Below are 57,671 nucleotides of genomic sequence, written 5' to 3' on the forward strand. Positions count from 1 at the left end.
GCGTGCGTATCCAATAGCGCAAGGCCCGAAGGTCCCCTGCTTTGCTCCAAAGAGAATATGCGGTATTAGCCATCGTTTCCAATGGTTATCCCCCTCTACTGGGCAACTTCCTAGGCATTACTCACCCGTCCGCCGCTCGACGCCGAAGTAGCAAGCTACTTCTCGTTTCCGCTCGACTTGCATGTGTTAGGCCTGCCGCCAGCGTTCAATCTGAGCCATGATCAAACTCTTCAATTTAAGATTTTGTCGGCTCAATGAATACTGACTTCAAAACTAATATTTACCGAAGTAAATATGTAACTTTAAAGCTATTACCATTCCAACAGAATGGTAATGAATTGACTGTGCCAAATAACCGAAGTTATTCGTATTGGTCACTCAGTTCATTGAAGCCCAAGTGTTTCCGAAGAAACTGTTTTACCGCTCTTTATAAAAAGAGAAGAAAACATTTTGGATTTTCATCAACGAGTGCCCACACAGATTGATAGGTTTAAATTGTTAAAGAGCGTTGCTTATCGAAGTCTTCTTCTCTAAGCGGACGGCCATTCTATCGATTTAAGTTTCAGTGTCAAACACTTTTTGAAATTTAATCCTTTCTGACTTTCCGTCTAACTGATTACCGCTGAAGCCTTGTGGCGTCTGCCGTCTCAGTGGTTGCGCATTATAGACAGACCCAACAAAGACGCAAGGCTTTTTCGTTAATAATTTAAAAATAAGACTCTTTTGGCTATTAATGCATCAAACCATCAAAAAAGAGAGCTTAAAGCTCTCTTTTTAATTACATTTCACTAACTTTTTTATATGAAAGCGTAGGCATCGGCGTACATGTGATCGCTTTTCGCTTCTTTATTCTGAGTAAATTGATCTCTAGCTGCACCAGCCATTTCAAAACGACCCGCTATATAGATATCGTATTCTGCTAAAGAATCAAAATCTTCATTAATCGCTTGAAGTACATTACCAGCTTTACCAGTCCACTCTTTATCCGCATCTTCAATGACAGGAATAAAATGTATATTGCTGTGAGTTGCTGCAATCTGTGCAATTTCTTCTTTTGCATACAACTGATCGCTGCTTTTCGCTCCCCAATACAAATAGATAGGTGAAGCCTTATCAATACTAACGCAGTGATCAAGAATAGAGCGCACGTAGCTAAAGCCCGTTCCGCCAGCAATCAGTAATAGTGGGCGTTCACTTTCCTCTTTGATCCATGCTGTTCCGTGTGGTGCATCGATGTTAATAGAAGAGTCGTTATCCAATGCTTTAGTCATTAGCTCGACAACTTCGATTGCATACGCATTATGTTCAGCTGCGCCAATATGAAGTTCAAGTTCACCTTGATGTCGGCAAGGGCTACTAGCAATAGAGAAAGGACGCTTATCACTTTCTCCCATTTCAACCATTAAGTATTGACCAGCTTTAAATGAGACTGGAGTTTCAGGGTGCAACAGAATTTGGTATGTGTTGCATGCTAATGGCTTAATGGATTTTACTTTACATTTAATGGTCATGGTCTTCCTCTTACTTACTCGGAATAAGTAAGTACTAAATTACTTTCCGCAAAGGCTTGGCAAGGAAATATCCAACCTTGAAGCTGCTCATTCTCTGTAAGCATAGGTTCAAGGTGATAACTTACTTCACCAGTTAACTTTTTACACATGCACATTGCACACGCACCTACTTGGCAACGATTTGGAAGACTTACATTATTGCTGAGCGCTGCTTCCAAAACAGTCTGTTTTTCTTGTACTTCAAATGTGATGTCATTTGGCAGTACGGTGACGAAATAGCTCATAGAATGGCTAGTTCATCCCAAACCTTATCGATTTTTTCGACAAGCTGTGGATCTTTTTTGATAGGGACACCCCATTCACGGCGAACCTCTTGCTGACATTTATTCGTCGCGTCTAAACCCATTATGGATTGTTTCGTCCCATCAGGTTCCTCGTTTATGATGGAAAGCGAGTCACGTGATGGATCCATGCGTGTTGTCACCGCCCAGATAACATCATTCCAATCGGTAACGTCAACATCCTCATCGCAAACAACGACGAACTTTATCTGCATCTTTGTATTCAATAACGCTATAGCACTTTTTATCAATAAAGGAGCCTGCCCCGCTCTCTCTTTATTAATAGCTATAATAGCCATACCGTTCGGACGAGTACCTTGAGGCAGATAAACATCAATAATTTCGTTATGCTCAGATTTTAACTGGGCTACAAGAGAATCTACATCGCTCTGTGGTATTGGCGATAATTCTTCGTCAAGATAGGCACATCCTGACAGCTCCATTTCAGCTGACCATTTCTTGGTGGCATCTAATCCCATTTTAGAGCCAAGGCCGGCAACGGGTGATGCAAAGTCGAGAGAATCAATTGGCGTACTTTCAATCATAGTCGTATCGTACGATGGATCCATATTCAAAGTCATCGCATCACTAACCTGCTGCCAATCTCTCGCGTTGACATCTTCGTCACATACAATAACAAACTTGGTGTACATAAATTGACGTAGGAACGACCATACTCCCATCATCACGCGCTTCGAATGCCCCGGATACTGTTTCTTCATCGTGACAACAGCCATACGATACGAGCAACCTTCCGGAGGAAGATAGAAGTCTTCGATCTCTGGAAACTGCTTTTGAAGTATAGGAACAAAAACCTCATTTAGGGCTACACCAAGTACCGCAGGTTCATCAGGTGGGCGCCCGGTGTAAGTGCTGTGATAAATCGGATCTTTTCGCATCGTTATATGCGTGATAGTAAATACGTGATGCTTCTCTTTTTCATTGTAGTAGCCGGTATGATCCCCATACGGACCTTCATCAGCAAACTCATTTGAATCGATATACCCTTCGAGCACAATTTCAGCGCTCGCAGGAACGTCCAGTTCATTACTGATTGATTTTACAACTTCAGTTTTACTACCACGTAATAAACCGGCAAAGGCATATTCAGATAGTGAATCTGGAACAGGAGTCACCGCGCCTAAAATGGTCGCAGGATCAGCACCAAATGCTACCGATATCGGGAATGGTTCTCCTGGATTTGTTTCCATCCAGTCACGTAGATCTAATGCACCGCCTCGATGAGCAAGCCAGCGCATAATAATTTTATTTTTGCCAAGCTTCTGTTGACGATAGATCCCTAAGTTTTGACGTTTCTTATTCGGACCTTTTGTTACCGTTAGCCCCCAAGTCAGTAAAGGTGCAACATCATCCTGCCAGCAACTCATCACCGGAACTTTATCAAGATCGACATCATCACCTTGCCATACAATCTCTTGGCACGGCGCTTTTCGTAAACGCTTAACAGGCATATTAAGTACTTGCTTAAATACCGGTATTTTATCAATGGCGTCTTTAAAGCCTTTTGGTGGCTCTGGCTCTTTTAAATACGCCAGTAACTTACCCACTTCGCGTAATTCTTTGACTTCATTCCTACCCATACCAATGGCAACACGCTCTGCGGTACCAAATAAGTTGGTGAGCACTGGGATTTGATAACCAATGGGATTTTCAAACAGCAATGCGGGGCCGCCCGCTCGCAAAGTACGATCGCTGATTTCTGTCATCTCATAATGAGGGTCAACAGGGTGAGTAATGCGCTTTAACAACCCCTTGCTTTCAAGATGGTCGACGAAATCGCGTAAATCCTTAAAACTCATAGAACTTCTATCTATTGATTAAACTGCCAGCAGTATATCAAAAAAAGGAACTCTCGATCCTTCTTTCCTTTTAATAGGTGCTTCGCTATCGATTAATGTGATAACACTTGTAAAATAGCTTTAGTATTCAATCCATTCTTGCTGTCAACGAGCTCTTCTAGCCAGCTTCGATAGCCCTGCCTTTCTAGCTCAGACGCGACTAATGTGGCATCTTCCGCCACTCGCATTTTAGCCATTAAGAACTGTTTAACATCCTCGCTCATTGGCTTGATTTTAGTGAGAGCCGTCAACGCTTGTTCTTTTAACACAGGATTACTAGAAGCCATCATCACTTGTGAGATTGAAAAGTCATCGTCTAAATTCGCCAAGCGTACTAGCTCGGATTCACTCTGGAAATCAGCTCGCATTCGCCACAGTAATTGATAGACCTCAGGGCTTTTACTGGCTTTCGCTAACTGCACCATAACTCTAGATGAAGGAAGCCAACTGGTGATCGTTTGAGAGGTCAGTTGTTCCGTCAGTGCAAGGACGGCTTCTGGTGATAGGCTATTGAGTTCGCGAATAAGAAGTGATTCACGCGTTTTAAGTTGATAATCACTGCCGCTTAGCCATTGTTGCAAGTTTAGCTCTTTGCGTTCTGCGGTAAGTATAAACCCTAAGGTTGTTTGATCTTGCTGCCACTGTTTCAGTAATCGGCTTGCTGTCGCTGGGTAATTAAATGCAGGGACCACAAATTCATAACCATCTCCTCGTTCCAAAACCTGATAGACAGGAACAAGCGCGATCTGACGTTCCAAGAACATCGCCATTTTAGGACTCAATGCCCTCTTTTGTTTTTCAACAGCATCAAGTAAAACGAAACGAGCAACCTCTTGCTGAGGTAACGCTAAACGTTCTAGTGCAAATTTTAGAGAATCAAGCTCATCTTCATCCACATACTGCATGAGCTCGCTCACCTTGCGATGAATATGTTCGTCCTTCAGCCACTGCTTAACCGTTATGGGTTCCATCTGGGTTGCATTGACAACCACAGGCCTAAATAACAGCACTGAAAATAGGAGAACAGATAACAACAGTCCTTGTCGCATATTAACCTCCTTGTAACATTTCTAGCCATTGTGTCACTTTACAAAGAGAATGCAAACAAAAACGCCACCGAACAATCGGTGGCGTTTTTTACAAATCTATCGAATTATTTTTGACGACGCATTGCATCAAAGAATTCATTATTTGTCTTAGTCATTGCAAGCTTATCAATGAGGAATTCCATTGCATCGATTTCGCCCATTGGGTGAACGATCTTGCGCAGAATCCACATTTTTTGTAATTCATCTTTCTTCGTGAGAAGCTCTTCACGACGAGTACCTGAGCGGTTGAAGTCAATCGCTGGGAATACGCGTTTTTCTGAAATCTTACGGTTAAGGTGCAGTTCCATGTTACCAGTACCTTTAAACTCTTCGTAGATAACTTCATCCATCTTAGAGCCCGTATCAACTAGAGCAGTTGCGATAATTGTTAAGCTACCACCCTCTTCCACGTTACGTGCTGCACCAAAGAAACGCTTTGGACGATGTAGTGCGTTAGCATCAACACCACCAGTAAGAACTTTACCAGATGATGGAACTACCGTGTTGTACGCACGTGCTAGACGAGTAATAGAATCAAGTAGGATAACTACATCTTTCTTATGCTCAACAAGACGCTTCGCTTTTTCGATAACCATCTCTGCAACTTGTACGTGACGAGACGCTGGCTCATCAAACGTTGAAGCGATGACTTCACCTTTAACTAGGCGTTGCATTTCAGTTACTTCTTCAGGACGCTCATCGATAAGCAGTACCATCAATTCACATTCAGGGTGATTACGAGCAACGCTTTGAGCGATGTTCTGTAGCAACATTGTTTTACCCGCTTTAGGCGGAGCAACAATAAGACCACGCTGACCTTTACCGATAGGAGAAGCGAGATCTAAAATTCGAGCTGTAATATCTTCTGTCGCACCGTTACCTGCTTCCATTACCATACGCTCGTTCGCGTGAAGTGGTGTTAGGTTCTCAAACAGGATTTTGTTACGTGCGTTATCAGGGCGATCGTGGTTAACCGTGCTGACTTTCAGTAGCGCGAAGTAACGTTCACCATCTTTAGGTGGGCGAATCTTTCCGGCAATTGAATCACCAGTACGCAAGTTGAAACGACGAATCTGGCTTGGTGATACGTAGATATCATCGGGACCAGCTAGGTATGAACAATCGGCGCTGCGTAGAAATCCAAAACCGTCTTGAAGTATTTCTAGAACCCCATCGCCAAAGATGTCTTCACCGCTTTTCGCGTGTGCTTTTAGGATGGAGAAGATAATGTCTTGTTTTCTTAAGCGAGCAAGGTTTTCTAAGCCAAGAGTTTCGCTAAGTTTTACAAGCTCAGACACGGGTCTGTTCTTCAGTTCTGTTAGATTCATTGTGGTTTGTTTAGTCAAAATAGGATCTGTTTTTTAAGTTAAGATGGATTTGGTCTCAGGAACGACCAAGAAGTGAACACTTGTATAATTTACGTGCAATAAATTATCACTAAATAGTAGCGTAGTCTAGATTTTGTTGCCTATCAAAAACAAAACCGTGCATTTTTTGATTCTGCACGGTCTTTTTCAATGTTGCTTTATAAGTTAGCGTCTAAAAACTCTTTTAATTGAGTTTTTGATAGTGCGCCAACCTTAGTTGCTGCGACTGCGCCATCTTTAAATAATAGTAAGGTTGGGATTCCACGAATACCAAACTTTGGCGGAATGCCAGCATTTTGGTCGATATTTAATTTACCGATAGTGAGCTTGCCTTCGTATTCCGTTGCGATTTCATCAAGAATTGGGGCAATCATCTTACAAGGACCACACCATTCTGCCCAAAAATCCACAAGAACCGGGCCTGCAGCATTGATTACGTCGTTATCAAAACCATCATCTGTTAGCTGCAAAATCTTGTCACTCATCTTCCACTCCAATGTATTTTTCTCAACTGATTATACGATAACCAGTAAATAGATGCCCTATTGGAATGTATTTACTTTCGTATTGCAAGCTTAAGCTGATATTCTATAGTGATGAAAAAGACGCATATCACAGAGCAAAAGTTCGCCGACTTCGGATTAAAGCCGCAAGTCATTGAAGGATTGGACAAAAGTGGGTTCGAATTTTGTACCCCTATCCAAGCCTTGGCGTTGCCGGTACTGCTCACCGGCCAAGACATTGCAGGCCAGGCCCAAACGGGCACTGGTAAAACCTTAGCGTTTCTCACTGCTACTTTTAACCATCTACTTACTACGCCTGAACATGAAGGTCGCAAAGCTAACCAGCCTAGAGCGATCATTATGGCACCAACGCGTGAATTAGCGATCCAGATCTATAACGATGCTGCGTCTCTAGTTGAAAGCACAGGTCTAAAGGCAGGTTTAGCTTACGGTGGCGAAAGCTACGATAAGCAAGTATCTAAGCTAGAAGCTGGCGTTGATATCCTTATCGGCACCACAGGTCGTATTATCGACTTCTACAAGCAGAAGGTATTTAACCTAAACCACATTCAAGCTGTTGTGCTTGATGAAGCGGATCGTATGTTCGATCTTGGCTTTATTAAAGACATCCGTTTCTTGTTTAGACGCATGCCTGCACCTAATGAACGTTTGAACATGCTATTTTCAGCAACGCTTTCATACCGCGTTCAAGAGTTAGCTTTCGAACACATGCACAACCCAGAGCATGTTGTGGTTGAACCAGAACGTAAAACTGGCCACCGCATTCAAGAAGAGCTGTTCTACCCTTCTAACGAACATAAAATGTCACTGCTTCAAACATTGATTGAAGAAGAGTGGCCTGATCGCGCAATCGTATTTGCTAATACCAAATATAAGTGTGATTCAGTTTGGGGACACCTTGCAGCTGATGGACACCGTGTAGGTCTACTAACTGGTGACGTTCCTCAGAAGAAGCGTGAGAAAATTCTCGAGCAATTCACCAAAGGTGAAGTTGATATCCTAGTTGCGACTGACGTTGCTGCTCGTGGACTGCATATCCCTCAAGTAACACACGTATTCAACTTCGACTTACCAGACGACTGTGAAGATTACGTTCACCGTATTGGCCGTACCGGCCGTGCTGGCGAAAGTGGCCATTCAATCAGCTTCGCTTGTGAAGATTACGCAATTAATCTTCCACCAATCGAAGAGTATATTGAGCACTCAATCCCAGTATCTGATTATGATTCATCAGCTCTGATTGAAGATCTGCCTGCGCCGATTCGCATGCGTACTCGCAATCCACAACAACGTCGTTCAAATAGTGGCGGCCCGCGCAATGGTAATCGTCGACCGCATAACCGTCGACCGCGTCAGCAACGTCCACAATAGATAGGGAATCTTAAGTCGACTATGAATCAATCAGTCTCACCGCCGTTTTACGCTGCCATCGACCTCGGGTCGAACAGTTTTCACATGCTCGTTGTGCGTCATATCAATGGCAGTGTTCAGACTATGGCCAAGATAAAACGCAAAGTTCGTTTAGCATCAGGGCTAGACGGTAACAACGCGTTAAGTCAGGAAGCCATGCAGCGTGGCTGGGATTGTTTGAGTTTATTTGCAGAGCGACTTCAAGATATTCCCAAAGAAAATATTCGCATTGTCGGTACCGCGACACTACGTACTGCGACCAATGTGGATATTTTCCTTCAAAAAGCTAACCAAATACTCGGTCATGACATTAATGTTATTTCAGGGGAACAAGAAGCAGCAATGATTTACCAAGGGGTAGCGCATACTTCCGGTGGCATTGGCCGTCGCTTAGTTGTTGATATTGGTGGTGCAAGTACCGAGCTTATCATTGGAAAGGGTTTTGACGCCAAAGCACTCACTAGCTTGAAAATGGGCTGTGTGACTTGGTTAGAAAAGCACTTTCAAGACCGTGAGTTAAGCCAAGAGAATTTTGACTCGGCAATTAATGCCGCGAAACAAACTATTGCTCCAATACTCGAGCAATATACTCAAATAGGTTGGGATGTGTGTGTTGGTGCGAGTGGCACTGTCCAAGCACTGCAAGAGATCATGCTTGCTCAAGGCATGGATGAAGTCATCACACTGGCCAAATTGAAGCGATTGCAAAAACAAGCAATGCTGACCGATCAATTAGAAGAGCTCGAAATAGAAGGGTTAACGCTAGAACGAGCACTGGTTTTCCCAAGTGGTCTATCTATCTTAATTGCCATCTTTGAGCTATTAGAAATAGAGTCGATGACGTTAGCTGGCGGTGCACTTCGTGAAGGCATGGCCTATGAAATGTCCCCAGAGCTTAGACAAAGTGATATTCGCTCGCGAACTATCGCAAGTGTGCAAAAACGCTATCAAATAGACAGCGCCTACGCACAGCAGGTTGCCGACACAGCAGCAGAGCTACTGACTCAATGTGATAAACAGCTGTCTGATAGTGAGAAGTGGATACCTGAACCACAAGGTGAATCATTACTGAATACCGCCTGTCAGTTACATGAAATTGGTTTAACCATCGATTTCAAACAAGCAGGAAAGCACAACGCTTATTTGCTTCAACAACTCGATCTTCCAGGTTATACACGGGCACAGAAGCACTGCCTTGCTGAAATTACTCGTCGTTATCGTGAACAACTCACAGCAATGCCAGAGCAACACGCAGTCAGCGCACTAAGTGGTCAGCGTATTTTACGTTTAGTTCGATTGTCAGTCCTGCTCACACATCGACGTAATAGCGACAATCAGCCGAAAGTGGCGATTAATGCTAACGATAATGAACTTGAACTCTCAATCTGTGGACAGTGGTTATTAGACAATCCACTCACTGCCGCGGAACTAGAGATTGAAGCGAGCCGCCAAAGTGATGCTGGTTGGTCATTAACCATCACCAGCCAATAAACAGCTCTCGTTACGCAATTTGCTAAAAGAAACATATAAAAATGCCCAAGTGATTCACTTGGGTTTTTTTCTGTTCATTCGCCTTTTATATAAGCAAGGACTCTCGATTGAGCACTTACCTTTTATTAAGCGCTACCGACCGCTTTAAAATCTGGATTTACAGCCGTCAGTTTTTTAATCAAATAATTAAGTAGCACACCGTACATAGGCACAAACAAGCCAAGACTGATGATGAGCTTAAATCCGTAATCCACCAACGCGATCTCGACCCAATGTTCCGCCATGAATGCATCAGGGCTCTGATAGAACGCAATAGCAAAGAAGGCTAACGTATCTAGCGCATTACCAAATAGCGTTGAACATGTTGGCGCAACCCACCACTGTTTTAACTGTCTTAAGCGATTAAAGACATGCACATCTAAGATTTGTCCTAGCAGATAAGCCATAAAGCTCGCTGCTGCAATACGTGCCACAAACAGATTAAACTCGGTTAGCTGACCAAAACCTTGGAATTGCCCTTCAAAGAAAACCACCGATAGCAGATACGACACTACGAGCGCTGGCAGCATCACTAAGAAAATGATTCTACGCGCTAGTTGAGCACCAAACACTCGAACGGTTAAATCTGTTGCTAAGAAGATAAAGGGAAAAGTAAAAGCGCCCCAAGTGGTGTGCATACCAAATACAGTAAAGGGTAGCTGCACCAAATAGTTACTCGATGCGATAATGATCAGATGGAATAAGACCAAAAAAAAGAGGGCGTTGCGCTGCTGCGCAGAAGTAAAGTGATTCATGCGTGACCTTTTTAGTTTCGTTAGGGGGCGAGGGAACCCTAATCGAGCATCAGAATGACGTTTGTCCTCTGTGCCCTTACCAATGATAAAATAATTTTGCTCAATTGAGCGGCGAGCGATTATACATTAACCAACTGATGCTGCAAGCATCGCTATGCGGTTAAATAAAAAGCAAACGTTTAACCTTAAAATCCGTTACGAAATAGCTGACTAAGGTATTTGAGCTCTTCTTTTGCTTCACTAGGCGCGAAAGCTTCAATCCAGATGGACTCACTGTAGTGCTCTGCTTTAAGAAACAAATGACAATCTTCAAAATCAACCAACCATGAATGAATATCCGCATCACGCTGCTTCTCTAAAACGCTTGCCGACAACAGTGAAACAAGGCGTTCACCAAGCGCTGGAAAACTATCAAAATCAAAACTTGGGGCGGTGATCAAGATTCGCCCTTGGTCCTCCAAGTATGTCGCTAAGCCAAACTCTGTTTTCTTATCTTCCATGATCGTTACATTACCCATGAGTCGTTATATGTTCTTGAATGAGGTCTAAAAAGGCATCCGCGTACTTATCAAGTTTGCGCTGCCCTACTCCATTAACAGCCAGCATCTCACCGTATGATGTTGGTAGGATCTCAGCCATATCAATCAGAGTCGCGTCACTAAAGACAACATAAGGCGGCAGACTATCTTCATCTGCAATGCTCTTACGCAGTTTACGGAGTTTCGCGAACAGTTTTTTGTCGTAGTTTTTACTTGATAGCTTATCGGATTTGGCGCTTCTTGCCGCGGTATCTAAACGAGGTACCGCCAGCTCTAGTTCCATTTCACCACGCAAGACTGGGCGTGCTTCTTCGGTGAGCTGTAAGGTCGAATTACGCGTAATATTCTGAGATAACAAACCCTTATGGATCAGCTGACGAAACACACTCACCCAATAATCATGGCTATGATCTCGGCCTAAACCATATGTTGAGAGCTTGTCGTGACCGTTTTCTCTCACTCGAATATTTTGCATGCCACGCAGTACTTCTACAACATAGCCAATACCAAAGCCCTGATTAACACGATAGACACAAGAGAGCGCTTTTTGCGCCTCTTTGGTTGCATCAAAATGCTTAGGAGGATCGACACAGACATCGCAATTGCCACACGGCTTTTCTCGGTACTCGCCAAAATAATTCAGCAGTACCTGACGACGACACGTTTGAGCTTCAGCAAAAGCGACCATTGCATTGAGCTTATGGGTTTCAACCTGCTTTTGCGGGCCATCGTTCTTTTCATCTAAGATGCGACGTAGCCAACCGATATCTGCTGGGTCATAAAGCATCATCGCTTCCGCTGGCAACCCATCTCGACCTGCTCGGCCTGTTTCTTGGTAATACGATTCAATGTTACGTGGAATATCAAAGTGAACAACAAAACGCACATTGGGTTTGTTGATGCCCATACCGAACGCTACCGTTGCAACGACAATCTGAATATCATCTCGCTGAAACGCTTCTTGTACATAAGCACGTTCATCAACGTCCATACCGGCGTGATAACCCGCTGCTCGAATATGATTGTTGCACAGCTTCTCAGTGACCATTTCTACTTTTTTACGACTGCCACAATAGATGATTCCGCACTGACCTTTGTTGGTCTGTACGTATCGAATAATCTGAGAAACTGGTTTATGTTTTTCAACTAGGTTGTAATGGATATTCGGTCTGTCGAAACTCCCCAGATAGTCATGGGGTTCAACTAGATTAAGACGTTGGATGATATCACCACGCGTTGCATCATCAGCAGTGGCGGTCAGCGCCATAAAAGGCACATGAGGAAAATAAGTTTTAAGCTGCCCTATCGCGGCATATTCAGGGCGGAAATCATGCCCCCACTGAGATATACAGTGTGCCTCATCAACCGCTATCATCGATAAATTGATGTTCTGCAGACGCTCGATAAAGTCCTGCATCAACACCCGCTCAGGTGAGACATACACCAATTTGATATCACCGCTGTGCATTCGGTTATACACGCTAATCAATGTCTCTCTCGACATCGTCGAGTTCACGCACTCAGCCGCAACTCCATCGGCCTTTAATTGGTCTACCTGATCTTTCATCAAAGAGATAAGCGGAGAAATAACTAAAGTAAGACCAGAATGAAGCAGAGCAGGCACTTGGTAACAGAGCGACTTGCCTCCGCCCGTTGGCATTATCACGACGCTATCTTGCCCCGTTAAGGCTGCTTCTATCACTTCTTGCTGACCTTCACGGAAACGTTGATAGCCAAACACATCTTCTAGAATAGTTTGTGGCGATGCTTCGGGTTGTTGTGCAAGCAAGGTGGAGGTCATTCAATATCTCAAATAAGGGTCGAATCAAGCCGCGAGTGTTGGGCTTTTGGCCCGCTATTGTAGAGGGGAACGCTGAGGAATTAAACTGCAATTTCGTTAGGCGATTTCATAACCGACTCGTATACTGCGGATCTTTCTTACCTCCTCTTTATTATTAAGCGATAGTTCATGACGATAGAAGACCAACAAAGAACGCGACAAGGAATTTTGTTTGCTATCGGTGCCTACACAATGTGGGGCATTGCGCCAATTTATTTTAAGTCACTTGATGGTGTGTCTGCCTTAGAAATACTTAGCCACCGTGTTATTTGGTCATTTTTCTTCCTAGCTGGATTATTGCAGGTTGGACGTCGCTGGCGTGACGTTCGTGATGTAATGAAATCCAAGCCTAAAATGGCGTACCTTCTCTCAACCTCCGTCGTCATCGGGCTCAACTGGCTTATCTTCATCTGGGCCGTGAATGAAAATCGTATGCTTGATGCGAGCTTAGGCTATTACATCAACCCGTTAATAAACGTATTACTTGGAATGATATTTCTTGGTGAGCGGCTACGCCATCTTCAGTGGTTTGCTGTGGCTTTAGCGGCGTGTGCTGTCATTGTTCAATTGGTCGCATTTGGCTCGGTACCCATTATTGCTATTACCCTAGCGATGAGCTTTGGCCTTTATGGGTTACTGCGTAAGAAGGTTGGTGTGGATGCTCAAACCGGTCTCTTTATAGAAACCTTGGTTCTATTACCCGTCGCCGCAATCTACCTGCTATTTATTGCGGACTCACCAACATCGAGTTTCAGCAATAATGAAACCAGCTTAAATATCTTACTGTTATTGGCCGGAGTTATTACTACCCTACCACTGCTCTGTTTTACAGGAGCAGCAACTCGACTCAAACTCTCTACTTTAGGCTTTTTCCAGTACATCGGTCCTAGCTTGATGTTGCTACTCGCCGTTCTCATGTATGGCGAAGAGTTTACCCAAGATAAAACCGTAACCTTTGCCTTTATTTGGGGCGCACTGGTTGTGTTTACCTTTGACGCGTTCCGTAATAATAAAAAGAGAAAGCAAAAAGCATAAACAAACACTCAGAGCTTGGTAATAATACCAAGCTCTTCCCTCTTATCTTCAAATTATCCCCTAACCTTTCACCTAATTTTTCAGCGTACATTTACCTAATTTAGCTTTTCATTTCATTCACAGCACCGATCAAACCTTTGCATTCATACAAGCAGAGGGAGCTCAACATCAAACATTTCAATATGCAACAACAGCCATTTCATTGTACTTCTTACACAATCTCACACTGTTAGAAAACCTTCTGCTTCCAACTGGCTTAGTTCCCTTCTCACGACTAATCGTTAATACATCCAGACGCATAACGCAGGATAGCGTTATTCAAAACTTGGATATCATTACTTTTGGCTAGAGGGAATAATATGGACAATTTAACTCACCAGCAGGCATCACGCTTTCTGGACTTGGCAACCATGGGCGTTCGCCAATCCGAACTCGATGATTTCAAACTACTCGATGACCGTTCGGTGTGGATAAACGAACAGATCAATCAATCTTATATGAGCCATTTACCGCAAGCTCAACATCAAGCAACGACAAGAAATAATGGCAACGTTAATCAAGAGTGTCGCGTTGGCGCTTGGTTTGATATCGCACTTTGGGATAACGCCCAACTTCGTCAGAGAGTTGCTTTTGCATTAAGCCAAATATTTGTGGTCAGCGAAAAGGACGCCAATCTCGCAGGTGACGCCGAAGCGTTAGCAAATTATTACGATGCTTTAGTTGATAATGCCTTTGGTAACTTCGAACAGCTATTACGCACCATCACGCTTTCCCCCGCGATGGGGCAATACTTAACAATGAACGGCAATAAGCCTCAAAGTGTCACAGGCCAAGCCCCCGACCAAAACTACGCCAGAGAAGTCATGCAACTGTTCACCATCGGTCTGCATGAGCTCAATCTTGATGGGTCTCCTGACACTCACCCTGATGGTTCACTCAAGGAAACATACGAAGATTTTGATATTGAGAATGTCGCTCGCATCTTCACGGGGTGGGATCTTGATAATGGCAATACATTAGTGCCAATGGTCACAGATAACTCTTTTCATGATATGGATGAAAAGTGGGTATTCGGTCAATACTATCCGCCAGGGCAAACCGCGGAACAAGATTTAGATCAGTTTTTAAAACAGATCACTGAACATCAAAACATCGCTCCTTTTATCTCAACCATGTTGATAAAACGTCTAACCACCTCTAACCCTACACCAAACTACGTTTATCGCGTCGCCTCTGAGTTCGTAAATACAGGCGGTGACCTAGCAGCGGTGATTAGAGCAATTTATACCGACCCAGACACTCTACTCACGAATAGCGTCAATATGGTAAAAGTACGTGAGCCGATTCTTGCCATGACCTACGCTTATCGCTCGATGGAAGCCTATCCCGGTGGTAATGGCGATATCGTCTACGACCCGATGAACTATAAGGAATCATTTAACCAATATCCTTTGGGTGCCAATTCCGTATTTAATTTTTACCAACCAACACACAGCCCACAAGGTAGCCTAGCAGACCAAGGATTAACTTCTCCAGAACTAGCCATTATTGATTGGACTCAACTGATCAATATCAGCAATGTTTTTTATCGATTGTTTTTGGACCTTGGACAAAACCGAGGAAACAGCAGTAACAAAAAAGAGCTTTATATTGCCCCTACCGATCTTGAAGAATTTGGAAACCAAGAAGATAAAGAAGCCCTGATTCAAGCTATAAATCAGCGTGTTCTCCATAACCAAGGATCACCTGAAGTCCTGTCATACATGGGCTCTATTTACGATATTCATGATCGTAAATATTGGGCTGTACCAAAGATGCTATTTATTGCATACATTTCACCCGATTTCATGATTCAGGAGTAAGTTATGTCAATAACACGCAGAAGTTTTCTCAAAGGCGCCTCGGGTACTGCAGTATCAAGCATGGTTCCACTTTCTTTATCAATACCTGTAAGTAGTGCATTTGCAAACGACCAAGGTGGCTACAGGGCACTAGTATGTTTATTCCTGCATGGAGGGAATGACTCATTCAATATGATCGTTCCAACCGATAGCGATAATCATGCAAAATACCAAGCCGCAAGACCCAATATCTTTTTGTCGAGTGCGGAAATTTTAGATATCCCTAGCTCCGAAACAAGCCAAGCTCTTGGGATAAACGCTAGCATGCCGAATATAGCGAGCATGATGAATCAAGGGTCAGCTGCTGCCATTGTGAATGTCGGCACTTTAGTGGAGCCCACCAATAAATCAAATCTGTACGATGTGACCAAACCTTCTAGTCTCGGAGCCCACAACAAGCAGCAAGCTGCCTGGCAGTCAAGTTGGGGTGATGGTAGTTATCACTCCTATGGCTGGGCTGGCATGATGATGGATGTGCTAGGCAGTGAAACAGCAATCGTTTCCGATTCAATGTCTTTTGCGGGAAATGAATTACTTGCTGGCGCTAGATCTAAAGATATATCTATCTCCTCCGATGGTGTTCGTGCAATGGATGCATTGAGCCACTCTGGTGCGGTTAATAATAACTTCACAAGACTCGTTAATGCGCCCTATGGTTCGGCATTTAAGCAAGAATACATCTCTCGCTTAGCTGGAATTCTGGACTTTCAGCAGGAGCTAGAGCAGCTTCTAGTAACCTACCCAGAAGATACTTCTATACCAAGCAGCTCTTTGGGCTCTCAACTAAGAATGGTCAAACGGATGATCCAGGCAGCAACTGAGCTTGGTCATAGTCGACAGGTGTTTTTTGTCAATATAGGTGGATTTGATAACCACAGTAACCAACGTGGCCGTCAAGACGGTTTATTTACAACCATTGACCAAGCGGTTAGTGCATTTCATGCTTCATTAACAGAGCTGGGGTTAGAGGAGAGTGTGGTGACCTCTACCATGTCAGACTTTGGACGAACAGTGGAAAACAATAGCAAATCGGGCACCGATCATGGCTGGGGAAGTAATCAACTCGTCGTCGGAAAAGCGGTTAACGGTGGAATCAGTTATGGAACAATGCCTGACTTTGTAAAAGATGGGCAAGATGCATGGGGCAATAAGTTCATTCCAAGCCAATCATCAGAACAACTCGCGGCGACATTATGTCGTTGGATGGGCCTCAGTGAAGATGGAGTCGATGTTATCTTCCCTACACTTCACCCTAGCCACTCTAACGCCTTTGATAGCCGATACTTAGGCGTACTTGGTGACTATAAAAACCAAGGACAAGAAATAGAACTTACGATTAGAAGTGTTAGCGCTACCGATACTCGTGTTGATCACACGCCACAGATGGCCATTGACGGTGATCCATTAACCAAGTGGACCGCTAAAGGAACGGGTATTCAATACGTTATAGAGCTCGCCCAAACCGCGACTGTTTCAAAGCTTCTGTACTCTCAAGCAAAAGGCGATGTCAGACAGTACCTATTTGATCTTGAAGTGAGTAATGACGGGGTGAATTATGAGCTTATAAACAATGTACTGACACCAGGAACAACTTCGGGGCTTGTTGATCAAGTGATAAACCGAGAATCCGTCAACTTCATTCGCTTAACCTGTAATGGTAACAATGGTTCCTCTGCTGCCTTAATTCTATGGAATAACTTCCAAGAACTTAAAGTACTCGGGCACTAACTGACCATTAAGTACAGCACGCTTCGTAAATAAACAAAGATACGATCTAAGCTTGGTGAGTTCGCTCATCAAGCTTTTTATTCCCATAACTTTGATTAGCTCTACTGCGTAAAAAGCCCGTAAGAAAATATCTGCACTGATCATTTTTTACAAGACAATCTACAAGTACAGATATAAGGTTGGGTCAATTGATGACCATTTAGCCAAGATTTTTGCACCATGGATAAAGTTCACTACTACTCAACACCCAACCAAGACATCAGCCTGATCCAAGCTCAATACCAAGAGTTTGCTTTTCAGCGCCACTATCATTTGGACTTTCACATAGGGTTAATCACTCAAGGTCAGCAAAAGTTTGCCTATAAAGGCACTAGCTATCACGCTGGATCTGGGCAAGTAGTGATCATGCCGCCCGATGAACTTCATGACGGACGCTCTACTCTAAAATCTGGCTATCAAGTAAATGTGTTCTCTGTATCCCCTCAATGGCTTCAAGACCTTGCCGACCCTAAAACAATCAATCACAGCTTAAGCTTTTCAGAGTTAATCCTCTCCGATAAAGAAACGTTTTCACAATTGCATCGCCTGCATGAGTTGCTAATCAATCAACACGTTAGTCAGCTTGCTAAAGATTGTCTACCTTTTGAAGGCCTATCGACCATCGTCGACCGCTATGCGCAAAGTGTATCGAAGAGCAAACTTCAGCTAGGTAATCAATCCGTCCATACTCTCAAAGAGTATTTAATGGCAAACCTAGATCAACCAGTACGACTCGAACAGCTATCTGAGTTGTGCGACCTCAGCACCAACCAATTTCAGCGCCACTTTAAAAATAAGATGGGCATGACTCCTTATGCTTGGCTCAGTCGTCTTCGCATGGAACAAAGCATGCGATTAATTAAGTCTGGCGTGTGCGGAACTGAGGTTGCCCATCAAGTAGGATTCTACGACCAAGCCCACTTCTCTAAAGCATTTAAGGCTGCATTCTGTATTTCCCCATCAAAAATTAACTGAGTGTTAATAATTTACAATCACGCACTATAAAACCGCGATAAGCTTCGTTCATCAACACAATCAAGCAAAACTCCCAAGTTATTGGAACCATTATGAATGAAGTCACAATCTTAGCTACGCTAGCCAGCGTCCATTTAATTGCCCTTATGAGTCCAGGGCCTGACTTTGCATTAGTCGTCCAAAATGCCACTCGTTACGGGAGACAAACGGGGCTATATATTGCACTTGGACTTTCTCTCGGAATATTACTGCACTCGATATTGAGCCTTACAGGGATTAGCTACTTAGTACATCAACAACCAATGCTGTTTGCGGTACTTCAACTTGCAGGCGGTAGTTACCTTTTCTATTTAGGCTTTGGTGCTCTATCCGCATCTTGGCAACACTTTAGATCATCAAAGAGCTCGTCTACAGAGCCGGAGCCACGTAAAGAAAAAGATATCTTTGTCTTAGCCAATAAACGCCAAGCTCTAAGCCGAGGATTCACAACCAACATTCTCAACCCAAAAGCACTAGTCTTTTTTATTAGCTTGATGTCGAGCTTAGTACCCGCGGAAATGTCCCTCTCTGGGAAATCAGTCGCACTGCTAATACTTTGGGGGTTGTCTCTTGCTTGGTTCTCGCTGCTTGCTTGGCTGCTATCCACCAGCAAACTGCAAAAGAGTGTACAGAGTCTCGCTATTTACATTGATACCCTTTGTGGAGTGATCTTCATCACGCTCGGAATCTCCATTCTATACCAGTCAATAACTATGCTTTTATAGTGAATTGAAATTCACGGTCATTTTAGGGGTGATCACCTTACTTGCTTGTAAGAGATCTCTCACAAGCAGGTGAGCTAATATCGTTTTCTACCCTAGAGATAAACACCGAATACAACGTAATCCCTTGTTTTTAATCCATTCGTATGATTTACACTCTATATATCATTGAGAAAATCACTGATCATGGCGTTGATGATAAACAGAGAAAGCGTAATATTAACCCTGTCGGAAGGATTCTGACACGGAACAGGATACTCCAAGGACTAGGTTATCTTCAGGATGAAGATTCGATTATTCAGGATGAGTAGTCGGCAAGGAAAGCGAAATGGACATTGAATGGACGCAATAGTAACTAGGATGGTTGCTACTATGGAAAGACAATGGACACCTCTGGATGAGGCAAGGACTGAACATCAGGATGATGTAAAGGACACCGCTCAAGGAATAAGTGAAGCGCGCTAACGAGGATTGTTGGCAGACCAGGATAAGGTCAAGGACACCGCTAGGATGGCGATGAAAAGGAATATGCTGACGGATTACAGCACACTATCAAGGATTTGATGCATGGAGCACTTATAGTAGCCGGATTGCTGCGAGTAAGACTATAGACCCCGATGAGCTTTTGCTCTCGGGGTTTTTCTTTTTTTAGCGTATAAACCCCATCCATAAAAAAGGTGCACAATAAGTACACCTTCATAGAGTTATTTCGCTGAAAAATTCACACTACATTTGTTCAAGCTTGGCGTAAGCCGTGACTAACCACTTAATGCCTTCGCCATTGAATGCTACTTGAACTCGGCTTTGTGGGCCACTACCTTCAAAGTTAATGATCGTGCCTTCACCAAATTTCGGATGCTTAACGCGAGCCCCTAAACTAAAACCAGTCTCATTAAAGGTCTCTTTCACCACCGCTTGGCTAAATCGACCTGCACTGGTTGGCCTACTCACTTGCGCTTTCATACGTACTTCATCTAAGCAGGTTTCTGGCAACTCTTTAATAAAACGAGACGGCTTATGGTATTTGTCCTGCCCGTATAAACGTCGCATCTCAGCATAGGTAATGTAAAGCTTCTCCATCGCACGTGTCATGCCTACATAACATAGACGACGCTCTTCTTCTAAACGCCCTGCTTCTTCCGCAGACATTTGACTTGGGAACATGCCTTCTTCGACACCAACCATAAAGACCATTGGGAACTCTAAGCCTTTGGCACTGTGCAGTGTCATTAGCTGTACAGCGTCATCAAACTCATCGGCCTGACCTTCACCCGATTCCAACGCCGCATGCGTTAAAAATGCCGTTAGTAGCGTCATCTCATCCGCTTCCTCTGGCTTTTCAAACTGACGCGTTGCTGTGACCAATTCTTCCAAGTTCTCAATGCGGGCTTTGGATTTTTCACCTTTCTCTTGCTCGTACATTGCAAACAAACCAGACGATTTAATCACGTGGTCAGTCTGCTCATGCAGCGGCATGTCCATAGTGTCATCTTCAAGTGCGACAATAAGCTCAACAAAACGGCTTAATGCACTGGCTGCTCGCCCTGCGAGGACTTTTTCATCAAGCAGAGCAACACAGGTTTCCCACATGGTCGCACCGCGATCACGGGCCGCAAATCGAATCGTCTCTAGTGTCTTATCACCAATACCACGTGTTGGCGTATTCACAACTCGTTCAAAAGCCGCATCGTTATTACGATTTGAGATTAGACGAAGATAGCTCAATGCATCTCGAATTTCCTGACGTTCGAAGAATCGCATACCGCCATAGATACGGTACGGAAGACCAGCTTGAATCAACGCCTCTTCCAGTACACGTGATTGAGCGTTATTACGATACAGCATCGCCGTATCTTCTAATGCTCCGCCTTTCTCTTGCCACTCTTTGATTTTACTCACAGTAAAACGTGCTTCATCAAGTTCGTTGTAAGCCGAGTAGACAGAGATCGGTTCGCCTTCGACACCATCGGTCCATAGCTCTTTACCCATACGCTCAGTATTGTTTGAAATCAGCGTATTAGAGGCTTCTAGAATGGTTTTCGTTGATCGGTAATTCTGTTCAAGACGAACAGTATTCACGCTCGGAAACTCGTGTGTAAACTTTTCAAGGTTCTCAATTTTTGCGCCACGCCAGCCATAGATAGATTGGTCATCATCACCAACAATCATCACATGGCTATCAGGGCCCGCCATCATTCGTAGCCAAGCGTATTGGATATTGTTGGTATCTTGAAACTCATCGACCAGAATATGTTTGAATCGAGCTTGATAGTGCTCTCGGATAAACTTGTTATCACGCAGCAATTCATGCGCTCGAAGCAGTATCTCAGCAAAGTCCACCAACCCTGCACGGTCACACGCTTCTTGATACGCTGAGTAAATTTGCAGGTACGTTTTAGCAATTGGATCATGGTAGGCGTCAACGTGATTAGGTCTTAAACCTTCATCTTTCTTACCGTTAATCCACCACGACGCTTGCTTCGCAGGCCACTGTTTTTCATCTAGGTTTTGCGCTTTAATCAAACGACGAAGCAAGCGAAGTTGATCGTCTGAATCGATGATTTGAAAATCTTCAGGGAGCTTTGCATCTAAGTAATGAGCACGCAAAATTCGGTGACAGATACCATGGAAAGTACCATTCCACATACCTGATGAACTGCCCATCATTAGCTCTTCAATACGACCACGCATTTCCGCGGCAGCCTTATTGGTAAACGTCACCGACATAATCGAAAACGGAGACGCTTGCTCTACCGACATCAACCACGCAATGCGGTGTACTAGCACTCGTGTTTTACCACTGCCCGCACCGGCAAGAATAAGAAGGTTTTCTAGCGGAGCGGCGACCGCTTCACGCTGTTTGTCATTAAGGCCATCAACTAATAAGGAAGGGTCCATCACACTACGCTACTGGTTATTTATACATAAAAAGAGATTATAACCTAAACAGCGTTGACAGATGAGACAAAAATCAACAATTTAGTTGTTTGTTTTTCACACGACAAATCAAAGAGATAAATAAGAATAAATAATAACTCACCGATAAATCATAAATAATTTGAAAGTTTTTTCGTGAATTTCCTATCCTCTAATTTAAGCAAGTCATACAGCTTGCGACCCCAAACTAAGAATTTAAGTCGAGGAAATAACAATGAAAAAATCAAATCTTGCTGTTACTGCTGCTGTTACAGGTCTTATCGCTCTAGGTGGAACAATGTTGACTGCTGCTCCTGCTGTCGCTGCTGAAAAAGAGAAATGCTACGGTGTTTCAAAAGCGGGTAAAAATGATTGCGCTACAAAAACAGGCTCATGTGCGGGTACTGCAAAAATGGATAATCAAAAAGATGCCTTCGTTGTTGTTCCTAAAGGTGTATGTGGAAAACTCTCTGGTGGTAGCACTGAGTCAGCATAAGACTCGAGCTGTATAAATCAGTGTTGCTAGGTCTATTTGCTCAACAGATAGACCTAGCAATAGTCAATTTATCAAGCAAGACCATCAGACAACTAAAAGTAGGAAGGGATTCATTTTGACAACCTATCATGATCACATTGGTGTTGGATTGAGAAGCCCCCACGTTGACTACTTTCAATCTCAAAAACCATCATTAAACTGGTTAGAGATCCACAGCGAAAACTATTTCCAACCAAATTCGGCCTCTCGCCAGAGCCTACGCAACCTTACCAACGACTATAAAATCAGTTGTCATGGTATAGGCTTGTCGCTTGGTAGCGTTGAGAGAGTCAATACTCAACATCTGGAAAATCTCAAACGGCTTGTCGATGAAGTTGAGCCATTTACGGTCTCTGAGCATTTAAGCTGGAGCGAGAACGGCGGCCATCATTTTAATGACCTGCTACCACTGCCCTACACAGAAGAAGCACTGTCTGTTTTTTGTCGAAACGTCCTAGAAGTTCAAGAAGCCCTTCAACGACCTATTCTAATTGAGAATCCTTCGAGCTATCTGAAATTTAATCACTCCACTATCTCTGAGTGGGACTTTCTCACTGAAGTACAAAAACGAACTGATTGTCGATTACTGCTCGATCTCAACAACGTCTACGTTTCTGCCTTTAATCATGGCTTTGATTGTCAAACTTATTTAAATGCTATTAATGCAGATGTCGTCGATGAGATTCATCTGGCCGGATTTACGGTTAAGCAGCTAGAGAAAGACGAGATTTGGATTGACACCCACAGCCAACCCGTGAGTGATGAAGTCTGGACACTTTATCAAAACTGGGTCACCAAGCACGGTAGTCGTCATACATTAATTGAGTGGGATCTTGATCTCCCCAATCCTGAAGTTTTACTTAACGAAGCCGATAAAGCGAACCACATCCTTTTATCAAGCCTTGCTCAATTGGAGGCTTCATGAACACCTCGTTGGCACACGTACAACAACAATTTGCTAAAGCCCTGCACTATGAGGCTACAGGTGAAGAGTGCCAAGTTGTCAGTGATCACTTTAGCGCTGATGAACGTATGCAGATATATAGAAACAACTTTATTATCGGTTTAAGTGAGGTGCTTGAGGCCACCTACCCTATGGTTGATAAATTGGTTGGGGAAGAGTGTTTCTCTCAGCTAGCACGGCAACATGTACTCACACATCCACTAAAAAATGGCGATGTAACCTACTATGGAGAGGGCTTCGATGAAGCTATTGAACAGTTTCCTGCTGTCGTTGAAGCAGCGCCCTATCTGACCGAAGTCGCTCGCTTTGAATGGAGTCTAGACAAGGCTCAGCAAATCTTTTCACAAGAGAAAAATTCAACAGACGTACAACCTCTTGCAAACCTAGCCCAATTATCGAGTGATGAGCATAGTCTGCTTCAATTTCATCTTGCACCAAGCGTGAGACCTTTCTCGTCAAACTACGCTCTCTTTTCCTTAAGCTTAGCAATGCAAACAGAACAATTTGACGCCTTAAATATCAATAGCCCCGAAGTAGGAGTCATCCATTGTCACCCCAATGGAGCACCTTACAACACACGCCTTAGTTGTGAGCAACATCAGCTACTAATGAACTTGCACGAAAAAGCCACGTTATCAGAAATTGATGAGTCGTTACTGACTCACCTAGAACACCTGATTCAGCTAAATTTGGTGGTGGGCTTCACTATTGCCAGCCCCAAGGAGGAACACCATGAGTAATCAACTAACTAGCATAATTGAGCGATACGATGAAATTATCGCCAAGCTACAAAGCCTATTCATCCCTGTTTTCTTACTCTTTTTGCGCTTATGGGTTGCTTGGGTCTTTTTCAATTCAGGGCTCGTCAAGATCGCATCTTGGGAAAGTACATTGTATCTCTTTGAGTATGAGTATGTGGTGCCGGTATTACCGTGGGAGTTAGCTGCCTATATGGGAACCGCTGCCGAACTGATTCTGCCGGTATTTTTGGCGTTAGGGTTATTGACCAGACCAATGGCAGCAGTATTGTTTGTGTTTAATATTACCGCTGTGATCTCGTATCCACTGCTATGGGAACGTGGTTTCTTTGATCACCAATTGTGGGGGCTGATGATTCTGGTCGTAGTCGTTTGGGGGGCGGGTCCACTCTCTGTCGACAAGTGGTTGAAGCAGAAAGTGAGCGCTTAGTTCTTCGTTCGTAAAAGGAGACTACTCTTCATCACTTAAATCGTCTTTCACAGAGTTGACTGCATCTCGTGATGCATGGCCTATCGCTTTGGTGGTGTCTCGAGTCGCATGGCCAATTGCAGTGCCCGCTTCTTTCAGTTCTGCACAACCACTCGTGCCTAAGATTATTAGCCCAGTTAAAATTACCACTACTGATTTCATTATCAATTTATCTCCTTGAAATTAATATACTCATTATAAACAAAACCCCACTCTTTGAGTTACTCGAAAGTAAAGAGTGGGGTCCAATTATCAATCTTTAGTAATTATTCTTAACTAAAAGCTAGCTTTTACGCTTCAATACCTGCGTGTCTTAACATCGCATCGATTTGAGGCTCGCGTCCTCTAAAGCGCTTGAATAGCGTCATTGGCTCTTCACTTCCACCCATCTCTAGAATGTTATTTAGGAAGCTTTGCCCTGTCTCTTTGTTGAAGATACCTTCTTCTTCAAAACGAGAAAACGCATCTGCTGATAGGACTTCTGCCCATAAGTAGCTGTAGTAACCCGCGCTATAACCACCAGCAAAGATGTGACTAAAGCTGTGCGAGAAGCGATTCCACTCTAGGCTTGGCAGAACACCGACTTTCGATTTAACTTCCGCTAACGTTTCAAGAACACGTGGGCCGACTTCTGGATCAAATTCCGTGTGCAATGAGAAATCAAACAGACCAAATTCAAGCTGACGCAAAATAAACATCGCCGACTGGAAGTTTTTCGCCGCCATCATCTTATCAAGCATCTCTTTTGGTAGTGCTTCACCCGTTTGGTAATGGCTAGAAATGAATGCTAGCGCCTCTTCTTCCCAACACCAATTCTCTAGGAACTGGCTTGGTAGCTCTACTGCATCCCAAGGAACACCATTAATACCAGAGACATCGCCTGCATCAACCTGAGTCAGCATATGGTGGATACCATGGCCAAACTCATGGAACAATGTCACGACTTCATTGTGCGTGAACAAGGCAGGCTTATCGCCAACTGGCTTATTGAAGTTACACGTCAGGTACGCAACGGGGCTTTGTAGCTCACCACTCTCGGTAATACGACGACCACGACAGTCATCCATCCACGCGCCACCACGTTTATGTTCACGCGCATACAAATCAAGGTAGAAGCTGCCACGTAGCTTGTCATTACCATCAAAGATATCAAAGAAGCGAACCGATTCGTGCCACGTATCAACGCCTTCACGCTCTTTAACGCTCATGCCAAACACACGGTTAAGCACTTCAAATAGGCCGCTGACCGCGTTTGATTCTGGGAAATATGGGCGTAGGTCTTCGTCTGAAATTTCAAACAAATGCTGTTTCTGTTTTTCGCTGTAGTAGCCGATATCCCATAGGTTCAATTCAGTGACACCGAACTCTTTCTCAGCAAATTGACGTAGCTCTTCGACTTCACGTACACCTTGTGGCTTCGCTTTAACCGCTAAGTCATTCAAGAAGCCCAATACCTGCTCTGGTGTTTCAGCCATCTTGGTTGCCAGTGATTTCTCACTGAAGGTATTAAAGCCAAGCATACGCGCGATTTCAAAGCGCAGTTTTAACTGCTCAGCAATCAGTTCGGTGTTGTCCCACTTACCCGCGTTAGGGCCACGATCTGAAGCTCTTGTCACATACGATTGATATAACTCTTCACGCAGCGCTTGGTTATCACAGTACGTCATAACAGGCAGGTATGACGGTATATCTAGCGTCAGCAAGTACCCTTCAAGCTCTTTTGCTTCTGCCGCCGCCTTAGCTGCTGCAATCGCAGATTCTGGCATACCCGCGAGTTCTTTCTCATCGGTAATGTGTTTGCTCCAACCCATAGTGGCATCGAGAACGTTATTTGAGAACTGAGAGCCTAGCTCTGACATACGCTTACTGATTTCGCCGTAACGATGCTGTTCATCGGCAGGTAGGCCAATGCCTGAAAGTTCGAAATCACGCAATGAATCGGTGATGCACTTTTTCTGAGCTTGAGTCAGTGAGTTAAACTCGTCGCTCGCTTGAATCGTCTTGTACGCTTCAAATAGCCCTTTGTGTTGCCCTACCCACGTGCCATATTCAGATAAGATCGGTAAGCAGCTTTCATACGCTTCACGCAGCTCTTCGCTGTTCATTACGGAATTCAAATGGCTCACAGGTGACCATGCGCGGCCTAGCTTATCGTCAACCTCTTCAATCGGTGCGATTAGGTTTTTCCAGCTTGGCTTAGTGTTGTCTTTTAGCGCTTGTTCAATTTTCTCACGACAGTCAGCAATCAACTGTTCAACAGCAGGTTTTACGTGCTCTGGCTTAATAAGAGAAAATGGCGGTAAATCGGTAAAGGTCAAAAGCGGGTTCGACATAAACGTTCCTTTTTACGATTGGGCTAATTATAAGAGAGCAGCATACATGCTTATCTCAGAATTTATTATTTATAGTAAATACTAAATATAGGTAGGTTATGGAAATTTCAATAGTGGCGTATAATCCCCTTAACAGAATATTTCAATTATGCGCACTTCATCGATAAGTGTTTGAGAGTCTAATTTGCTAAGTTATCGCCACAGTTTTCATGCCGGCAACCATGCCGATGTTGTTAAGCACATAGTTCAGAGCTTGATCTTGAACTCCTTACAGCAAAAAGATAAGCCCTTCGTTTATCATGATACCCATTCAGGTGTGGGTCGTTACGATCTTACTCACGAGTGGTCAGAAAAAACCAATGAATTTAAACAGGGTATCGCTAGAGTGTGGGCGCAGGATAATATCCCTGAAGATATTCAAAGCTACCTTGAAGCGGTTAAACAGTTAAACAACGGCGAAGACTTACGCTACTACCCTGGCTCGCCGTGCGTTGCTCGTGCCCATATTCGCCCTCAGGATCGTATGGTTCTAACTGAATTGCACCCAAGTGATTATCCTCTGCTAGAGCAAGAATTTCACCGTGATCGCCAAGTCTCTATTTACAAAGAAGATGGTTTCCAACGCTTAAAAGGCAGCTTGCCACCAAAAGAGCGTCGTGGTCTAGTATTGATCGATCCACCTTACGAGCTGGCAAAAGAGTATCGTGATGTCGTGACTGCAATCGCGCAAAGCCATAAGCGTTGGGCAACCGGCATTTATGCCATTTGGTACCCTGTGGTTAATCGCTGTGACATTGAAGATATGATTGAAGGCCTTGAAGGACTTGGTATTAGCAAGATTTTGCAAATAGAGTTAGGTGTTTCCCCTGATACCAATGAGCGTGGTATGACCGCTTCGGGCATGATCGTTATCAACCCTCCATGGAAGCTGGAAAGCCAAATGAAAGAGATTCTTCCTTTCTTAAAAGAGGCGATTGCACCAGCTACAGGACACTTTAAAGTCGACTGGATTGTACCTGAATAGCAACAACTTAAACTCAATCATAGGCATGCAACGTCACCGGTAGGCGGCATGCCTTACTTCCTCTATCCACTCATTATTCTTAATTCTAAACATTCCCCCTACCTATCTAAGCTGATTAATCGTTATTTCTCATCATCATTGTGACTTTTTTCCATTAGCTAAAGTTGTTCGATTCGATTTATAGTAGGGCTAGCAAATTCTAACTAAATAGCGTGGTGATATTGAGTTCCTAACTCACATCCCCAATGTATTGGTTACTCAACGTCTTAAAATAACAAGCTTTCGGAGAACGTAATGGCAACGCATTTTGATTATATCTGTATCGGTGGTGGTTCTGGTGGTATTGCATCAGCAAACCGTGCTTCTATGCATGGCGCTAAAGTGGCACTTATCGAAGCTCAAGATCTTGGCGGCACGTGTGTAAACGTGGGTTGCGTACCAAAGAAAGTGATGTGGCATGGTGCTCAAGTTGCTGAAGCAATTAACCTATATGCAGAAGACTACGGCTTTGATGTTGATTTAAAAGAATTCAAATGGAACAAGATGATTGAAAACCGCCAAGCGTACATTGGCCGTATTCATCAATCTTACGACCGTGTACTTGGCAATAACAAAGTAAACGTCATCAAAGGCTTCGCAACGTTTGTTGATGCAAAAACTGTTGAAGTTAACGGTGAGCAATACACAGCGGATCACATCCTTATTGCCGTAGGTGGTCGCCCAACGATTCCAAATATTCCTGGCGCAGAGCACGGTATTGATTCTAATGGTTTCTTCGACCTTATGGAGCAACCAAAGCGTGTTGCTGTTATTGGTGCGGGTTACATTGCGGTTGAAATCGCTGGCGTTCTTCACGCCTTAGGAACAGAAACTCACCTGTTCTGTCGTAAAGAGACTCCTATTCGTAGCTTTGACCCAATGATCATCGAAACGCTAGTCGAAGTTATGGCAGCTGAAGGTCCGACTCTGCACAACAACTCTGTGCCAAAAGAGATTGTTAAAGAAGCCGATGGCAGCCTGACGCTTCACCTAGAGAACGGCAACAGCAAAAATGTTGATGAAGTGATCTGGGCAATTGGCCGTCACCCAGCAACAGACGCAATCAACCTAGAAGTAACCGGCGTTGAAACTAACGACCGTGGCTACATCAAAGTTGATGAGTACCAAGAGACAAACGTTAAAGGTGTCTACTGTGTTGGCGACATTATGGAAGGCGGTATTGAACTGACCCCTGTTGCGATTAAAGCGGGTCGTCAACTCTCTGAGCGTCTGTTCAATGGTCAAACTAACGCGAAAATGGACTACAACCTAGTTCCTACGGTTGTCTTCAGCCACCCACCTATCGGTACGATTGGTCTTACGACTCAAGAAGCGGAAGAGCAATACGGAAAAGACAACATCAAGGTTTACACGTCTGGCTTTACGGCGATGTACACAGCCGTCACTAAGCACCGTCAACCTTGTAAAATGAAGCTAGTGTGTGCAGGCGAAGACGAGAAAGTTGTTGGCCTACACGGCATTGGTTTCACAGTTGATGAAATGATCCAAGGCTTTGCTGTTGCAATGAAGATGGGCGCAACGAAAGCTGACTTTGATGCAGTTGTAGCGATTCACCCTACGGGCAGTGAAGAGTTTGTAACGATGCGTTGATCGTCAGATAGACTATAAGGAAAGGGCTTAAGTTTTCACTTAAGCCCTTTTTTATTGACACAAATTTCTAATCTAGGGGGATTTGAAGCGCATCGTGTCTATTTAATTGATTCCCATATAAGTGCAAGTCGAAATGAAAGACTTAAGTAAGGTCACTGCCGTTGCTCGCGATCACTTTTTTATACCAGTGGAATGATTTTTTAGGAATGCGATTTAGTGTACCGCCACCAAGGTTGTCACGATCAACGTAAATAAACCCGTAACGCTTAGTCATTTCACCTGTTGATGCGGCAACAAGATCAATACAACCCCATGGAGTAAAGCCCATAAGAGGTACACCATCGGTCATCGCATCGTGCATCGATTCAATATGCTGACGCAAGTAATCGATGCGGTAACCATCATTAATTTCGCCATTGTCTTCGAGGGTATCTTTAGCACCCAAGCCATTCTCCACTAGAAAAAGCGGCTTTTGATAACGGTCATACAGCGTATTCATAGTGATACGAAGGCCAGTAGGATCGATAACCCACCCCCAATCACTCGCCGGAAGATGTGGGTTCTTAATTGACTTCACGACGTTAGCTGCACTGGTGTTGCCTTCATTCATATCAGCAGACGCACAACGAGACGCATAGTAACTAAATGAAATAAAATCGACGGTATTCTTTAAGATTTCGAAGTCTTGTTCTTCCGTTTCCAGTACCACACCTTTTTGTTCGAAGACTTTCTTAGCGTATGACGGATAGTAACCGCGCGACTGCACATCAATAAAAAATAGATTTTCACGATCTTTTTCCATAGCCGTTAATACATCTTGTGGCTTACAAGAGTAAGGATAAAAGTTACCACCAGCGAGCATACAGCCCACTTGATTTTGCTCATCCACTTCATGAGCAATTTTAGTCACTAAGGCACTCGCAACTAATTCATGATGAGCCGCTTGGTACTTGACCTGATCGTGGTTCTCACCCTCTTGAAATAGCAGACCAGCACCAGAGAACGGACTGGCTAACAGGATGTTAATTTCATTGAACGTTAGCCAATATTTTACTAGCCCTTTGTACTGTTCAAAACAGGTGCGAGCATAGCGGCTAAAGAACTCGATCATCTTACGATTTCGCCACGAGCCATATTCATTAACTAAATGCATCGGGACATCGAAATGGCACAGAGTCACCAGCGGCTCAATGCCATACTTTTTACACTCTTCGAATACGCCGCGATAGAAATCTAACCCCGCTTGATTCGGCTCAAGCTCATCACCATTTGGATAGATTCGGCTCCAAGCAATAGACATACGAAAGACTTTAAACCCCATCTCAGCTAGCAGGGCAATATCTTCTTTGTAACGGTGGTAGAAATCGATCGCGTTATGGCTAGGGTAAAATTCATCTTCGCTTAGCTCAACGTGGTCAACCTGACCGAGTTTGATTGGCATACGGTTTTCGCCATATGGAATCATATCGACAGTAGTGAGCCCTTTTCCACCGGCTTGGTGAGCGCCCTCAGATTGGTTGGCAGCAATAGCGCCACCCCATAGAAAGTCCTGGGGAAATTGTATCTTTGACATAGTATCCTCTAAATCGCAAAAGCCACCTTATGGTTTAAGGTGACTTGTTTATTAAGTTGCGTAGCGAAACGTACTGTTTACCTAGGCGGTGATAGGCGAAGTTTTGATGTTGTCTTTGCTACTCTGCTCAGACTCTTCTTTTGCTGATGTAGTATCAGAATCAGCCTCATCTTCAGGAATATCGTCAAAACCCAGAACGAGTGTTAATACAAATGAAAGTACGATGGACAGTGCAATCAGAGCAAAGACCCAAACGATACTCATAGGATCATTTACATCGAAAAACTGCACACTCGTAAACAGACTTGGTGCCGCCATTGAGTGACTCGCTAGCCCCGCCATACCGGCAAGCGCACCCACAATGAAACCAGTAATCATAGTTGCGATAAGTGGGCGCTTAAGACGTACAAGAACACCATAAAGCGCAGGCTCAGCAATGCCAGCAAAGATAGCCGAAGCACCCGCAGCCATAGAAGTTTGTTTTAATGCGCTATTTTTTGTTTTGTATGCAACAGCTAAACACGCGCCGCCCATACCTATATTCGCGCCAATTTCAGACGGCATTACCATACTTTCACTGCCTGTTTCCGCAATGGTTTGAATAATGGTAGGAGTGAAAACACGATGCATCCCGGTTAAAACAAGTAGTGGCCAAAGAGCCCCCATAATTGCGACCGATAGCCAGCCTAAAGTGCTGTAGATAGTGTAAACAAGTGCAGATAGAGCCGTACCAATCCAAATACCAAATGGGCCAATAAGGACAATCGCGATCGGTGCGGAAATTAATACAATCAGCATTGGTTTTAAGAAATTTTTCGTCACCGCCGGTGTGATGCTATCTACCCAACGTTCAATGTAAGAGAGCACCCATGTCATAACCAGAACAGGGATAACGGTGTAAGTGTATTTCACGGAGGTGATTGGGATACCAAAGAAATCAACATGCTGACCTTGCGCCGCTTGCTCCATCAGTTCCATGAAGTTCGGGTGAATAAGTACACCGGCAATCGCAATAGACAACGACATATTGGTCTTAAATTTAATCGATGCTGACGCTGCAACCATCACAGGCAAAAAGAAGAAAGCACCATCTCCAATCGCATTTAAAATGATCAAAGTGGGCGTATCTGATTCCATCCAGCCGGTCATGAGAAGTACCATGGCGAGGAGTTTCACCATCGAGCCACCAATGATGGCAGGAATCAATGGAGACATGGTGCCAACAAGCGCATCTAGCATTTTCGCCCCAACAGATTTTGCTGTTAGTTTCTCTTTTTTAGCCGGTGTTGCCGAAGTCGGTGCAGAAGACATACTACAGAGAGCCATAATTTCATCATGTGCGTAGGAAACTTCATTACCAATGATGACCTGTACTTTGTCACCGTTATCAACCACCCCCATAACACCTTTAACTGCCTTGAGTTTAGCAATATCGACACTCTCTGAGTTATGCACTACAAATCGTAATCGAGTCATACAGTGTGTGAGAGCCGAGACATTGTCTTTCCCACCCAAATATTTCACAACAGATTGCGCTATTGCTCGGTAATCATTGGCCATTCTTATCCCTTAAAAAAGTTAATTCCAGTGACAGTAAACTAGCGTCAATATCAATCCTCTCGATACGCCACTTCGCTATATGTAACTAGACACTCAAAGTTATCGGTAACATGTTACCGATAACATCAATAGGATAAACTGGAAACTTAAATAAAGAGTGAGAAGTGGGATCAATCACAAACTTATACAGGAGGGTATGAAACTACTGACAATGAAGTCATAGCCTTAAAAGTTACATCGGGTGATATGAGGGAAGCATTATCGTCTACTGGTAAACTTTAGTACCCAACCAACGTCACCTTCCCAAGTTCCGACTCCCCTATTTGGCAAGAGAAATCGACGCGCTCTTCTGCCCCTTTGGCATAGAGTTTTTCTAATTTTTCAAACGTATGCGGCAATAAACTCACACTCTTTAAGCGTAAACTTTTCTTAGTGCGATTATCCAAAAATGCTAAAGCTGTATCCGTCATCGTCTTATGGCAGGAATCTAATATCTCTTTGCTGACCACTTTACTCTCTAGAGCATGCTTAATATCTGAATCAGAGATGCTTTTATTACTTTTAGCGAACAAACAAATTGCCTGAAGATCGAGTAGTGCGATGGTTTTTGGTTTTTGATTTTCACTATCAACATACATGGCCATTAAACACGGCAATTTACTTTCATCAAACTCTTGTGGGTGGATCATGAACAACGTCATATCTTTAGAGACAATACGCTGCATGTGTTTTTCTAACGTAGAGACCTGAGGAAGCGCGAGATCGCCCTGATACTCCGTTGGGTCAGCCAGCATCCCTTTATCACCAATAGTCGTCGTCAATGGGCGAAGCTTTTTATGCAAATCTTCATCGTCAAAAGGCTTTGAGAGAACAAACAGTGCACCTGCTTTCTGCGCTTTTACAATCATTTGCTCATCATCAACCATAGTAATCATGGCGATTTTAATATCAGGACTCATCTGAGCAATAATTTCCACCAGCTCTAGCCCCGACATTCCCGGCATATACCAGTCGGTTAAAATGATATCTGGTTTCCATTCTTCAACGAGCACCAGTGCCTCTGCCGCATTATCGGCTTTATTGATCGATAGCCGCTTGTACGGATATGTTTCAAGCGCACGTCGCACAATTTCTAACGTCGCTTTACTGTCATCAACAATCAGAACTTTCACTATTTCTCATCTAATCTCGTTGTAACCTGTTCAAAGTATAGGCACAAATTTTTATAACAACTAAACTTACAACCTAAGCAAGTCATTGCAAAGGATGATAAATATGTCGATAGCGGATTTACTGACAGAAGAAATACTTGGAATGCTCGCCATTGATCTTGGCTTAGTGATCCTATCTGGTTGGTTCATCATTCTGCTGTTAATCATCCGTGAGTTTCGAAAATTCGCTAGAGGCTTTACTTCTGAAAATAAAGGCATGGATGATAATACGCTGCACATGTGCCAGCAATCTGTTGATAACGCTCTAAATTATGCCTCAGAGAACAACGATACATTAACTGACTTAATCCAACTTCAGCAGGCTCTAGAAAGCCAAATGGCACTGCTTCGCAGCTCAACCGCACAGCATATTAGCCCTGAAGAACAAGCCTCCATTGACGACTTAAACCTAAAACTCAATAAGTCACACCAACTTATCCGCAAGCTTAAAGGCGATCTAGATAAAAGTGTGAAAGGGCTAAGAGTAACGAGAAAAAAACTGTTTAACCAAAACGATACCGTTGAAGGATTACGTGAAGAGAACGCCGCATTAGAAAAAGATTTCGAAAAACTCGAACAAGAGTACATTCAAATCAGCCAAGCGGGTGGCTTTCAAGATTTAGCTATGCAATATCAAACAGAGAAAGAAGAGCTGCTTAATACCATTGAAGAGTTGAAGCAACAGGAGCCGCAAGGTTCAAGTGAAGACGTTGAAGCCATTAAGCAAGAACTAGAACAGGCTCAACAGCAGTTGCAGCATTTAGGGAAAGAGAAAGACTTTGTCGAAAGCAAATATCTGGACCTATCCAAAAAAATGGATGCTGATAAATCCGAATAACTTACCATCGATATTAATCGATAATTGTCGCTATTTAACACACAACACATTTAATAGTGAGGTTCCTTTCAGTTGGCTGATCTTACCACTAGTGAACATCCCTTTTCGCTCAAAACCCCAGTAAGGCAGGTGCATCGGCCAATTATCACCTTCCATAACTTTCGCTTCTAACAATGTTGTCCACTCATGCTCAAGTGGCAAGCGCATGCCCATAGAATTGCACACCTCAGTTGCCGCCGTATAACTTAAGCGATTCCACGGCAGACCATGCTCCATATAAAATTGCCCATCTTCCATGTTGGTATAAGGCACTCGGTACTCTAGAGACTCAACCGTCGCCTTTAGACGCACTACAGCCTTCTCTGGGCTGCTCTCTTCTACTTTAGATGCCGTTACCGCCATAACCGGAGCGCCAATAGTAGAGGTCTTCTGAGCGGATTTCTCACTTTGCACTGGAGCAACCTTCAATGGCGTATCTTTGGCGGCATTACTTGCTTGTGCATTTTTACGAACTTCACGAATAAACGCTTCTTTATAAGCGGATTCCGTTCTTACCTTCCGTAATTCCTGCGTTGCTTTAGCAAAATCATTATAGGGGCCAATCAAACAACGGTGCCCTTTCTCTTCAGGTTTTAACCAAACGTCAGTGGAGATATGCTGATAAATACTTTTCGCTTTAGCTAGGGGGAGCGGTTTAGAAAGCACACCACATTGAATCCAAAAGCTCGATTGATTCCCTTTCGGTTTTTGATTACCCCAAAGCCCCTTACCTATTGGGCAGGCGCTATCTAAAACCGGCAACTTGCTCGTCGATGCTTGGGTGGCATCACATAAGAATTTTTCTGCTGAAACTGAGTGAGAAATAAATGGGAGAGACAGAGCGACCATACTCAAGAACTTCACTCCGATCATTCTAGGCTTGATTACCAACTTCGTATCCATACTTCATTAACCTTTAATCGTCTTGCCTTGGTTAGCTCATTTGAGGCTGTATAGCTAAATTGAATGCAAAAAAAGAGCCGTAATAACTTACGGCTCTAGTTTAGTTAGATTTTCGAATAAAAATCAATCGGTGCGGATCACCCTTTGTAGATTTTAGGGTTGAATACATCACGTAACCAATCACCCAGTAGGTTTATCACCAATACCAAGGTAATAAGTACAACACCAGGGAAGGCAGTAATCCACCACGCACCGGAGAAGATGTAGTTAAAGCCAGTACTAATTAGAGCACCTAGCGATGGCTGATCAACTGGAAGACCCAATCCAAGGAATGACAGCGCGGCTTCTGACATAATCGCGTTAGCAATCTGAACCGTTGAAATAACCAAAATTGGCGATAAACAGTTTGGCAAAATATGGCGGAACATGATGCGTGGCGCTTTAAAGCCCATCACACGAGCAGCTTCCACATACTCTTTCTTCTTTTCAGCCAGTACCGAGGCACGAATAGTACGCGCATACTGAGGCCACTCTGCCACACCAATGATCACAACTAGCATCACCACCGCGTATTGGCTGTAAAAGTCACTACCAAAGCTCGCCTTAAAAATAGCCGAAACAATGATTGCGACCATCATGGTCGAAAACGAAAGCTGAACATCAGCAAAACGCATTAAGAAGCTATCAATACGGCCACCGAAATAACCCGCTGATAGACCAATAATAATACCTAACGTTAGCTGTAGACCAACGGCAAGAAAGCCGATGGTCAAAGAGAGACGTGACCCATAAAGAATTGTCGATAAAATATCGCGCCCTTGTTCATCCGTTCCCAGCAAAAAGTTCGAATCACCGTCTTCCATCCAAGAAGGTGGAAGCTCTGAATCCATGATATCGATAGACGAAAGATCATACGGGTCCGTTGGCGATAAAATAGGTGCCGCCAATGCCAGCGTTAAGAACATCATAAAGATGGCAAAGCTGGTCATCGCAACTTTATCGCGCAAGAAGTAATACACGATGTCTGAATTTTTAAAACGCTCCCAACGACTCGGAGCTGTGGCTACTTCATTCATCTTAAGATCCTTTGCCCGTTAAGTTTACTGTTGGGTTAATCACACCGTAGAGCAGATCAACAATGGTATTGGTAACAACAAAGATAAGCCCAACGAAAATAACGTAAGCCGTAATAAGTGGCGTATCAACACGGTTGATCGCTTCTAAGAATAGGAAACCTGTTCCCGGCCACTGGAATACCGTTTCGGTCAAAATGGTGTAAGCCACCATCGTACCAATTTGAACACCACCCACCGTTAGTACCGGCAACATGGTATTTTTCAGTGCGTGTTGGTAATAGATTTTATTCAGTGCAAGCCCTTTCGCTTTACCGAATTTGATGTATTCAGAGCTTAGTACTTCAAGCATTTCAGAACGTACCAATCGAATAAACAGTGGCAACATAATCGATGCAAGAGCAACACAAGGCAGAATTAAATGGCGAATGCCGTCAATGGTAAAGAAACCAGATTGCCAGCCAAGAACATTAGCCGTTTCGCCTCGTCCATACGAAGGTAACCAGCCGAGTTCTATAGAGAACACATACATCAACATAATGGCAGTAAGGAAGACAGGGACGGAAATACCGACACTACTGAATGCCATTACAACTTTAGTGAACACGCTTTTGGGATGAATAGCAGAGTAGACACCCAGAGGAATAGAGCAAACCACTATAATAATGGACGCACCAAATACGAGCTCTAATGTTGCTACCAGCTTATCTAAAATGACATCAACCGCTGGTCGCTTGAAGAAGTAAGATGTGCCTAAATCACCTTGCAAGGCAGCCGTAATAAAACGGGTATATTTTGTAACGAAGGGATCATTTAAGCCTAGCTCATCTCGCAGCGCTTGACGCTCAGCTTCTGAAACCGACTGACCTACAAGCTCACGTAGCGGATCACCCAAATTATCTTGAATGGAAAACGCCACCAAACTGATCACAAACATCACTATCAGTGCCTGAAACAGGCGATTGACCAGAAACGAAAACATTCCTTGCCCCTTTTTAACTATCCATGATTTTCTACTCAATATAAGTAGAAACAAAAAATCCAGTCTTAAAAATGGCACCTAACCGACTGAAACAAAGCTAAATGCCAAAAATTAACTAGGCACCCAATGCACTATTTTCAATTTACAATCTTAAATATGTGGATTGGATGCCTAAGCCTTACTTACTCAACCACTAGGTCGCCAAAGTAAGGGAAGTTCATTGCGTTTACGATTGGACCGATCTTAACGTTAGACTTTGCGCCCCACGCTAGGTTCTGCCAATGTAGAGGAACAAACGCTGCATCGTTGTACAGTGTTTCTTCTACTGTCTTAAGCATTTCAGCACGCTTTGAAGAATCAGTTTCTACGTTTGCTGCATTAACCAGTGAATCCACTTCTGCGTTTGCATAGTGACCACAGTTGTACTGACCTTTACCTGTCTCTTCATTACGAGTCATCGTTAGGAACTCAGAGAAGTTAGCTGAATCTTCAGTATCTGAGTGCCAACCGATCATTAGCATGTCTGCTGCACATAGGTCAAATTCTGGCCAGTATTGCGCTTTAGGCATTGTTTTCAGATCAACCTTGATGCCAATCTTAGACAGCATTGCCGCAGAAGCTTGAGCAACCTTCGCATCGTTCACGTAACGGTTGTTTGGCGCCATCATAGAAAGCGTAAAGCCTTTCTCGTAGCCCGCTTCCTTCATAAGCTCTTTCGCTTTTTTCAGGTCATAACGTGGAACAAGATCAGCATCATAGCCAGCGTAGCCTGAAGGGCCTTGTTGACCAGCCGCTGTAGCGAAACCTTTCATGATTTTCTTAACAATACCTTCGTTGTTAATCGCATGAACGATAGCTTGACGAACACGAACATCTTTCAATGCTTCGTTGCTGTTTTGGTTCATTTGGAACGTGATGATACGAGTACCAGGTAGCGTTACTAGATCAACGTTATTTGCGCTTTTAACACGCTTGTGATCGTTAGGTGCTACTGGTGCAATCATGTCTACGCCACCAGAAAGAAGTGCCGCAACACGAGTTGCATCTTCTTTAATTGGTACAAGCGTTAGCTTATCAACGTTACCAGTGTTCTCATCCCAGTAATCGCCGAAACGTTCAAACACAACTTGTACGCCTTGCTCACGCTCAGTCACGATAAACGGACCAGTACCTGAAACATTTGTAGAAGCAAACGAGTTACCGTGTTTCACAACTGCTGACTTCTCGTTACCATCAGCGGTGGTGCCTGAATAGAACTTGCTGTCCATTGGGAAGATGTAAGTCGCAGTTTGAAGAACTAGTGGGTATGCACCCTTAGAAATAATTTCAACAGTGTAATCATCAACCTTGACCATTTTTTCGTATGGTTCAAAGATTGCTTTAAAATCTGGTGAGTTTTTAAGACGATCAAATGTCCAAAGAACATCATCAGCTGATAGCTCATTACCTGAATGGAACTTAACGCCTTTACGTAGTGAGAAACGGAAAGTTGTGTCATCAACACGTTCCCATTTTTCTGCTAAGCGTCCTTCAAAATCCAGTTCCTGCGTGTAACGAACTAGTGGATCAAACACCATGTGAGACATTTGCAGTGTACCGCCCGATAACTGCTCATGCGGGTCCAGTGATACTGGATCTGCGTCGTACGCTACTTTAATGTCAGCTGCTGCTGCGCTAAAGCTAAGACCTGCAGCCATCATTGCGACTACTAGTTTGCTTTTCATGGTTTTCATTGCATAACTCCTTATGCGGGAATCCGAATCCCTAGTTGTTGTGTTTGCTTCTGCTTTTTATGTCCAAGCCGCTCGCTGTTTGCAAGCATGCTCAGTTCTTCGACACCGAATGGCATTTAAGACCATTCGGCAATTCGAAACGACTTATGCCGTTTTTACGTCTTCTCTTAAGCCTAAGAATTCAGGCATTAATGAAATTAGGTGTTTGCTGTATTCATGCTGAGGTGTCGTAAACAGTTGCTCAGTTGGTGCAACTTCCAACAGTTTACCCATTTGCATCACACCCACACGGTCACACATTTGGCGAATAACCGGTAAGTCATGACTGATAAACAGCATGGTGAGGTTTAACTCATCTTGTAAATCTTTCAGCAAGTTTAGAATTTGTGCCTGAACCGATACATCTAACGCAGATGTTGGTTCGTCACAAATCAGTAAGCGAGGGCGCGTTGCTAATGCACGAGCAATCGAGATACGTTGACGCTGACCGCCTGAAAATTCATGTGGATACTTAACGCCCGACATACTACCTAGACCAACGTGATCAAGAAGATCGTTGACGATCTGACGAGTCTCCGTTTCATTACGAGTTAGCTTGTGAAAACGAATCGGCTCGGCAATGATGTCAAAGATCTTCATACGTGGGTTCATCGAGGTATAAGGGTTTTGGAAGACCATCTGCATTTGACGACGCAGAGGACGACGCTCTTTTTCAGACTTCATCGCCGTTAAATCAATGCCTTCAAACGAGACCTTACCTGAGTTTGGTGCGTATAAGCCGGCAATAACACGTGCAATGGTCGATTTACCAGAGCCAGATTCGCCAACCAAACCAAAGGTTTCACCCTCAAGTACATCAAAGCTTACGTTGTTTGACGCTTGAACAAATTCACGTCGGCTTTCGAACAGAGAATCTTTAGTGACAAAACGCAGGTTAACGTTTTCAACGCTTAATAGAGAGCCAGTGTAATCACGGTGATCTTGGCTTTGACCAAGCCAGTGATTCTTCACATCAAGAGGCTCCATCTCAGCCGCTTCTTCTATGTAGCTAACCAAAGGGAAACGATCGAGTTTCACATCAGAGCGAGGAACCGCAGAAATGAGGCTTCGAGTATACGAGTGATCTGGATCGCCCAGCACTTTCGCAGTTGGACCAAATTCAACCAAGTCTCCGCGGTACATAACCGCAACACGGTCCGTTACATTGGAAACCACACCCATATCATGGGTAACCAGCATACAGCCTACGTTTTTCTCGATACAAAGATCGCGAATAAGTTTTAGGATTTGATCTTGAATTGATACATCCAACGCTGTAGTTGGCTCATCTGCAATGATTAAATCGGGTTCACCCGCTAGAGCGATGGCAATAACTACACGTTGACGCATACCACCAGAGAACTGGTGAGGGTATTGCTTCAAACGGTTTTCAGGCTGTGGAATCCCTACTTGATTCATTAACGACAAAGCGCGTTCATACGCTTCTTCTGCCGATACTTTCATATTGGCATGGATCGTTTCGGTCAATTGCTGCTCAACCGTGAATAGAGGGTTAAGAGAGGTCATCGGATCTTGGAAAATAAAACCAATTTTCGATCCGCGAACTTTTCGCATTTGCTCAGGAGTTAGGCCAGATACCTTTTCCCCATCTAAAAACACTTCACCACTTGCGATAAGGCCAGGAGGGCTCAGTAGATCAATAACGGCGTTACCGACCGTTGATTTACCTGCTCCTGATTCGCCAACAACACCTACAATTTCACCACGTTCAATATTAAACGAAAGTGATTTAACCGCAGCGTGAACCCCATGACGAGATGGGTACTCAATACGAAGATTTTGAACTTCTAATAGCGACATTTATCAGACCTCGACTGCTTTGACAGTTTTCTGCCCTGTCTGATACCAGTATTGCGCGCAAACATACTGATACAAATTGAATCCATTCTTGCCAGTAGAATGTTCTGGCAATTAACAAGGTCATCAATTTGGCAAAAAACTCACAGAAAAGCAACAAATAGAGGATAAAAAGTCGATATCAAACAGATTGGGAGCAAAGTGTGTGGATATATATGCAATAAAACTGCATTTAATATTGGTAATACCAATTAAGTGCATCTTGCACCAAGATAGAATTCAACAGCACTTTCACCTAAAAGTACTACGTAAAGCCGTAGATCATAAAAACATATTCGTGAATAATTTCTCACAAATAATATAACGACTAAAATTAACAATACAGAAACATCAACTAATAACGAATATGGTTATAGTTAAATAAACCATATAAATAGCAAATAAGTAGATGATAAAACCAAATCAATCCAACTTTCATTTAACTAGCGACGATTAGTTTCAGGAACAATATAGGTTAGCTCAATATAAAAACTCCAGTGTGATTCAGTTCAAAAATGCTAGGGAGAGTTTCATTAGAGCATGAGCACCTAGACTTCAGGCCCTATCGCTAATTATTTTTCTATTTTCAGTAAAGATATTTTTACAAAAATGAGGCTGGTCTTGAGATCCCCAACTAAACATTCATTCTACTAAGCTTCAGATGTAAAAAAGCCCCGTCATTTCTGACGAGGCTTCTTAAAGTGGTCGGTGAAGAGCCTTATTTTGAAACCATTGGGAACCCCCGACCCTCTGACTCCAAACTATGCTTCAATACTCCGATCTACAAACGTAAAAAAGCCCCGTCATTTCTGACAGGGCTTCTTAAAGGTGGTCGGTGAAGAGCCTTATTTAGAAACCATTGGGAACCCCCGACCCTCTGACTCCAAACTATGCTTCAATACACCGATCTACAGACGTAAAAAAGCCCCAGTCTTTCGACTGAAGCTTCTTAAGGTGGTCGGTGAAGAGCCTTATTTAGAAACCATTGGGAACCCCCGACCCTCTGGTCCCAAACTATGCTTCAATACTCCGATCTACAGACGTAAAAAAGCCCCAGTCTTTCGACTGAGGCTTCTTAAGGTGGTCGGTGAAGAGCCTTATTTAGAAACCATTGGGAACCCCCGACTCTCTGACTCCAAACCAAGCTTCAATACTCCGATCTACAGACGTAAAAAAGCCCCAGTCTTTCGACTGAGGCTTCTTAAAGTGGTCGGTGAAGAGGGATTCGAACCCCCGACCCTCTGGTCCCAAACCAGATGCGCTACCAAGCTGCGCTATTCACCGACAAGGTTTTATTTCGATTTAACGAAAAAGGAAACTTACGTTACCAAAATTAATGGGGTGGCTAACGAGATTCGAACTCGCGACCACCGGAATCACAATCCAGGGCTCTACCAACTGAGCTATAGCCACCACTAATTTTTTATATAACCACTGTTGCGATTATTGAAATAGTGGTCGGTGAAGAGGGATTCGAACCCCCGACCCTCTGGTCCCAAACCAGATGCGCTACCAAGCTGCGCTATTCACCGACATTGTATTTTTTTACTTGGTTTGAGTTGTACTTAAACAACGTTTCCAATTTCGTTTCGATTCTTAGGATGTAACTTGAATCAAAACCGGAAGCTTTTATTTACTGAGTAAACTGAGCTACCTAAATAATGGGGTGGCTAACGAGATTCGAACTCGCGACCACCGGAATCACAATCCAGGGCTCTACCAACTGAGCTATAGCCACCATTATGTTTTTTGCCAATATGCCACTTACTTGTGCAAGCATCCGGATGGCGCGCCCGAAAGGATTCGAACCTTCGACCTTTGGCTCCGGAGGCCAACGCTCTATCCAGCTGAGCTACGGGCGCATGCCCTATCGGCGGAGTGGAATAATACGTATATCACCCTAGGCCGTCTAGTACTTTTTCAACTTTTTTTATCGTTTGGTGTCTTTTTGGGCAATTAAAGTGTGACAAAGACCTATTTCACAAATAATAATCATTGAATGGACGATAACTTGTTGTTTAATGCAACAACTTATCAGGATATAATCACCCACTGTTTACATTGATTTAACAGACTTTGACGTCCTTAGATCAACATAAAAACTATTAACTATATAATTGGTAAGCATGTACTTACCTTGGGAATTTAAAGTGAGTTTAATGGATATGTCTCAACGAATCTTAACTGTATTTTTCGCCGCTTTACTAAGCTCTACAGCAGCATACGCAGGTAGCGTTAGCCCAGAAGAGTACGATGCCATTGCTGAACGCATCAAGCCTGTAGGTAATGTATACCTAGCTGGTAGTGAGCCAGTCGTCGCTGAAGCAACTGGCCCTCGTGACGGTAAAGCTGTGTATGGCATGTTCTGTACCGCTTGTCACAGCATTGGCGTAAGTGGCGCTCCTAAAACAGGTGACGCGGGTGATTGGGCTCCTCGAATTGCTCAAGGTAAAGATGTTCTTGCTGACCACGCTATCAACGGCTTCAATGCAATGCCTGCAAAAGGCGCGTGTATGGATTGTTCAGATGATGAAATCATCGCTGCTATTGAGCACATGATTGAAGGCATTTAATAACACCCTTCTCTTTATAAAATAGCAAAGGCTCGGTTAACTACATCTCTATAGTTAACGAGCCTTTTCTTTATTCACCATTCCGCTTATGACGTTACGTTTACTTTTTAAACATAGCTCTCAGGTTGGCAATATGCGCTTGCCCTTTTTCCATTCTCTCTTCTGCTGAGACAGGCTTCTTGGTTGATTCCCACTCAATATCACCTTGTGGCAACTCATCAAGGAAACGGCTTTGCGATGGCTTAATAAGTTCACCGTACTGACGGCGCTCTTTACACATAGTAAAGGTCAGCTCTTTTTGTGCTCGTGTAATGCCTACGTACATCAAACGGCGCTCTTCTTCGACATTATCTTCATCAATGCTGGTTTGATGCGGCAAGATACCTTCCTCAGAGCCTAGTAAGTAGACGTAAGGGAACTCTAGACCTTTAGAAGCATGAAGCGTCATCAATTGAACCGCATCATTGTCTTCGTCATCTTCACCGCGCTCCATCATGTCTCTTAATGTCAGCTTGAGTACGACTTCTTTTAATGTTTTCTCTTCTTGGTCATAGTTATCACCTTCCAAATCAGCAACAATCCATGAATAGAGGTCAGAGACGTTTTTCATTCTCATCTCAGCCGCTTTGGCACTTGAAGAAGTTTCGTATAGCCAATCTTCATAATTGATATCGCGAACCAATGAACGAACTGCTTCAACGGTATTGCCACGCTCGGAATTGTCCGCAATAGCCACAATCCACTGTGTGAAACGTTGCAGATTTTCTAGTCCTCGTCCGGTTAGATGCTGTTCTAAGCCCATTTCAAAGCTTGCGGCAAATAGGCTTTTTCCACGCATATTGGCGTAACTACCTAACTTTTCTAACGTAACAGGGCCAATTTCACGTCGAGGGGTGTTCACAATTCTCAAAAACGCATTGTCATCGTCTGGGTTCACTAAGACGCGTAAGTACGCCATGATGTCTTTAATTTCTGCTCGTGAGAAAAACGATGTGCCACCTGATAGTTTGTAAGGCACTTTGTTTTGTACTAGCCACTTTTCAATCAGACGTGATTGGTGATTACCACGATACAAGATTGCGTAATCTTTATAGTTGGTTCGGTTTAAGAACTTGTGAGCAATAATTTCACCCGTAACACGCTCGGCTTCATGCTCTTCATTTTTAGCAAGAAGTACTTTGAGCGGTTCACCTTCTGGGATCTCTGAAAACAGTGTTTTTTCATACACGTGGGGGTTATTAGCAATCAAAATATTTGCTGCGCGCAGAATTCGGCACGTTGATCGATAGTTCTGCTCAAGCTTAATCAGCTTCAAACTTGGGTAGTCTTGCCCAAGAAGAACTAAGTTCTGCGGTTTGGCACCACGCCATGAATAGATTGACTGATCATCATCACCTACCACGGTTAATCGCTCTCGCTCACCGACCAAAAGCTTCACCAATTCATATTGGCTTGTGTTGGTATCTTGATACTCATCCACCAACAGATACTTAATGCGGCCTTGCCAGCGTTTACGAACATCTTCATTCGTGCGTAGTAACAATACAGGTAGTGAGATTAGATCATCAAAATCAAGCGCGTTGTAGGCTTTCATCTGCTTTAAGTACATCTCGTAGCAGAAAGCAAACAGCTGCTCTTGCTCACCTATCGCTCTTGCTAAAACTTGCTCGGAGGTGAGCATGTCGTTTTTCCAATTGGAGATAGCACTCATCAATTGGCGCAGCAGATCTTTATCACCATCAAGCTGCTTTTCAGTCAACTCTTTTAGCAATGCCATCTGGTCTTGGTCATCAAACAGAGAAAATCCCGCTTTTAAACCAAGCACCTTGTATTCACGACGAATGATATTGAGACCCAAAGTGTGAAAAGTTGAGACCATCAAACCTTTTGATTCCGCTTTCCCTAATGTTTGCCCAACACGCTCTTTCATTTCTCGCGCGGCTTTATTGGTAAAGGTCACCGCAGCAATATTTCGTGCTTTATAACCACACTGCTGAACCAAGTAAGCAATCTTATTGGTGATTACCCTCGTTTTACCCGAACCAGCTCCCGCTAGCACAAGGCATGGCCCTGATACGAACTTTACTGCTTCATCTTGTTGTGGGTTCAGCTTCATGATGTTCTCAATTTTGTACTCATTAGGAGAGCTATAATAATCCTGCAGCCCAACGAATGCTATCGTCCAATTAATAACATTTCCTTACAGTGATTCAATTAAATGTTGCATTGAATACCACTTATCGATCTATAATGAATGAACGTTCATTCACTTCTGGTGTCCTATGACAAGCAAACCAACAGATGATAAGCGTCAAAAGATTTTGCTCGCAGCTGGAACTGTCATTGCTGACGTAGGCTTACAAGGGCTTTCAATGCAACGACTGGCTAAAGAAGCTGGTGTCGCTGCAGGTACAATTTATCGTTACTTTGACGATAAAGAGCATCTAATTGAAGAACTTAGGTTGCACGTCGCGCAACGCGTTGCTGATGTGGTACAAACCGACGTTGATGAGTCTATGCCACTTAAAGAGCGCTATCGAAAGATGTGGCTCAATATTTGGGGCCTAGTGGGATCAGATATTGCGATGCTAAAAAATCGCATTCAATACGATTCAACACCGATAGGTCATTGCAGTGCTACTCGTCAAGAGGAGCGCGGTATGTTTAAAGAGGTTTTTAATCTATTTAAACAAGGAAAAGAACAAGGGGTATTTAAGCCCCTTGATAACGAACTGCTTTCAGCGTTGAGCTTGGAAACAAGCGTAACACTCGCTCGTAAGCACACTTTTGGATTATACCAACTCAGTGATGACGCTATTGAAGCCGCAATCAACGCCAGTTGGGACGCTATTACTAACCACTAACTTTGTTAAGAACAACTAACTCGGAGTCACCAGCAAAATGAAAAAGTGGACTTTCTTTATGCTACTTATCGCCATTGTCTTATTTGGCAGTGTGATAGGTTTCAATCTATTCAAACAGCAAAAAATTGCTGAGTATTTAGCAAACCGCCCTGAGCCAGAGTTCCCTGTGACTGCTGTTGAAGTTGAAGCAGTTAACTGGGTTCCTGTTATTGAGGCAATTGGTTTTATTGAACCTAACCAAGGTGTGACCATTGCTAACGAAACCAATGGTGTGATTGATAAGATCACTTTTGATTCAGGTACTCAAGTTGAAGAAGGTCAATCTTTAGTTCTGCTTGATTCTGATGTAGAAAAAGCAAACCTAAAAAGTGCCAAAGCTCGTTTACCTGCAGCAGAAGCGAAATATAAGCGCTACCAAGGCTTGTATAAAAAAGGTTCTATCTCAAAAGAAGCATACGATGATGCAGAAGCAAGCTTCTACTCTCTTTCTGCTGACCTTGAAAGCCTAAGAGCCTCTATTGATCGCCGTGAAATCAAAGCACCCTTCTCTGGCGTGGTTGGTATTCGTAATGTCTACCTAGGTCAATACCTACAGGCTGGTACGGATATCGTTCGCCTAGAGGACACGAGTGTGATGCGTTTACGCTTTACTGTTCCGCAAACAGATATTTCTCGCATTCGAATTAACCAATCCATTGATATCTTTGTTGATGCGTACCCAGAAAGACCGTTCAAAGGATCAATTAGCGCTATTGAGCCTGCAGTCAGTGTACAAAGTGGTCTAATTCAAGTTCAAGCGGACATTCCAAACAGCGACGGTCAACTTCGTAGTGGTATGTTTGCGCGTGCCAACATCATTCTTCCTGAGCTAGAAAATCAAGTCGTGCTGCCACAGACTGCGATTACTTACACGCTCTACGGTGATAACGTCTATATCGTTAGCGGAAAAGATGGCGAGCAACGCGTGAAACAGCACGTTGTTAAAATCGGTGAACGCAGTGCAGATATTGCGCACGTTTTAGAAGGCGTCACTGTGGGTGATATGGTCGTGACTACAGGTCAAGTTCGCTTAAGTAATGATGCTAAAGTCCGTATCGTTGAAAGTGATGCGACGGCTACCCCTGCTGAAACACCAATGCTGTAACTGGAGGAATTATGCGCTTTACTGATGTTTTCATAAAACGTCCAGTTCTGGCTATCTCAATCAGTTTCTTGATTGCCTTGCTTGGTATGCAGGCGATCTTCAAGATGCAGGTTCGTGAATACCCAGAAATGACGAACACGGTAGTAACGGTAACCACCAGCTACTACGGGGCAAGTGCTGACTTGATTCAAGGCTTTATTACTCAGCCCTTGGAGCAAGCAGTCGCACAGGCCGATAATATCGATTATATGACTTCGCAATCGGTGAATGGTAAGTCAACCATCACGGTAACGATGAAGCTTAATACCGATCCTAACGCGGCGTTATCTGATGTTCTAGCTAAGACTAACTCGGTTCGATCTCAACTGCCTAAAGAGTCTGAAGATCCAACAGTAACTATGTCGACAGGCTCTACAACCGCGGTACTCTACATTGGTTTTACCAGTGATGAGCTGGCGTCTAGTCAGATCACCGACTACCTTGAGCGAGTGATCAATCCACAGCTCTTTACGGTTAGTGGTGTGTCTAAGGTCGACCTTTACGGTGGTATGAAATACGCACTGCGCGTATGGCTAGACCCATCTAAAATGGCGGCTCTGAACCTTACAGCCACTGATGTAATGGGCGTTCTTAATGCCAATAACTATCAGTCTGCAACAGGTCAGGTAACAGGTGAGTTCGTTATTTATAACGGCAGTGCCGATACTCAAGTATCCAATGTTTCTGAGCTTGAAAACTTAGTCGTCAGGGGTACTGAGGGTGAGATTGTTCGCCTAGCGGATATCGCTAAAGTAAGTTTAGAAAAGAGTCACGACGTTTATCGAGCGAGTGCAAATGGTCAAGAAGCGGTTGTTGCCGCAATTAATGCTGCGCCAAGTGCTAACCCGATCAATATCGCTGCTGATGTCCTAGACCTTCTACCAGCACTTGAGAAGAACCTTCCAAGCAACATCTCAATGAACGTGATGTACGATTCAACCATCGCGATCAATGAATCAATCAATGAAGTTGTCAAGACTATCCTTGAAGCGGCGTTAATCGTTCTGGTCGTAATTACTCTGTTCCTTGGGTCATTCCGAGCAGTACTTATCCCTATCGTCACTATCCCACTGTCTCTTATCGGTGTTGCAATGGTGATGCAGGTAATGGGTTTCTCTTGGAACCTGATGACACTGTTAGCAATGGTACTTGCCATCGGTCTTGTGGTTGATGATGCGATCGTTGTACTTGAGAATGTCGACAGACACTTAAAACTGGGCGAATCCCCGTTTAGAGCGGCGATCATCGGTACGCGTGAAATCGCCGTACCTGTTATCGCAATGACGTTAACGTTGGGTGCGGTATATGCGCCAATCGCGATGATGGGCGGTATTACAGGTTCTCTATTTAAAGAGTTTGCATTAACGCTTGCTGGTGCGGTATTTGTTTCAGGTATTGTCGCACTAACACTATCGCCAATGATGTGTTCAAAAATGCTCAAGGCAAATGAAGAGCCAAGCAAATTTGAGAAAACGGTCCATCATGTACTTGATGGCATGACTAATCGCTATTCACGTATGTTGAAATCAGTGATGGATCATCGCCCAGTTGTGATTGGATTCTCTGTCATCGTATTCGCGGTATTACCTGTTTTGTTTTCGTTTATTCCGAGTGAGCTTGCTCCTTCAGAAGATAAAGGCGTAATCATGCTAATGGGTACAGCGCCATCAAACGCAAACCTTGATTACATGCAAAATACCATGAACGATGTAAATGAAATTCTTTCTGCTCAACCAGAAGTTTCCTTTGCTCAGGTATTTACCGGTGTGCCTAATGCTAACCAAGCCTTTGGTATTGCCTCCATGGTGCCTTGGAGTGAACGAGAAACGAGTCAAGAAGAAGTCGCCAATCGAGTAACGGGCTTGGTTAGTGGCGTTCCAGGTATGGCGGTAACGGCATTCCAGATGCCAGAGCTTCCAGGTGCCGGTTCAGGCTTACCACTTCAGTTTGTTATCACCACGCCAAACAGCTTTGAAAGCCTGTTTACGGTAGCTTCTGATGTTCTTAGTGAAGTAACAGCGAACCCAATGTTTGTTTACTCTGATCTTGACCTTAACTTTGACTCTGCAACGATGAAAATCAATATCGATAAAGACAAAGCGGGTGCGTATGGCGTAACGATGCAGGATATTGGTATTACGCTAAGTACCATGATGGCGGATGGTTATGTTAACCGTATCGATCTTAATGGTCGTTCATACGAAGTGATTCCACAGGTTGAGCGTAAGTTCCGCTTAAATCCGGAATCAATGAACAACTACTACGTTCGCGCGGCTGATGGTAACGCAGTTCCACTTGGCAGCTTGATCAACATTGATGTGATTGCTGAGCCTCGCTCACTGCCTCACTTCAACCAGCTAAACTCAGCAACGGTAGGCGCTGTTCCAGCTCCGGGAACCGCTATGGGTGACGCAGTAAATTGGTTTGAAGGCATTGCAACCGACAAACTACCAAGCGGCTATAACCACGACTACATGGGTGAATCGCGCCAATACGTAACGGAAGGCAGTGCTCTGTATGCGACCTTTGGTTTGGCACTGGCGATTATCTTCTTGGTACTGGCGATTCAGTTCGAGTCTATCCGAGATCCATTGGTTATCATGGTTTCAGTACCTCTGGCTATTTGTGGCGCTTTGATTGCCTTAGCTTGGGGCGCAGCCTCTATGAATATCTACTCTCAGGTTGGTTTGATTACCCTAGTGGGGCTTATCACTAAGCACGGTATTCTTATCTGTGAGGTTGCTAAAGAAGAGCAGCTGCACAATAAGAAGTCTCGTATTGATGCGGTAATGGAAGCGGCTAAGGTTCGTCTTCGCCCTATCTTGATGACAACAGCGGCGATGATTGCAGGTCTTATCCCACTGATGTACGCAACAGGTGCAGGTGCAGCTCAACGCTTTAGTATCGGTATTGTTATCGTTGCGGGTCTTGCGATTGGTACGCTATTTACTCTATTCGTACTGCCAGTGATCTACAGCTACTTGGCAGAGAAGCACAAGCCACTGCCTGTGTTTGTTGAAGATAAAGACCTAGAGAAACTCGCACGCATTGATGAAGCGAAAGCGGCTCAAAGAGAAATATCTCATCCAAGCTAACTAGATACGTTAATGATTAGATAGCTCACTTACTTAATAGGTCACTTCGGTGGCCTATTTTTTATCTCACTCTTCACCGCCACCTATCACTACTGAACATTTTTTCCACCAACTAGCGACTTTTCTATTCGGTTTAAATAGAATGTAGGCAAATTAATAGGAGTTTAAGCCAACATGTTTGACCCAAAGAAATTAGAGCAAATTGCTAAACAAATTCATGATTCAATGCCAACCCCTGTTAAAGAGCTTGGTGCTGATGTTGACCAGAAAGTTCGCCAAGTAATCCAAGGCCAACTAAACAAGTTAGACGTAGTTAGCCGCGAAGAGTTTGACGTTCAAACTCAAGTGCTTCTTCGCACTCGCCAAAAGCTAACAGAGATGGAGCAGAAACTTGCTCAACTTGAAGAGAAACTAGCGGATAAGTAACCACTTACCCTACTCTTTCAGACCCATTAAAAAGGGCTTGGTCATCACTGACCAAGCCCTTTGTATTTTTGTATTCGCTTTATAAAATCAAAGAAAATACGCAGGAATAGCGTTTAATTTCAAGAAGAAGGCGCGGAGTTTACGCGAGTAAATGAGCACCTTCGACACAGAAATTAGACTCTAGGCCAAGTATTTAGCCGCCTACTGCGATGTTCTTCATATCCGTCATGTACCCACGTAACTCTTCACCAATGTACTCAACTGGGTGGTTACGGATTGCATCGTTCACTGCGATTAGCTTGCCGTTGTCTACTTGGTTAGATGTCTCACCTAGACCACGACCGATTACGTCAGTTGCTACTGAAGGCATGAACTTCTCACGTAGAAGTGGTGTTGCTACGTTAGCAAATAGGTAGTTACCGTATTCTGCTGTATCTGAGATTACTACGTTCATTTCGTACAGACGCTTACGAGCAACCGTATTTGCGATTAGCGGTAGTTCGTGTAGTGATTCGTAGTAAGCAGACTCATCGATGATGCCTGATGCAGTCATTGCTTCGAAGGCTAGCTCAACCCCTGCACGTACCATTGCAACCATTAGGATGCCGTTATCAAAGTACTCTTGCTCAGAGATTTCTACATCAGACGACGGGTAGTTTTCAAATGCCGTTTCGCCTGTCTCTTCACGCCAGCCAAATAGGTTCACATCATCGTTCGCCCAGTCAGCCATCATAGTGCGAGAGAATTCACCTTGGATGATGTCATCCATGTGCTTGTTGTAAAGTGGACGCATTAGGTCTTTAAGCTCTTCAGAAAGATCGAATGCTTTCACTTTTGCTGGGTTTGATAGACGATCCATCATATGAGTGATGCCACCAAACTTAAGCGCTTCAGTGATTGTTTCCCAACCGTACTGTAGAAGTTTACCTGCGTAGCCTGGTTCAATGCCGTCAGCAATCATCTTCTCGTAAGAAACGATAGAACCTGCTTGAAGCATGCCACAAAGAATTGTTTGCTCGCCCATTAGGTCTGATTTAACTTCAGCAACGAAAGAAGACTCAAGACAACCTGCACGGTGACCACCAGTACCTGCAGCCCAAGCTTTAGCGATATCCCAACCTTCACCTTTAGGGTCATTTTCTGGGTGAACTGCGATTAGTGTTGGAACACCAAAGCCACGTTTATATTCTTCACGTACTTCTGTACCTGGACACTTAGGCGCAACCATTACAACCGTTAGGTCTTTACGGATTTGCATGCCTTCTTCAACTACGTTGAAGCCGTGCGAGTAACCTAGTGCAGAGCCCTCTTTCATTAGAGGCATTACCGTTTCAACAACATTTGTGTGTTGCTTGTCTGGTGTTAGGTTCACTACTAGATCAGCTTGAGGAATTAGATTCTCATAGCTATCAACAACGAAACCATTTTCTTTTGCATTTTTGAACGATTGACGCTGCTCGTCGATCGCAGCTTGGCGTAGTGCGTAAGAAACGTCTAGGCCTGAATCACGCATGTTTAGACCTTGGTTTAGGCCTTGAGCACCACAACCTACGATAACCACTTTCTTACCTTTTAGGTAATCTGCTTCTGTAGCAAATTCACTGCGGTCCATAAAACGACAACGACCTAGTTGGTCTAGTTGCTCACGTAGATTTAAAGTATTGAAATAGTTAGCCATGTTGGGCGCTCCTTGTTGATTCTTCCGTTATGGTCGGCGTATTATCGCCGAATGAGTTCATACTAAAGCAGACATCTAATTGCCGAAAGTGATATATTCACAATTAGTAATTGCAATTAATGCAACGTACAGAAAATTGGTGCTAGACTACTTTTGTACATAAAAACGCTCTTGTTACCAAACAAAGTTCGCTTAGAAGATCATTATGGATATTAAAAACCTGCAGATGTTTATTCATCTGTGCGACAGTAAAAGTTTCAGCAAGACGGCTTCTGCCATGCATATCAGCCCTTCTGCGTTAAGTCGCCAGATTCAAAAGCTTGAACAACAAACGAGCCAAACATTGTTCTTACGCGACAACCGAAGCGTAGAGCTAACCCCTGCGGGTAAACAATTGTTGCCTGTGGCGATGAAGATTCAAACTGAATGGCAGCAGTACAACGCACAGATTAAAGGTCATGATCAGGAGCTTAAAGGTGAGATACGACTATTTTGCTCAGTGACCGCTAGCTACAGCCACCTTCCGGAACTGCTTTCTGAGTTTCGCTTGCAGCACCCGTTTATTGAATACAAGCTTTCAACGGGTGACCCTGCTCAGGCCATTGATAAAATACTAAAAGATGAAGCCGATATCGCTATCTCAGCGAAACCTGACCAGCTCCCTGCGCGAATTGAGTTTGAGACCATCAGCGAGATCCCTCTTTCTGTTATTGCCCCTGCAGGTGTGAGTAGTTTTGCTGAACAACTTCAAGGTGAAAAGCCCGATTGGTCAAGTATCCCATTTATCGTGTCAGAAGCAGGTACTGCACGAGACCGCGCCAATGCTTGGTTTAAGAGCATGCGGATCAAGCCAAACATCTATGCGCAGGTTTCCGGGCATGAGGCCATTGTTAGTATGGTGGCACTTGGTTGTGGCGTCGGAATAGCGCCAGATGTGGTGATCAATAACAGCCCAGTAAAAGAGAAGATTCAACGCTTGAAAGTGAAGCCAGTAAAACCGTTTGAACTTGGGGTTTGCTGTAAGCGCTCTCAGCTTGATAAGCCACTGATAAAAGCGCTCTGGGATGTAGCCGCTGGAAAGTACATCGCTCCTTAGCTTGTTCTCTTTAAACGAAAAAGCCACGCAATAGCGTGGCTTTCTTAATTTGAGCTTCTGACAATTTAGATAACTCGTGAGAACTGCTGCTGACGCGCTCTATCACGAAGGTATTTATCAAAACACATACAGATATTACGAATAAGCAGTCGTCCACGTAGCGTCACTCGGATCTCTTTGTCATCAACTTCGACTAATTCATCATCGATAAAAGTTTGTAGTAACTGTAAATCTTCTTTGAAGTATTGGTTAAACGTCACTTTAAACTCAGACTCAATGATGGTTTTATCCAGTTTGAAGTTACAAATAAGTTGTTTAATCACTTCACGACGCAGTAAGTCGTCACTATCAAGGGCAACCCCTTTCCATAAAGCATGACGCAGCTCATCAACCTGAGCGTAATATTTCTTAAGCTCTTTCTGGTTTTGCGCGTACGCATCACCAACCATTGAGATTGCTGACACGCCGAAACCAACCAGATCAGCTTCGCCTTGAGTGGTATAGCCTTGGAAGTTACGATGCAGAATGCCTTTTCTCTGAGCGATAGCCAGTTCGTCATCAGGCAGAGCAAAGTGATCCATTCCAATAAATTGGTAACCTGAGCCAGTAAGGGTCGCGATACTCTCTTGTAGAATACCCATTCTTTCACTCGCTTCAGGTAAATCTTCTTCTTTGATTTTACGCTGTGCAGCAAATAGCTGAGGCATATGAGCATAATTAAACACAGAAAGTCGCCCTGGCTTCATCTCTAAGACTTGTGCCAATGTTTGTGCAAATGACTCTTTAGTCTGCTTTGGTAGCCCATAAATCAAATCTAGGTTTGTTGAGCGGAAGCCAAGCTCTTTAGCTCGTTCAACCATCGCGATAATGAAGTCTTCATCTTGTTCGCGGTTAACCAGCTTTTGAACTTCTTTATTAAAATCTTGTACGCCAATACTGAGTCGGTTGAAGCCTTCACCACGCAGGTGATCAAGCATATCAAGCTCGATCTCACGAGGGTCAACCTCAATACTAATTTCACCGCCATCGGTAAATTGGAATTCAGCACGTAGAATTGCCATCAAGCGGCTAATTTGCAGTTTAGTGAGGAACGTTGGTGTGCCGCCACCAAAGTGAAGCTGAGTAACTTTACGTCCTTGAAGCAGTGATGCGCGTTGGCGAATCTCATGCTCAATCACATCAAGATATTCATCTGCTTTGTGAGAGTGACGAGTAATGACCTTGTTACAGCCACAGTAGTAACAAAGCTTGTGACAGAATGGGATGTGAATATAGAGAGAAAGTGGGCGCTCAGGGTATTGAGCACACGCCATGTCATAGTCAGCAACAGTAAAAGCCTCATGAAATTCCAACGCTGTTGGGTATGAGGTGTAACGAGGTCCTGAATAGTTGTACTTATCCAGAATAGCTTGATCCCAGACAATTTGTTGCCCGGATACGACTTGCTGCGACATGGGATTATTTCCGTTTCTAACTGTAATCGGCGTAAAGATTATTTTGACTGGCTATTTTGCCACATGACTATGGCTTAGGTAGGAAAGCTAAACACATTTTTGTAAGAAAATTTCATAACTGCTAACTCGATCACTCACTCTAACGAATGAGTAACCCAGTTTTTAGCATCGGCACAAAATGTAATTAGATAACTTGGATGTTTATCTGATTATTTAGCGGTGCGATTTTCTTTTGCAACGTTTTAAGCTCTTCGACAATAGCATCAGCCAATTTCACTTCAGCTTTATGACGAAGTAAGTTCTGTTCCATTTTCTCTTTTTTTGCTAACGCTTGGCGATCATCAGCTCGCGCCATGTCTTTAACCACATGATAAAGTTCAGAGAGTGCAGGATAATGCTGGTCAAAATCAATACGATTATCACCCTGAACGTAATCCATGATGTTATACACACGAATACTAATTTCAGATAAGTCACACTGACCTTGAATGCCAGCTAAACAAAGCGCATTAACGTTTTCATAGATATTGGCATTGCGCTTATCTATCGCTAACTTTTGCTGTTGCTGCTGCAAATCCTTTTGCTTCTTAACTTGGAGCAGAAGGTAACCTGCATAGCATGCTAGCCCTGCGATAATCAGCGATCCAATCGCGGCTAATAAGGTTACGTTCATCCGCTAATTACTCTTTAAAGTCGTTGATATCAAGACCTTCAAATTGAGATAGAAGTTCTTCATCTGTCGATGGTCTGTTGGTTTTCTTGATTGATTTAGGTACGACAATCGACTCTTCAGAGCCTTCGTAGTCGTCTTCATCATCTTCAAACTCTTCTTCAACAAAAAGACCAAGTTGCTTCATCAGTACTTCAATACGATCAAGCTTCTCGTCAACTAGCTTCTGTAGGCCAGCCCCTAAGTTTTCGCCATTTTCGATGCGATCAAGCAATACGTTTAGCTGCGTATCTGTTTCAAGCATCTCTAGCTCTTTTTCAGCAGATAGTCGACGCTCTTGCTTGTTAGGTTTCTTCTTCTCTTCAACCACTAAAGCAATTTTCTTTTTGCTACCTAAACGTGGATCACGCTTCGGTTGGCCTTGATGCTGTTTTACATCATCCACTTCTGAATTTCGGTTACCCGTTTTCAGGCCTTTGCGGTTTTTCACACGCTTACGTAAACGACCTTGAACATCAGATTCACTGCGATTACGCGTTACGTTAGCTTCAGGTGCACCTAATGCTCCTGGCTTTCTAGATTTCTTACTACGGCTCATTACTGGGTCTTCCTCAGTAAAATTACATCATTTCCAACAAATTCTAGTTCGAGCTTATCTCGCTCAGCCAGATACTCGAAGGTCTTACGGCTAAAAAAGATGACGTGAGTGACGTCGTTCTTATAGTGCCAGTTTTTAAACGCTTCAAGATCGATAACCATCTTAGTCATAAGACCAATCCAGCCACCCGGCTTAACTAAATTTAACCATTGCTGCCACACGAGATCGGGTTGATATATATGCTCGATCACCTCTGTCGCAGTCATAAAATCGTAAGTCTGTGCTAACACCGTTTTATCTGGGTGATAGTAAAGATCATACAATTCAATACTGTGGCCTTGCTCTTGCAACATTACGGACAACGTTGGACCAGG

The 57,671-nt window shown here is 43.7% G+C and carries 46 protein-coding genes, 5 tRNA genes and 1 rRNA gene (1 of these 52 running past the window's edge); 20 read left to right on the forward strand and 32 right to left on the reverse strand.

All coding sequences use genetic code 11. The features are described from left to right. The 7 genes from L4D20_RS21585 to trxA all read right to left on the reverse strand — a co-directional run. Positions 1–237, reverse strand: a 16S ribosomal RNA gene (locus tag L4D20_RS21585); the annotation flags it as partial. Between the two features lie 560 nt (positions 238–797). Next, the gene (gene fre, locus L4D20_RS21590; protein WP_428803661.1) at positions 798–1,511 is read right to left on the reverse strand and encodes an NAD(P)H-flavin reductase; all 714 of its coding nucleotides are present in this window, start codon (positions 1,509–1,511) and stop codon (positions 798–800) included. 14 nt (positions 1,512–1,525) lie between these two features. Further along, positions 1,526–1,795, reverse strand: coding sequence for a 2Fe-2S iron-sulfur cluster-binding protein (locus tag L4D20_RS21595; protein WP_428803662.1), 270 nt, complete (start codon positions 1,793–1,795; stop codon positions 1,526–1,528). Continuing rightward, the gene (ubiD, locus tag L4D20_RS21600) at positions 1,792–3,672 is read right to left on the reverse strand and encodes a 4-hydroxy-3-polyprenylbenzoate decarboxylase (protein WP_428803663.1); all 1,881 of its coding nucleotides are present in this window, start codon (positions 3,670–3,672) and stop codon (positions 1,792–1,794) included. The genes L4D20_RS21595 and ubiD overlap by 4 nt, the downstream gene beginning before the upstream one ends. A gap of 92 nt (positions 3,673–3,764) precedes the next feature. Beyond that, on the reverse strand, positions 3,765–4,760 hold the full coding sequence (locus tag L4D20_RS21605; protein WP_428803664.1) for a hypothetical protein: 996 nt from the start codon (positions 4,758–4,760) through the stop codon (positions 3,765–3,767). Positions 4,761–4,864: 104 nt separating this feature from the next. After that, positions 4,865–6,127, reverse strand: coding sequence for a transcription termination factor Rho (gene rho / locus L4D20_RS21610; RefSeq protein ID WP_428803665.1), 1,263 nt, complete (start codon positions 6,125–6,127; stop codon positions 4,865–4,867). Between the two features lie 197 nt (positions 6,128–6,324). After that, complete coding sequence (trxA, locus tag L4D20_RS21615; protein ID WP_017036005.1) at positions 6,325–6,651, reverse strand: thioredoxin TrxA; 327 nt, start codon at positions 6,649–6,651, stop codon at positions 6,325–6,327. Positions 6,652–6,762: 111 nt separating this feature from the next. Between trxA and rhlB the strand changes: the two genes are divergently transcribed. Then, complete coding sequence (rhlB, locus tag L4D20_RS21620) at positions 6,763–8,061, forward strand: ATP-dependent RNA helicase RhlB (protein WP_428803666.1); 1,299 nt, start codon at positions 6,763–6,765, stop codon at positions 8,059–8,061. Between the two features lie 21 nt (positions 8,062–8,082). After that, complete coding sequence (gene gppA, locus L4D20_RS21625; RefSeq protein ID WP_428803667.1) at positions 8,083–9,591, forward strand: guanosine-5'-triphosphate,3'-diphosphate diphosphatase; 1,509 nt, start codon at positions 8,083–8,085, stop codon at positions 9,589–9,591. A gap of 125 nt (positions 9,592–9,716) precedes the next feature. Here the strand turns inward: gppA and L4D20_RS21630 are convergent, their stop codons facing one another. The 3 genes from L4D20_RS21630 to recQ all read right to left on the reverse strand — a co-directional run bounded on the left by L4D20_RS21630 (position 9,717) and on the right by recQ (position 12,725). Next, positions 9,717–10,385, reverse strand: coding sequence for a 7-cyano-7-deazaguanine/7-aminomethyl-7-deazaguanine transporter (locus L4D20_RS21630; RefSeq protein ID WP_428803668.1), 669 nt, complete (start codon positions 10,383–10,385; stop codon positions 9,717–9,719). A 185-nt stretch (positions 10,386–10,570) separates the two neighbouring features. Further along, on the reverse strand, positions 10,571–10,885 hold the full coding sequence (locus L4D20_RS21635) for a DUF3630 family protein (protein WP_428803669.1): 315 nt from the start codon (positions 10,883–10,885) through the stop codon (positions 10,571–10,573). Between the two features lie 10 nt (positions 10,886–10,895). Further along, positions 10,896–12,725: an ATP-dependent DNA helicase RecQ gene (gene recQ / locus L4D20_RS21640; RefSeq protein ID WP_428803670.1), complete on the reverse strand. Its 1,830-nt coding sequence runs from the start codon at positions 12,723–12,725 to the stop codon at positions 10,896–10,898. A 168-nt stretch (positions 12,726–12,893) separates the two neighbouring features. Between recQ and rarD the strand changes: the two genes are divergently transcribed. The 5 genes from rarD to L4D20_RS21665 all read left to right on the forward strand — a co-directional run bounded on the left by rarD (position 12,894) and on the right by L4D20_RS21665 (position 19,206). Then, a complete protein-coding gene (rarD, locus tag L4D20_RS21645; protein WP_428803671.1) occupies positions 12,894–13,799 on the forward strand; it encodes an EamA family transporter RarD in 906 nt (301 codons plus the stop codon). Positions 13,800–14,158: 359 nt separating this feature from the next. Further along, positions 14,159–15,661, forward strand: coding sequence for a DUF1800 family protein (locus tag L4D20_RS21650; protein ID WP_428803672.1), 1,503 nt, complete (start codon positions 14,159–14,161; stop codon positions 15,659–15,661). Between the two features lie 3 nt (positions 15,662–15,664). Continuing rightward, a complete protein-coding gene (locus L4D20_RS21655; protein ID WP_428803673.1) occupies positions 15,665–17,428 on the forward strand; it encodes a DUF1501 domain-containing protein in 1,764 nt (587 codons plus the stop codon). A gap of 219 nt (positions 17,429–17,647) precedes the next feature. Continuing rightward, positions 17,648–18,442 (forward strand): helix-turn-helix domain-containing protein, encoded by a 795-nt coding sequence (locus tag L4D20_RS21660; protein ID WP_428803674.1) that lies wholly within the window; start codon positions 17,648–17,650, stop codon positions 18,440–18,442. A 92-nt stretch (positions 18,443–18,534) separates the two neighbouring features. Beyond that, entirely contained in the window at positions 18,535–19,206 is a 672-nt protein-coding gene (locus tag L4D20_RS21665; RefSeq protein WP_428803675.1) for a LysE family translocator, read from the forward strand. Between the two features lie 723 nt (positions 19,207–19,929). Here L4D20_RS21665 and uvrD read toward each other — a convergent pair. Further along, positions 19,930–22,104 carry a DNA helicase II gene (gene uvrD / locus L4D20_RS21670; protein WP_428803676.1) on the reverse strand — a complete coding sequence of 725 codons (2,175 nt, stop codon included), beginning with the start codon at positions 22,102–22,104 and terminating at the stop codon, positions 19,930–19,932. Positions 22,105–22,354: 250 nt separating this feature from the next. Between uvrD and L4D20_RS21675 the strand changes: the two genes are divergently transcribed. The 4 genes from L4D20_RS21675 (at position 22,355) to L4D20_RS21690 (ending at position 24,806) form a co-directional block, all read left to right on the forward strand. Then, positions 22,355–22,615: a BufA1 family periplasmic bufferin-type metallophore gene (locus L4D20_RS21675; RefSeq protein WP_428803677.1), complete on the forward strand. Its 261-nt coding sequence runs from the start codon at positions 22,355–22,357 to the stop codon at positions 22,613–22,615. A gap of 115 nt (positions 22,616–22,730) precedes the next feature. Further along, positions 22,731–23,579: an MNIO family bufferin maturase gene (bufB, locus tag L4D20_RS21680; RefSeq protein WP_428803678.1), complete on the forward strand. Its 849-nt coding sequence runs from the start codon at positions 22,731–22,733 to the stop codon at positions 23,577–23,579. Further along, complete coding sequence (locus L4D20_RS21685; RefSeq protein WP_428803679.1) at positions 23,576–24,358, forward strand: HvfC/BufC N-terminal domain-containing protein; 783 nt, start codon at positions 23,576–23,578, stop codon at positions 24,356–24,358. The genes bufB and L4D20_RS21685 overlap by 4 nt, the downstream gene beginning before the upstream one ends. Then, positions 24,351–24,806, forward strand: a complete 456-nt coding sequence (locus tag L4D20_RS21690; RefSeq protein WP_428803680.1) for a DoxX family protein — start codon at positions 24,351–24,353, stop codon at positions 24,804–24,806. The genes L4D20_RS21685 and L4D20_RS21690 overlap by 8 nt, the downstream gene beginning before the upstream one ends. Before the next feature lie 21 nt (positions 24,807–24,827). On the opposite strand, the gene L4D20_RS21695 is transcribed toward L4D20_RS21690, so the two are convergent. Next, positions 24,828–25,007, reverse strand: a complete 180-nt coding sequence (locus L4D20_RS21695; protein ID WP_428803681.1) for a hypothetical protein — start codon at positions 25,005–25,007, stop codon at positions 24,828–24,830. A 128-nt stretch (positions 25,008–25,135) separates the two neighbouring features. After that, a complete protein-coding gene (prlC, locus tag L4D20_RS21700) occupies positions 25,136–27,178 on the reverse strand; it encodes an oligopeptidase A (protein ID WP_428803682.1) in 2,043 nt (680 codons plus the stop codon). Positions 27,179–27,362: 184 nt separating this feature from the next. Between prlC and L4D20_RS21705 the strand changes: the two genes are divergently transcribed. Both L4D20_RS21705 and gorA read left to right on the forward strand, forming a co-directional pair. Beyond that, complete coding sequence (locus L4D20_RS21705; RefSeq protein WP_428803683.1) at positions 27,363–28,202, forward strand: 23S rRNA (adenine(2030)-N(6))-methyltransferase RlmJ; 840 nt, start codon at positions 27,363–27,365, stop codon at positions 28,200–28,202. 294 nt (positions 28,203–28,496) lie between these two features. Next, positions 28,497–29,852, forward strand: coding sequence for a glutathione-disulfide reductase (gorA, locus tag L4D20_RS21710; RefSeq protein ID WP_428803684.1), 1,356 nt, complete (start codon positions 28,497–28,499; stop codon positions 29,850–29,852). A 142-nt stretch (positions 29,853–29,994) separates the two neighbouring features. On the opposite strand, the gene ascB is transcribed toward gorA, so the two are convergent. The 3 genes from ascB to L4D20_RS21725 form a co-directional block, all read right to left on the reverse strand. Further along, positions 29,995–31,425 carry a 6-phospho-beta-glucosidase gene (ascB, locus tag L4D20_RS21715; RefSeq protein ID WP_428803685.1) on the reverse strand — a complete coding sequence of 477 codons (1,431 nt, stop codon included), beginning with the start codon at positions 31,423–31,425 and terminating at the stop codon, positions 29,995–29,997. Between the two features lie 81 nt (positions 31,426–31,506). Next, positions 31,507–32,985 (reverse strand): PTS cellobiose/arbutin/salicin transporter subunit IIBC, encoded by a 1,479-nt coding sequence (ascF, locus tag L4D20_RS21720; RefSeq protein ID WP_428803686.1) that lies wholly within the window; start codon positions 32,983–32,985, stop codon positions 31,507–31,509. 278 nt (positions 32,986–33,263) lie between these two features. Continuing rightward, positions 33,264–34,157 carry a response regulator gene (locus L4D20_RS21725; protein WP_428803687.1) on the reverse strand — a complete coding sequence of 298 codons (894 nt, stop codon included), beginning with the start codon at positions 34,155–34,157 and terminating at the stop codon, positions 33,264–33,266. Positions 34,158–34,260: 103 nt separating this feature from the next. Between L4D20_RS21725 and L4D20_RS21730 the strand changes: the two genes are divergently transcribed. Then, complete coding sequence (locus L4D20_RS21730) at positions 34,261–35,034, forward strand: chromosome partitioning protein ParA (protein ID WP_428803688.1); 774 nt, start codon at positions 34,261–34,263, stop codon at positions 35,032–35,034. 30 nt (positions 35,035–35,064) lie between these two features. On the opposite strand, the gene L4D20_RS21735 is transcribed toward L4D20_RS21730, so the two are convergent. The 10 genes from L4D20_RS21735 to L4D20_RS21780 form a co-directional block, all read right to left on the reverse strand. Continuing rightward, positions 35,065–35,976: an SPOR domain-containing protein gene (locus L4D20_RS21735; RefSeq protein ID WP_428803689.1), complete on the reverse strand. Its 912-nt coding sequence runs from the start codon at positions 35,974–35,976 to the stop codon at positions 35,065–35,067. Between the two features lie 137 nt (positions 35,977–36,113). Next, positions 36,114–37,052 (reverse strand): ABC transporter permease, encoded by a 939-nt coding sequence (locus L4D20_RS21740; protein ID WP_428803690.1) that lies wholly within the window; start codon positions 37,050–37,052, stop codon positions 36,114–36,116. Between the two features lies 1 nt (position 37,053). Further along, a complete protein-coding gene (locus tag L4D20_RS21745; RefSeq protein WP_428803691.1) occupies positions 37,054–38,031 on the reverse strand; it encodes an ABC transporter permease in 978 nt (325 codons plus the stop codon). Positions 38,032–38,213: 182 nt separating this feature from the next. Then, complete coding sequence (locus L4D20_RS21750) at positions 38,214–39,764, reverse strand: ABC transporter substrate-binding protein (protein WP_428803692.1); 1,551 nt, start codon at positions 39,762–39,764, stop codon at positions 38,214–38,216. Positions 39,765–39,908: 144 nt separating this feature from the next. Then, positions 39,909–41,624 (reverse strand): dipeptide ABC transporter ATP-binding protein, encoded by a 1,716-nt coding sequence (locus L4D20_RS21755; RefSeq protein ID WP_428803693.1) that lies wholly within the window; start codon positions 41,622–41,624, stop codon positions 39,909–39,911. Positions 41,625–42,867: 1,243 nt separating this feature from the next. Beyond that, positions 42,868–42,944, reverse strand: a tRNA-Pro gene (locus L4D20_RS21760). Between the two features lie 53 nt (positions 42,945–42,997). Next, a tRNA-His gene (locus tag L4D20_RS21765) sits at positions 42,998–43,073 on the reverse strand. A gap of 42 nt (positions 43,074–43,115) precedes the next feature. Beyond that, a tRNA-Pro gene (locus L4D20_RS21770) sits at positions 43,116–43,192 on the reverse strand. Positions 43,193–43,322: 130 nt separating this feature from the next. Continuing rightward, a tRNA-His gene (locus tag L4D20_RS21775) sits at positions 43,323–43,398 on the reverse strand. 47 nt (positions 43,399–43,445) lie between these two features. Continuing rightward, positions 43,446–43,522, reverse strand: a tRNA-Arg gene (locus L4D20_RS21780). A 297-nt stretch (positions 43,523–43,819) separates the two neighbouring features. On the opposite strand from L4D20_RS21780, the gene L4D20_RS21785 reads away from it, so the two are divergent. Further along, a complete protein-coding gene (locus L4D20_RS21785; protein ID WP_428803694.1) occupies positions 43,820–44,233 on the forward strand; it encodes a c-type cytochrome in 414 nt (137 codons plus the stop codon). Between the two features lie 100 nt (positions 44,234–44,333). Here the strand turns inward: L4D20_RS21785 and rep are convergent, their stop codons facing one another. Further along, positions 44,334–46,349: a DNA helicase Rep gene (rep, locus tag L4D20_RS21790; protein WP_428803695.1), complete on the reverse strand. Its 2,016-nt coding sequence runs from the start codon at positions 46,347–46,349 to the stop codon at positions 44,334–44,336. A 166-nt stretch (positions 46,350–46,515) separates the two neighbouring features. Here rep and L4D20_RS21795 point away from each other — a divergent pair, with 166 nt between their 5' ends. The 4 genes from L4D20_RS21795 to ubiK all read left to right on the forward strand — a co-directional run bounded on the left by L4D20_RS21795 (position 46,516) and on the right by ubiK (position 51,801). Further along, positions 46,516–47,097, forward strand: coding sequence for a TetR/AcrR family transcriptional regulator (locus L4D20_RS21795; RefSeq protein WP_428803696.1), 582 nt, complete (start codon positions 46,516–46,518; stop codon positions 47,095–47,097). A 37-nt stretch (positions 47,098–47,134) separates the two neighbouring features. Then, positions 47,135–48,241, forward strand: a complete 1,107-nt coding sequence (locus L4D20_RS21800; protein ID WP_428803697.1) for an efflux RND transporter periplasmic adaptor subunit — start codon at positions 47,135–47,137, stop codon at positions 48,239–48,241. 11 nt (positions 48,242–48,252) lie between these two features. Then, positions 48,253–51,375 carry a multidrug efflux RND transporter permease subunit gene (locus L4D20_RS21805; protein WP_428803698.1) on the forward strand — a complete coding sequence of 1,041 codons (3,123 nt, stop codon included), beginning with the start codon at positions 48,253–48,255 and terminating at the stop codon, positions 51,373–51,375. 174 nt (positions 51,376–51,549) lie between these two features. Next, positions 51,550–51,801 carry a ubiquinone biosynthesis accessory factor UbiK gene (ubiK, locus tag L4D20_RS21810; protein WP_017034606.1) on the forward strand — a complete coding sequence of 84 codons (252 nt, stop codon included), beginning with the start codon at positions 51,550–51,552 and terminating at the stop codon, positions 51,799–51,801. Positions 51,802–51,994: 193 nt separating this feature from the next. Here the strand turns inward: ubiK and ilvC are convergent, their stop codons facing one another. After that, the gene (gene ilvC / locus L4D20_RS21815; protein ID WP_428803699.1) at positions 51,995–53,479 is read right to left on the reverse strand and encodes a ketol-acid reductoisomerase; all 1,485 of its coding nucleotides are present in this window, start codon (positions 53,477–53,479) and stop codon (positions 51,995–51,997) included. Between the two features lie 205 nt (positions 53,480–53,684). Here ilvC and ilvY point away from each other — a divergent pair, with 205 nt between their 5' ends. Next, a complete protein-coding gene (gene ilvY / locus L4D20_RS21820) occupies positions 53,685–54,575 on the forward strand; it encodes an HTH-type transcriptional activator IlvY (protein ID WP_428803700.1) in 891 nt (296 codons plus the stop codon). A 65-nt stretch (positions 54,576–54,640) separates the two neighbouring features. Here the strand turns inward: ilvY and hemN are convergent, their stop codons facing one another. The 4 genes from hemN to L4D20_RS21840 form a co-directional block, all read right to left on the reverse strand. Continuing rightward, positions 54,641–56,029 (reverse strand): oxygen-independent coproporphyrinogen III oxidase, encoded by a 1,389-nt coding sequence (hemN, locus tag L4D20_RS21825; RefSeq protein WP_428803701.1) that lies wholly within the window; start codon positions 56,027–56,029, stop codon positions 54,641–54,643. Positions 56,030–56,213: 184 nt separating this feature from the next. Continuing rightward, on the reverse strand, positions 56,214–56,702 hold the full coding sequence (locus tag L4D20_RS21830) for a DUF2489 domain-containing protein (protein WP_428803702.1): 489 nt from the start codon (positions 56,700–56,702) through the stop codon (positions 56,214–56,216). A gap of 7 nt (positions 56,703–56,709) precedes the next feature. Further along, positions 56,710–57,297 (reverse strand): Der GTPase-activating protein YihI, encoded by a 588-nt coding sequence (yihI, locus tag L4D20_RS21835; RefSeq protein ID WP_428803703.1) that lies wholly within the window; start codon positions 57,295–57,297, stop codon positions 56,710–56,712. Then, positions 57,297–57,671, reverse strand: the 3' portion of a protein-coding gene (locus tag L4D20_RS21840) for a class I SAM-dependent methyltransferase (protein ID WP_428803704.1). 264 nt of this gene lie beyond the right edge of the window; 375 of the gene's 639 nt are visible here — the last part of the coding sequence; the start codon falls outside the window, past its right edge — the gene reads right to left on this strand; the stop codon is at positions 57,297–57,299. Before L4D20_RS21840 ends, yihI begins: the two co-directional genes overlap by 1 nt.

It is taken from the genome of Vibrio kyushuensis (assembly GCF_050337325.1).
Lineage (GTDB): Bacteria > Pseudomonadota > Gammaproteobacteria > Enterobacterales > Vibrionaceae > Vibrio > Vibrio kyushuensis.

Excerpts from the sequence above, each read along its gene's own strand:
- fre (WP_428803661.1), bottom strand. The coding sequence starts at position 1,511 with ATGACCATTAAATGTAAAGTAAAATCCATTAAGCCATTAGCATGCAAC.
- L4D20_RS21595 (WP_428803662.1), bottom strand. The coding sequence starts at position 1,795 with ATGAGCTATTTCGTCACCGTACTGCCAAATGACATCACATTTGAAGTA.
- ubiD (WP_428803663.1), bottom strand. The coding sequence starts at position 3,672 with ATGAGTTTTAAGGATTTACGCGATTTCGTCGACCATCTTGAAAGCAAG.
- L4D20_RS21605 (WP_428803664.1), bottom strand. The coding sequence starts at position 4,760 with ATGCGACAAGGACTGTTGTTATCTGTTCTCCTATTTTCAGTGCTGTTA.
- rho (WP_428803665.1), bottom strand. The coding sequence starts at position 6,127 with ATGAATCTAACAGAACTGAAGAACAGACCCGTGTCTGAGCTTGTAAAA.
- trxA (WP_017036005.1), bottom strand. The coding sequence starts at position 6,651 with ATGAGTGACAAGATTTTGCAGCTAACAGATGATGGTTTTGATAACGAC.
- rhlB (WP_428803666.1), top strand. The coding sequence starts at position 6,763 with ATGAAAAAGACGCATATCACAGAGCAAAAGTTCGCCGACTTCGGATTA.
- gppA (WP_428803667.1), top strand. The coding sequence starts at position 8,083 with ATGAATCAATCAGTCTCACCGCCGTTTTACGCTGCCATCGACCTCGGG.
- L4D20_RS21630 (WP_428803668.1), bottom strand. The coding sequence starts at position 10,385 with ATGAATCACTTTACTTCTGCGCAGCAGCGCAACGCCCTCTTTTTTTTG.
- L4D20_RS21635 (WP_428803669.1), bottom strand. The coding sequence starts at position 10,885 with ATGGAAGATAAGAAAACAGAGTTTGGCTTAGCGACATACTTGGAGGAC.
- recQ (WP_428803670.1), bottom strand. The coding sequence starts at position 12,725 with ATGACCTCCACCTTGCTTGCACAACAACCCGAAGCATCGCCACAAACT.
- rarD (WP_428803671.1), top strand. The coding sequence starts at position 12,894 with ATGACGATAGAAGACCAACAAAGAACGCGACAAGGAATTTTGTTTGCT.
- L4D20_RS21650 (WP_428803672.1), top strand. The coding sequence starts at position 14,159 with ATGGACAATTTAACTCACCAGCAGGCATCACGCTTTCTGGACTTGGCA.
- L4D20_RS21655 (WP_428803673.1), top strand. The coding sequence starts at position 15,665 with ATGTCAATAACACGCAGAAGTTTTCTCAAAGGCGCCTCGGGTACTGCA.
- L4D20_RS21660 (WP_428803674.1), top strand. The coding sequence starts at position 17,648 with ATGGATAAAGTTCACTACTACTCAACACCCAACCAAGACATCAGCCTG.
- L4D20_RS21665 (WP_428803675.1), top strand. The coding sequence starts at position 18,535 with ATGAATGAAGTCACAATCTTAGCTACGCTAGCCAGCGTCCATTTAATT.
- L4D20_RS21675 (WP_428803677.1), top strand. The coding sequence starts at position 22,355 with ATGAAAAAATCAAATCTTGCTGTTACTGCTGCTGTTACAGGTCTTATC.
- L4D20_RS21685 (WP_428803679.1), top strand. The coding sequence starts at position 23,576 with ATGAACACCTCGTTGGCACACGTACAACAACAATTTGCTAAAGCCCTG.
- L4D20_RS21690 (WP_428803680.1), top strand. The coding sequence starts at position 24,351 with ATGAGTAATCAACTAACTAGCATAATTGAGCGATACGATGAAATTATC.
- L4D20_RS21695 (WP_428803681.1), bottom strand. The coding sequence starts at position 25,007 with ATGAAATCAGTAGTGGTAATTTTAACTGGGCTAATAATCTTAGGCACG.
- prlC (WP_428803682.1), bottom strand. The coding sequence starts at position 27,178 with ATGTCGAACCCGCTTTTGACCTTTACCGATTTACCGCCATTTTCTCTT.
- gorA (WP_428803684.1), top strand. The coding sequence starts at position 28,497 with ATGGCAACGCATTTTGATTATATCTGTATCGGTGGTGGTTCTGGTGGT.
- ascB (WP_428803685.1), bottom strand. The coding sequence starts at position 31,425 with ATGTCAAAGATACAATTTCCCCAGGACTTTCTATGGGGTGGCGCTATT.
- ascF (WP_428803686.1), bottom strand. The coding sequence starts at position 32,985 with ATGGCCAATGATTACCGAGCAATAGCGCAATCTGTTGTGAAATATTTG.
- L4D20_RS21730 (WP_428803688.1), top strand. The coding sequence starts at position 34,261 with ATGTCGATAGCGGATTTACTGACAGAAGAAATACTTGGAATGCTCGCC.
- L4D20_RS21735 (WP_428803689.1), bottom strand. The coding sequence starts at position 35,976 with ATGGATACGAAGTTGGTAATCAAGCCTAGAATGATCGGAGTGAAGTTC.
- L4D20_RS21740 (WP_428803690.1), bottom strand. The coding sequence starts at position 37,052 with ATGAATGAAGTAGCCACAGCTCCGAGTCGTTGGGAGCGTTTTAAAAAT.
- L4D20_RS21745 (WP_428803691.1), bottom strand. The coding sequence starts at position 38,031 with ATGTTTTCGTTTCTGGTCAATCGCCTGTTTCAGGCACTGATAGTGATG.
- L4D20_RS21750 (WP_428803692.1), bottom strand. The coding sequence starts at position 39,764 with ATGAAAACCATGAAAAGCAAACTAGTAGTCGCAATGATGGCTGCAGGT.
- L4D20_RS21755 (WP_428803693.1), bottom strand. The coding sequence starts at position 41,624 with ATGTCGCTATTAGAAGTTCAAAATCTTCGTATTGAGTACCCATCTCGT.
- L4D20_RS21785 (WP_428803694.1), top strand. The coding sequence starts at position 43,820 with ATGGATATGTCTCAACGAATCTTAACTGTATTTTTCGCCGCTTTACTA.
- rep (WP_428803695.1), bottom strand. The coding sequence starts at position 46,349 with ATGAAGCTGAACCCACAACAAGATGAAGCAGTAAAGTTCGTATCAGGG.
- L4D20_RS21795 (WP_428803696.1), top strand. The coding sequence starts at position 46,516 with ATGACAAGCAAACCAACAGATGATAAGCGTCAAAAGATTTTGCTCGCA.
- L4D20_RS21800 (WP_428803697.1), top strand. The coding sequence starts at position 47,135 with ATGAAAAAGTGGACTTTCTTTATGCTACTTATCGCCATTGTCTTATTT.
- L4D20_RS21805 (WP_428803698.1), top strand. The coding sequence starts at position 48,253 with ATGCGCTTTACTGATGTTTTCATAAAACGTCCAGTTCTGGCTATCTCA.
- ubiK (WP_017034606.1), top strand. The coding sequence starts at position 51,550 with ATGTTTGACCCAAAGAAATTAGAGCAAATTGCTAAACAAATTCATGAT.
- ilvC (WP_428803699.1), bottom strand. The coding sequence starts at position 53,479 with ATGGCTAACTATTTCAATACTTTAAATCTACGTGAGCAACTAGACCAA.
- ilvY (WP_428803700.1), top strand. The coding sequence starts at position 53,685 with ATGGATATTAAAAACCTGCAGATGTTTATTCATCTGTGCGACAGTAAA.
- hemN (WP_428803701.1), bottom strand. The coding sequence starts at position 56,029 with ATGTCGCAGCAAGTCGTATCCGGGCAACAAATTGTCTGGGATCAAGCT.
- L4D20_RS21830 (WP_428803702.1), bottom strand. The coding sequence starts at position 56,702 with ATGAACGTAACCTTATTAGCCGCGATTGGATCGCTGATTATCGCAGGG.
- yihI (WP_428803703.1), bottom strand. The coding sequence starts at position 57,297 with ATGAGCCGTAGTAAGAAATCTAGAAAGCCAGGAGCATTAGGTGCACCT.